This window comes from Pseudomonas sp. PAMC 29040 (assembly GCF_003994535.1).
Classification (GTDB): Bacteria; Pseudomonadota; Gammaproteobacteria; order Pseudomonadales; family Pseudomonadaceae; genus Aquipseudomonas; species Aquipseudomonas paraversuta.
Window position 1 is genome coordinate 1 of record NZ_RZAA01000011.1, and the last position, 57,671, is coordinate 57,671.

A 57,671-nucleotide genomic window follows, 5' to 3' on the forward strand; every position below is an offset into this window, starting at 1 on the left:
CTTTCAGGCGTACGGCTTCTTCCACAGCGATTTCGCAGAAGGGGTTCATCGACATCTTGACGTTGGCGAGGTCAACGCCGGAGTTGTCCGCTTTGACGCGAACCTTGACGTTGTAATCGACCACTCGCTTGATACAGGCCAGCACCTTCATTATTTCTCCCCCGATGGCTATTGGTGCCCCAGCTTATCCTGCAGGCACTGACCCGCGTATCGACCATTCGGGTTAGACAAGCCGCCTAGCGCGGCATGTAATCTCGCTGCCAGCGCCGCGGAATCTTCAGCGACACCAGCCCCAGTACGGTGGCAAAACCGGCACTGAACAGCATGGCCCGAAGCCCGAAGTGCGCCTCCAGCAATGCCCCCAGTACAGCTCCCAGCAACATCCCGGTCCAGGGCACCAGTTGCACTCGCCAGCCGCTGTGCCGTTCCCCCAGTATCCAGCGCCCCAGCCCCCGGCCAAAACGCGACAACGCGCCGGTCACATACGTCAGCCCCACCGGCAGGCCGTTAACCTGCTCCACAGCGGCATTGAGCATGCCCATGGCCACAATTGCCGCCAGCAATGCCGGAACCCGGGTATCGAACGGCAACAGCGCCGCCGTGCACAACAGACCGGCAATCACCAGCATCAAGGGTAACGCCCGGCGACCGCTCAAACGCCCCAGCAAAACACCCACGGCGTTGCCCGTAATAAACGCCAGCACGGCAAAGATCAGGCGTAGCGCCATGGACCCATCACCCTCGCCAATCGCCACTGCCATTCGGGTCGTGTTACCACTCATGAACGAGACGAAATCGCCGGTGGCAAGAAAGCCGATGGCATCGGTCATGCCCGCCAGTACCGACAAACTTGCGACCAACCCCAGCCCCACCCGGCCGCGCCAGGCACGCACACGCTGATGAAGGGGGTTGCTTGACCTTCTAAGTGGCACAGGAAGCATCGATCGGGCCCTCAGGCTTAAATTGTAAGAAAATCCCCATATTGCACAGGTATAACCGAACCAATATCGAAAAAGGCGTCTAATAGACACTTTGACTCAAGGAGGAGAATCATAGGACGTTTACACACGACAGGGATCAACGCCCGAGAACCCCCACTCGCCGCGTCCAGGCAGGTCAGCCTTAATGGACCTAACCAGAAGAGCCCCATGACCAAAGCTGTTTGGAACACCCCCCGACTCAAGCCTTATCTGCTCGGCGTCATCCCCGCGCTACTCGTCGCCGGTGCGATCACGCTGGCAGTGCATGCCGATAAAGTTTTTGCCCAACCCATAGACGGTGTGCAGACACTGGTTTTCATGCGCCATGCGGAAAAACCTGCCGACGGTCTTGGACAACTCAATTGCCAGGGACTGAACCGTGCCATAGATTTGGCGACCCTGCTGCCACAACGCTATGGCAAGGCCGATTACGTATTTGCCGCCGACCCTTCGCGCCAGGTTGAAGAAGGCGCCGACGATGACGCCTACAGTTATGTCCGGCCGCTGATGACCATCAATCCCAGCGCCATCAAACTGGGTTTGCCGATCAACCTGGAGTACTCGGCCAACGATACCCGGGCCCTGGCCAACGAGTTGACTGACGACAAGTATCACAATGCAACCATCTACACCGCATGGTCCCATGGCTATCTGCCCGAGTTGATCAACGGCGTCGCCAGCAAAGCCCTGGGCAAAAAGACCACGTTGACTGACGACTGGTCCGGCGGTGACTTTGATTCCCTGTATGTGCTGACCCTGACCTGGAAAGACGGCAAGGCCAGCCTCCTTAGCCGGGTGGACAAGCAGGGCCTGAACAATGGCGCCAAAGGTTGCCCGACCTGACGGATCTGCTCCTGATCGAGCCCGGGGCCATGCTCGCCGCCGCCCTGCAATCGCTGTAAAACCAGTGACGTACCACAGTTTCTGGCTTTTCCCGGGCCTGCTGGCGTTTAATACGGCCCACGCTGCGGGCCCGGTCGCGATGCACCGGCCGTTTAAAATTTATCTCTGCCCATGACGCACTCCCGACGTAAAAAGCGGTCACATGCGGCAACCACTTTCAACGCTGGCCATTGCATCAGGCCCGGCACGACCAACTGCTTATTTGCGAACGAACCAAGGTACTTGCATGAAGATCAACGTTATCGGTTTGCCTTTACTCCTGGCTGCTGTCTTGGGCCTGGCGGGCTGTGCATCACCTACGGTCGTGACCCTGCAAAACGGCACGCAATACCTGACCAAAGACCAGCCAAAAACCACCGGCAAGGATGGCTTTTACGAATTCATCGACATTGCCGGCAAGCACATCAAAATCAAGGCCGCTGACGTCGCCACCGTTAAATCGGACTGACCCCCGGTCACTGGCAAGTTGCTCCTGGGCAAGCAGCCACCCCCCGGACTGTGCGCTCAGGTATGATGCCGCGCTATTTCCCAGCGTTCGGTAATTCTTTATGTCCAGTCTCTCCTCACCCAGACCCGCCCGGGGCTGGTCATTCTGGTGGAAGCCTTTGCTGTTCCTGCTGGTCGCGGGGATCGGTCTGTACTACGTCAAATGGTCGCCCTACTACTTCAAGGCGTTTGTCGCCGCCGATAACCACAGCATCGGTGCGTCGATCCTCAACGACAATCAGGGCGAACCCGTTGCCGCTGCACTGGCCTATGCCAAGGTGTATTTCCTGGCGATCTGGAAAGCAGCCGTCCTGGCGGTCATTCTCGGCTCACTGATTCAGGTCCTGATTCCCCGCGACTGGCTACTGCGCCTGTTTGGCAAGGCCGGGCTGGGTTCGACCCTGCGCGGCGGCCTGTTCGCCCTGCCTGGCATGATGTGCACCTGCTGCGCCGCACCTGTGGCCGCCGGCATGCGCCGGCAAAAAGTCTCGGTCGGTGCGGCACTGGCTTTCTGGATCGCCAACCCGGTCCTCAACCCGGCCACCCTGGTGTTCATGGGCTTTGTACTGGGCTGGGGCTTTACCGCGCTGCGTCTGGTCGCAGGGGTGATACTGGTGATCGGCGTGTCCCTGATTGCGCAGCGCATCTCGCGTCCCGAGAGCATCCCTGAAGCAGCCCTGGATGCCGTATCGGAAGCCAGCGTGATCGATCAGCAGAATTTCTTCAGCCGCTGGGGCCGCACGCTGTGGCAACTGTTCTGGAACACCATCCCGGTCTACCTGCTGGCAGTCCTGCTGCTGGGTGCGGCGCGGGTGTGGCTGTTCCCCCATGTGGACGGTGCCATGAGCGACAGCCTGATGTGGCTGGTACCGCTGGCCATTATCGGCACCCTGTTCGTGATCCCGACGGCAGCTGAAATCCCGATTGTGCAAACCATGATGGCACTGGGCATGGGCACCGCCCCTGCCGTAGCGCTGCTGATGACCTTGCCGAGCGTGAGCCTGCCGTCATTGTTGATGCTGCGCAAAGACTTTGACGCCCGGGTCCTGATCAGCGTGGCGCTGATGACCATGCTGGTGGGCGTGCTCAGCGGTCTGGCGGGGATGTGGTTGCTCTGAACCCTGCACCGGGGGCTGCTATTGCCCCCTACCCTGCAGGAGCGAGCTTGCTCGCGAGCTCTGTGTCATAAAAAGCCTGCTCGAGACCCAGGCATCACGGTCGCCCTACCCCCTCTCACACCGCCACTGTAGTTGCCTTTTAACATCATCAAACCCTTGTTCTAGAGCGGCCCATTAAGGTTTAGTTAAGTTTCGCGCGCTAGTGTGACCGGCGAGTCACAAATGACTCGCATTAACTATTAACCCGCTCTGCCACAGAGGTTGAATGATGGATAATAAAGTCACACAGTCATCGGCTGCAGCATGCTCCCCTCCCGAAACGGAACATGCCGACGCAGCGCTTCACCTTATTGTCGAAGGTTTTTTACATTTTCATCGGGAGGTCTTTCCGCAACAGAAAGACCTGTTCAAAAAACTGGCCACGGCCCAACGACCAAGGGCAATGTTCATTGCCTGCGCAGATTCACGCATCGTCCCCGAATTAATCACCCAGAGTGCCCCCGGAGATTTGTTTGTGACCCGTAACGTCGGCAATGTCGTGCCACCTTACGGCGAGATGAACGGCGGCGTATCAACGGCCATCGAATACGCCAACCTGGCACTGGGCGTGCAGCACATCATCGTTTGCGGGCACTCCGACTGTGGCGCGATGCGCGCTGTGCTCAACCCCCGCAGCCTGGACAAAATGCCCACGGTCAAAGCCTGGTTGCGCCATGCCGAAGTTGCCAAAACCATGGTCCAGGAGAACTGTGCCTGTGCCAATGAAGCCGAAGGCATGCACGCCCTCACCGAAGAAAACGTGATTGCCCAGTTGCAGCACCTGCGCACTCACCCGTCCGTGGCCTCGCGCATGGCCAACGGACAATTGTTCATCCATGGCTGGGTCTACAACATCGAAACCAGTCAGATCAAAGCCTACGACGCCGAGCGCGGCTGTTTTCTGCCTTTGGACAACCTGCAAGACATCCCTTGCGCGACCCCCAGAGCGCGCTTCTGACCCCCTCCTTGCCACCGCATTACACAGTTCAGACAAGCCTGGATGCGCCTCAATAAACCTCAGGGAGAATCATCATGCGTGCTGCACAATTAAAAGCTGTACTGCCACGGGAGCTGCTGGCCTCGGTGGTGGTGTTTCTGGTCGCCCTGCCCTTGTGCATGGGCATTGCCATCGCCTCCGGGATGCCGCCGGCCAAAGGCCTGATCACCGGGATCATCGGCGGCCTGGTCGTCGGCTGGTTGGCCGGCTCACCGCTGCAAGTCAGTGGTCCGGCCGCCGGGTTGGCAGTCCTGGTCTTCGAGTTGGTGCGCCAGCACGGCATGGCCATGCTGGGGCCGATCCTGCTACTGGCCGGCTTTCTGCAACTGGTGGCCGGGCGTCTACGCCTGGGATGCTGGTTCCGCGTTACGGCCCCGGCCGTGGTCTACGGCATGCTCGCCGGGATCGGGGTACTGATCGTACTGTCACAAGTGCATGTGATGCTCGACGGCGTCCCCCAACCGTCGGGGCTGGACAACCTGACAGGCTTCCCGGCCGCCGTGGCCGAGGCCATTCCCGGTCTTGGCTGGCAAGCCGGCCTGCTTGGCCTGACCACCATGCTGGTGATGTGGGCCTGGGATAAATTACGCCCGCATAAATTGCGTTTTGTCCCCGGCGCCTTGCTGGGCGTGGGCCTGACCACGGGTGCCAGCCTGCTGTTGGCCTTGCAGGTCAAGCGCGTGCAAGTCCCGGAAAACCTGGCAGACGCCATCGACTGGCTACGTCCTGCCGACCTGCTCAACCTGGCCGACCCCAGCCTGCTGGTTGCGGCGTTCGCCGTGGCGTTTATCGCCAGTGCCGAAACCCTGCTCTCGGCGGCAGCCGTTGACCGCATGCACAATGGCCAGCGCTCCGACTTCGATAAAGAACTGTCGGCGCAGGGTGTCGGCAACATGCTGTGTGGCCTGGTCGGAGCCTTGCCGATGACCGGCGTCATAGTGCGCAGTTCGGCCAATGTACAGGCAGGTGCCACGACGCGGCTTTCGGCGATGTTCCATGGCGTCTGGCTTTTGGCTTTTGTATTGCTGCTGTCCAGTGTGCTGCAAAGCATTCCGGTGGCGAGCCTGGCGGGTGTACTGGTCTATACCGGGATCAAGCTGGTGGATCTCAAGGCGTTTCGTGGTCTTGGGCGCTATGGGCGGATGCCGATGTTTACCTACGCGGCAACAGCGCTGGCGATCATCTTCAGCGACTTGCTGACCGGGGTACTGGTGGGCTTTGGTCTGACCCTGGCGAAACTGGCGTGGAAGGCATCGAGGCTCAAGATCAGCCTGATTGAACTGCCCGTGGCGGGTGAAATGGAGTTACGCCTCACCGGCGCGGCAACCTTCCTCAAGGTTCCGGCCTTGACCCAGATACTGTCGCGGGTGCCTGCCGGTAGCAGCGTGCATGTACCACTCAACAACCTGAGCTATATCGACCACTCGTGCCTGGAGCTGTTTGAGGAATGGGGCCGGGCCAATGCGGCCAAGGGGTCCAGACTGATGATCGAACCACGGGGCCTCAAGCGTCGCCTGGAAGGCAGGATACGCACGACTACAGGGCTAGGCTCGGCTTAACGACAACCGCGTCGCCGATCGCAACCTTCGTAGCCGCTGACGAGCTACGCGAGGCTGCGATCGATCGATTGCACAGCGATCGATTATCCATCCGTGCCTACGCCGTCGGGGACTCCGCCCCCTGCAAAATCAAACTCCGATAATGCCCCGGATTGGTCCCCGACCATTTGCGGAACGCCTTGTAAAACGAGCTGGTTTCGGCAAAGCCCAGGCGCAGCGCAATATCGGCAAAGCTCAGTTGCGGCTCTGCCAGCCAGCCAATAGCCAGCTCCTTGCGCACACTGTCCTTTATTCCTTGCCAGGTCTGCCCTTCCTCCGCCAGACGCCGACGCAAGGTTGAAGCCGACATGCACAACCGCTGGGCCATGCCCCCGGTTTCCGGCCACTGATGCGCAGGCAATTGCCGCAAATCCTGCTTGATCTGACTGCCCAGACTTTGCGGATCACGGTACTTGACCAGGATATTGGCCGGCGCCTGGGCCAGAAAGCTCTGTAACTCCTCGGGGCTGCGCTTGATCGGGGCTGCCAGACAATCAGCGGCAAAGATCATCCGCGTACGCGGGCGATCAAAACGCAGGTTGGCGGAGAACATCACTTCATAATCTTCGCAGTAATCAGGCGCCGCGCAGCGCAGCTCGATGGCCATGATCGGAATCCGTCGGCCCGCCAGCCAGCAGGCAACGCCGTGCACGATCATCCAGTAGGTGAAGTAGGTAAAAGCGCGGCCCGACCCGGCGTCAGATTCATGCAAGACAATTTCCGCCAGGCTCTGCTGGCGTACCAGACGCGCAGGCATGCGTTCGAGCATCAACGACAGAAACCCCAGTACCAGCTCCAGCCCCTGGGCCAGGGTGGGCTGGACCATGGCCGCGCGCGACATGAACGCCAGGCTGCCATACCTGAGCTTGCGCGGGTCCATGCCAAAGAACTCATCATCCAGGCGTCGCGCCAGCAGTCGCCACAGGCGCGCATAAACAACCGCAGGCACCCGGGCCTGCGGCTGACCGAGCAACTGCGGGTCGATCCCGACCTTATGCAGCACTTCGTCCATGGCCTTGCCCGGCGCGCAGCTCTGCAGCAGCGCCTCACGCACCAGATGAATAGAGATGGTGTCTTTGTTCAGCATTGGCCCTGATCCAAGCCCGGTGACCTTCAGATGTCAGACATCTTAAGCAGCACGGATCAAAAAGCCAGTAGTACCTTAGCCTTGTGCGGGTAGCGCCAACGGCCGCAGCGTCAGGCGACTGGCCAGTAATCCGGCAAAGGCCAGCACTGGCACCACGGCCGTGCCCAGTGCCAGCCACAACAACCCGCCAAACCCGCCGGCGACCAATTGCCCGGCAAGGGCCGGTCCGACCATCGAGCTCAGGGCAAACGCTGCCGGTACCAACATGATCGCGCGCCCGCTCGGATCCAGCCTGGCGACAGCGGCGCTCTGGTAAATACAGCCCCAGCAAAAACCCACTTCCCAGATCCAGGCCCCCAGGGCGTACATCACAAAGCCCTGGGCATAGGCCAACAACAGCAAGCCGGCACCAATCACGGCCAACACCAGCAAATGCGGCCAGCGCGACCCCAGGCGGTCGCCGATCAGGGCCAGCGCCAGGGCAGCCGCGCCGCCTAGCAACTTGAGCACCGCAAACACCACCCCCATCTGCGCCGGTGCCACATCCAGCCCATGCCCCAGGCGTTCAAGAAACGCCCACAAGCCAATCTGACCGGCGCCAAACACGAAGAAAAAGCCCAGGGCCCAATATGCCGGCACCGGGAAGCGAAAACGGCCTTGAAGGGAACTGTCTTTCGCTTGATCAACCGCGAAATCACTGCGCCCGGGCAATGCAAATGCGCTCAGGCTCAGTAACAGAATCATTGCCGCCAACACCAGCGCAGCCCCTGCGTAGTGAAAATGGGCAATCACCAGCGAGGGCAGGACAAACAGCACCAGTGCCACCAGACCGAGTTCAATGCCCTGGCGCATCCCCAAGGCCCGCTCCTTGTCAGGCATTTCGGCCATGATGCGTAACCCGAGACAGGTCATGAGCGCTGCGAAAAAACCGATCAGGGCCCACAAGGGCAACTGCGCAGCTGCAGGTAACTGCGAGGAGACGAGCAACGCCAGCGCTGAGCCCAGCGCACACCCGAAGGTCAGTGCGCGCCAGTTGCAACGGTCAATAAAGCCCACGGCCACCAGGGTACCCAGCAGATAACCGGTAAAGCACACAGACCCCAGCAAGCCGATCTGGCTCGCTGCAAAGCCAAAACTATCCGCCAGTGAACCCAGCAAAATAGGCAGCGTATTGAAAGGCAAACCGCCAATGGTCGATGCCAGACTCGCGGCCAGCATAAACACCAGCGTTTTGCGTTGATTCAACATCATTGGCAGTGCCCTTCCCTGAGCTGATCAATCAGCGTTGATCAACGGTCGTGATTTCACGGCGTTCGGCCATGCTCGCCGGCACGCCGGCCTCATCGGTGAAGAACTGCTGATACCACTCGCGCAGCTGATACACAGGGCCGTCGCCCTCGGCCAGAACCGGATTATTGACCCGGACTTTGTGGGTCCAGATATCAACGTCCTGATAGAACGAATCGCGGTTACGCTGCACATAATCCAGCGCCAGCGCTTCGTTTTGAGCATCGCTCCAGCCCGGGACTTTTTTCACCATGCAGCCAAAACGCAGTTCAAAACTGTTGGGGCCGATCGGCACGTGGCAGTTGAGCAGAATGGACTTGATTTCCTGACCGTCGAACATGGCGCGCATGCGGGTCAGGTGAGTGGCCGGGCCGTAATAGGCCGACTCCGCCACCAGATCCCCGCCCAGGCGCTCGGAGTCGCCATGGAAAATCTGCTCGGCAATATGCCCCTGGAAAACGTTGTGGAAATACTTGGTCGGCGTGCCGTGCACCGGCCCGAAATGCTGGGCATCCACCAGGTTGTCGACCAACTCGCGAGGATTGGTGTCGATGATCATCTTGTCCAGATGCCAGCTGTGCAGCCACTCATCGCTGTCCATTTCCGGCAGGTGCGGAATCACCACATCTTCAGCGGGCGGCTTGCCTTCCGGGTTGTTCCAGACAAACAGCAGCTTGTTCACTTCACAGGTCAGCCAGGCGCGGGTTTTGGCCTTGGGCGGGATACGCTTGCAATACGGGATCTCGACACATTTCCCGCTGGCTTCGTACTGCCAATGGTGAAAAGGACAGACCACACGGTCGTTCTCGATAGTGCCCTGGGACAGGTCGGCACCCATGTGCGGGCAATGGGCGTCGAGCACACTGATCTCGCCCTTGGAGGTGGCGTAGGCCAGCAGGCGGGAGCCGAAGATGTTCAGGGTATGTAATTTTCCATCACGGTATTCATCCGCCTCGCCCAGGCAATGCCATCCCCGGCCAAAGCGCGGAGCTAACGCATTCTCGACGTGGATTTCAGCGAGTTTAGTCATTTTTATTATTCCTCAGGTTAGGGACCAGGACGCGTGCCTGATTGATCTTCACCGAGGCGGGAGGCGGGCTCATCGTTCAGATGGACTAGAGACAGGACTTGCACAAATCCTCTGGGTGCCCGGCTTGCAGGCGATGCAGGCAACCGGCCAAGGCACAGACAGCCCGCCGATCCTGTGGCGGGGCAAGCCCGCTCCTGCAGAGTGCAGCCATGAAAATGCACAACCCCTGCAGGAGCCCGGCGTGTCAGCGCCAGTCGGCAACTATCCCGTGCTCACGGGCAAACGGCTGGCAGTGAATGGTTTGACGCTGGTAATCGCGCGCGGCTTCGTCAGTCGCCAACCACAGCATCACCGCCGCCGGAACCTCTGGCGGCGCAGAGCCGGCGCGCAGGGCAATCACGCCTTTATCGCCAATGGTTGCGCGCAGCGCCTCAGTGGTCACAACCCCGGGGTTGAGGGTGTAAGCCCGTATCCCCTGCTCACCCAGCTCCACCGACAAAATACCCGACAGCCGCGACACCGCAGCCTTGCCTGCACCATAGGCATAGCCCCAGCCACCCTTGCCGGCAGCCACTGGAGGGTCGGTTTCTCCGGCCCCGGAAGTGACGTTGATCACCACCCCGCCACCCTGCTCCAGCATTTTCCCGACCACCGCCCGGGTCAGCAAAAACGGGGTCAGCACATAGCCCTGAAACACCCGCTGCAAGGTCTCGGGCTGCAACTCCATAAAGGGCGAGTTGAGGTCGCTGCCCTGGTAAATCGCATTGTTGACCAGCACATCCACCCGGCCATATTCGGCAAACACCGCCTCACTGGCGGCCAGTACCGAGTCACTGTCGAGCAGATCCATGGGCACCACCAGAACCTTGCACCCCAGTTCGCGAATCTCTGCCGCGGTGCCGTTCAGACTGCCGGGCAGTGCCGTGCCGTCCGGGTTGCGCAAGCCGTGCACATGACTTTCACCTTCATCCAGACTGCGCGCGCTAATGGCCAGATCAAAACCTGCACGGGCGAATGCCAGAGCTGTTTCACGCCCGATGCCACGGCTGGCGCCGGTAATAAATGCCACTTTGTTCATAGGGGTTCCTCAAAAATCAGAAGCGTTGCGCACGCACCATCGCGTCCATACCACCATCGACAAAGATCACGCTGCCGGTGACAAAGCTGGCCTGCTGCGACTGCAAAAACGCCACCACCCGGGCGATTTCCTCGGGATGACCGGCGCGCCCCAATGGCGCAACAAAATCACTCACCGCCTTGCCAAACCGCGGGTCATCCTTGGCTGCCTGATGCAACGGAGTCTCGACGGCTCCAGGGGCAACCACATTCAAACGGATTCCCTGCCTGGCCCATTGCACCGATTTGCGCCGGGCCTCACAGGTCACCGCGTACTTGGAGCTGGCATAGGCCACATGCGGCTGGCCGAGGGCATCGGCCAGTTGCAGGGCCTGCGCTTCGTCAGCGGCGAGCAGCGCAGCAACCATTGGCTGCTGATCGGCACCGGGCTGGGTGGCCGCCACTGAACCTATCACCAGCGCCGCCGGGTTCTCGCCCTTGGCCAACGCATCGGCCAGGCCGTCAAGCAATTCACTGACGCCAAAATAGTTCACCGCCAGCACCAGGCTGCTGGAAGACGCGGTAACGCCCAGTCCGGCACAGCACACCAGCCCGTCAAGCACACCGCCAGACTGTTCAAGCACCTGGGCCACTGCCGCCCGGCGCCCGTCACGGGTGGACAGGTCGGCGACCACCTCGGCATTGGCCCGGTCAATTCCGATGATGCGGTGCCCCGCAGCCCGCAATTGCGCACACACGGCGGCGCCGATCCCGGAAGCGGAACCGCTGACAGCTGTAACTGGCATAAGACTTTCCTTGATAATGCAGGCTCACCGCGAGCCTGACTGACGTGAGTGCTTAAGCGCTTTTACGAACGGGCCGCGCCAACTGCGGCGCCGGTACAATCACCGACTCATCCCCCCGCAAGGCGCACTTGGGCTTTCCCAGCGCGACCACGCTGTTCAGCAGAATCCTTACCAGCTCGGTCTGACGGCGCACACCGGTTTTGGAAAAGATCGAGCGCAAGTGTGCCCGCGCCGTGTTGCGCCGGATGTTCAGGTTCTCGGCCGCTTCTTCCAGGGACAAGCCGTTCGCCAGCTCCATGGCCAGCGCGGTTTCGGCCTTGGTCAGGTTGAACAACTGCTTGGTCACCACTTCGCTGGCCAGGGACTTGCCCACCGAATCGCGGATATAGATCACTGCCGCCGGCTTGCTCTTGCCCTCAGCCCATTCCAGCGATGGAATCGCCTCCACCACCAGGCCCAGGCTGACCTGACCCGAAGGCCGGGTCACGGACATGGCATCGGCGGTCAACCCGCCCTCGCGTACTTCGGGGCTGAACGCGTGTTTGACCAGACGCTGCAATTCGCGGTTGTCGCTGGGATAGGTGGCCTCCAGTCGGCCGCCCACCAGTTTCAGGCCATCGGCGCTTTTAAGGATTTCTTCGGCCACCGGGTTAAGGCGCAGTACCTTGCCGGTCTCGTCGAGCACAATGGTCGCCACCGACAGCCGGCTGATGGCCTGGGCATAAAGCTCGCTCATGGACTCACTGCGGTCCAGCAGATTGTGCAGGTGCAGGGCGCGGCGCAAATGGGGCAAAAACATGCCGCACAGGGCACGTTCCGCAGTGGAAAATCTGGGCGAGGTTTTAGGCCGGGTGATCCGGAAACGCAGCTTGCCGCCGTCCGGGGTGGAGATGTCGGCGCCCATCACGTGATACACGTTCTGCGGCCCGCAATAGGCTTTGAAATAGGCAGAGTGGGTCCAGTCCGACTCACTCATCAGGTCCTCGACGGTGAATACCTGGTCCAGGGCCTGGCCGGCAAAAGGCGTGTTGGTCTGGGGGTACGTCTGATAGGTCAGCTCACCCTCGCCTTCGATGTCACCCGCCACAATCATCAACCCCAGGTCCGGTTGATCCGGCACCCGCAGAATCAGCGTCGCATAGTTGGCCGCAAACATTTCACGCACGGCGCACAGGGTACGGCCCATGACCTTAGGGTCCAGCGCTCCATCATAAAACCTGCCGATCATTTGATCGTAATCGGACAAATCCAGTCCCAGACTGGTCAGGGTTTGGTGATTCAGGGTCACTGTATCCACGGACATTTCCTCGCATTGGGCCAGATTCAAAGACCTGCCCTCATTATTGTTTTTATGACTAGCGACTTGCCTTTGCGCAGAAGCGGGATGCTCCGTCAACCCTGCGCAAAAGCGACTCAGTATTTCTTTATGTTGACCGGCATACAAGCCCGGCCAACCCTCTATTTCAACGGTTTGACTGATCCTTGGCAGACACGCTCTGCTTGAGCGGGTAATGCCCGGCATGGGCCTGTGGTTCAACCACAGTCCTGACCTTGACCAGCGGCCGTCCCAGGTTGAACCAGGCAGCCAGGGCCGGCAGCAGGAAAATCGCCCCCAGCACGTTGACCAGGAACATAAAGGACAGCAGCACGCCCATGTCAGCCTGGAACTTGAGCGGTGCAAAAGCCCAGGTACACACACCGATGGACATGGTCAGTGCGGTAAATACCGCTGCCGTACCACGCTGGCACATGGCCTGGTAAAACGCATTGCGCAGATCTTTGCCGTCAGCCATTTCATGGGCTATGCGCTCGTACAGATAAATCCCGTAATCGACCCCCACCCCGACTCCCAGCGCCATTACCGGCAGGGTTGCGACTTTCAGGCCTATGCCCAGGGTCGCCATCAGGGCGTTGCACAGAATGGCCACGATCGCCAACGGCACCAGAATGCACAGCACCGCACGAAACGAGCCGAAGGTCAGCCAGCAAAACAGCGCCACCGAACCGAACAGGGCGGCGAGCATCACCACTTCGGCCTGTTTCACCGCCTCGTTGGAAGCCGCCATCACCCCCACATTGCCGCCGGCCATCAAGAACTGCACTTCTGGGGTTTGCAGGCCGGCAATGATGCGCTGGGTTTCCTTGACCACATGACTGACAGTCGCCCCCTCATGATCGGTCAGGAACACCAGAATCTGCATGCGCTGACAACCTTCGGTCACCAGTCCGTCATCCGGCATATAGGCCCGTGCGCCCTGGCTCAAACCGCGCTCGGAGCCCGGAATGGCCGACCAGCGCGGGTTGCCTTCGTTGTTGCCGGCAATCACGTTCTTGCCCATGCCGGCCACGCTCTGCACCGACTGCACGCCGGGCACGCTGCGCATCTGGAAGTCGAACGACTCGATCGCCCGCATCACCTGCGGCGCCAGACAGCCTTCTTCAATGCCTTTGACCTGAACAAACACCGACATCACATCCAGGCCGATGGAGTAACTGTTAATGATTTTCTGGTTGTCCTGGTTGTAGCGTGAATCGGCGCGCAACTCCGGAGCCCCGACGCCGATATCGCCCACGGCCAGATCCCGCGCCTTGTAGGCACCCACACCCAGCAGCAACAGGCTGATGACAAACACCGCCAGCGCCGGTTTGGGCTCGGCCAGTGCCGACAGGCGCCACCACAGTGCATGCTTGCCCCCGGCAGCCTTGAGCCCCTGGGCCAGAGCGCGGGGTTCGAGCTTCAGATAAGAAAGGATGATCGGCAGCATCAACTTGTTGGTGATGATCATCAGCATCACGCCGATACAGGCAGTCACCCCCAGCTCATGGACGATGGGAATATCGATCAGCATGATCACGCCAAAGCCCAGTGCGTTCATCAGCAACGCCAGCGAGCCGGGAATGAAAATCTTGCAAAATGCACTGTGGGCCGCCTGTACCGAAGGGCTGCCGGCCAGCACGTCCTGCTTCCAGGCATTGGTCATCTGCACCGCGTGGGACACGCCAATGGAGAAAATCAGGAACGGCACCAGAATCGACATCGGATCGATCCCCAGCCCCAGCAAAGGCAGCAGGCCCAGCAGCCACACCACCGGCAGCAAAGCCACCACCAGCGCCACCAGCGTCAGGCGCCAGGAGCGGGAATACAGCCACAGCATCAAGCCGGTGATCACAAAGGCAATCACGAAGAAGCTGATTACCGTGGTCAAACCTTCAATCACATCCCCCACCAGCTTGGCGAAGCCGACAATATTGATCTCGATATCATCGTTGCTGTATTTGGCGCGAATGTCCTCCAGCCGCTTGGCGACCTCGGCATAGGACACCGGCTTGCCGGTTTGCGGGTCCAGGTCCTGCAAGTCGGCACGTACCATCGATGACTTCAGGTCATTGGCCACCAGCCGCCCGATCTGCCCAGAGCGGGCAATATTGCTGCGAACCTGGGCCAGGTCTTCGCCAGACCCGGTAAAACGCGGCGGCACCACCACATCCCCGAAGAAACCTTCTTCGGTGATTTCGATATAGCGCACATTGGCGGTAAACAAGGAGGTAACACTGGCGCGGCTGACGCCGTTGATAAAGAACACGTCGCCGGTGACTTTGTTGAGGGTGTCGAGGTACTCGCGATTATAGATATCGCCCTCACCTTTCCACTTCACGCTGACCAGAAAACGGTTGGCACCGGTGAAGTACTGACTGAAATTGAGGAAATTGACCATGAACTCGTTGCGCACCGGGATTTGCTTGTTAAAGCCCGGATCGAGCTGAGTGTGGGTGGCGCTGTAGCCCAGAGCCAGGGTCAGCAACACAAACAGTGCCAGCAACCCCTTGCGCCAGGCGATCAACAGGTCGGCGGTACGCTCGACGACGCGGTCAACTGCAGATTTAGCCGTGCTCATTTGGCATCTCCCAACGCAGCAACGCTGCCATCAGTGCCCTGGAATACCCCGCGCTCACCGCCCACCAGCAACCGCTGTGAGCCCACCAGCACCGCCGAGGTCAAGGTGCCCAGACCGGGCAAGCGGCTGGCACTGACTAAATGGCCATTGCCATCCAGACGCACCACGGAACTGCCCGCGCCAACTATCAACAGCCCGCCGCCGTTGGGCAACAGGGCATGGCCATAGAGCGGCAACTGATTGCCCACCGCCACCGGATCCCAGCTCTGACCAAAGTTCTGGCTGACAAAGACATGCCCGCGCATGCCGTAGGTTACCCAGCGGTCGGGGCTCAAACGCACCACGCCAAACAGTGACCCGTTATAGAACGCGGGCAGTTTCTGCCAATTGCGCCCGCCATCGTCGCTGCGCATCACCAGACCCTGCTCGCCCACCAGCATCCGCCGGCCATCCGCGCCGCCGTCCATGCCGTTCAGGTGGGCACTGTCGACTTCCAGCGGCTGGGCTTGCCAGGTACGGCCGTCATCATCGGACTGGTAAAACTTGCCAAAACTGCCGAACGCCAGCACGTGCTTGCCTCCGGCATTCCAGATTCCCAGCAAAGGCTCGGCGACTTCATCGTCGTGACGCACTTCAGTCCAGTTCGCGCCCCCGTCTGCGGAACGCAAAATCCAGCCATCATGGCCGACAGCCAACAGCGTCTTGTCCGACAGTTCCACCAGCGCGGTGAGGGTCAAGTCACGTTGCGGCTTGACCACGGCGGACTGCCAGGACAAACCCTGATCGTCGCTGAGCAGAATATTGCCGCGCTCACCCACAGCCACCACGCGCTGATCGAGGTACAGCATGCCGTTGATCTGCAGACGATCGGGACGCAACTGAACAGAGGCGACAACGGGTGCAGGATGGGGAGTGAAGGTGAAAACGACGGTTGCCGCGACAATCAGGCAAACCAGATAGCCGATCATTGCACGCATGGTCGAAGCCTCGCTGCACGATTCAGTTGCTGGGCAGAGTTCATGCAGCCAGTCCTCTTTTTATTATCGTGGATGCTCTGGCTACCTCGGCGGCGAGGTGCCTAGAACCTGCCTTCGATCTTCGGACTGGTGGGTCACGGGCACATCGTCCAAATGGCCTAGCCCGGACGGCCTGACTTGCCTCTCTATGTATCTGCATATGTACATATCTGCAGGAGCGGGCTTTAAAATGGCCAACAGCTCGCGAGGCAAGCTCGCTCCTACAGGGTTTCAGGGGTACGGGTTCAGACCAAACGTTGTATCTGCTTGTGCCGCCATACCAGACGGTAATACGCCGTCTGCAATCCCAGCATCGCCAGGTAGGTGACCGGGAACGCCATCCACACCCCTTCCAGGCCGAAGTGGGCATTGAGGGCATAGGCCACCGGCAGTTCGATGCACAACACGCAGAAAATCGTGATGCCCATGGGCACCAGCACCACGCCGCTGGCACGCATGATGCCGCCAATCACAGCCTGGAAACCGAACACCAGAATGCTCCAGAGCATGATGTGCAACAGGTGCTCGGCCCGAATCCGCGCATCGACATCGGTAATGAACAGCCCCAGCAGCCAGTCAGACAACACATAGCCCAGCACGATCAGAGCGCCGGTCAGGCACAGGTTGATCAGCATGCCGGTACGCAGGATCGGCCCGATACGCTCGTTGCGCCCTGCCCCGATTGCCTGGGCCCCGAGAATCGACGCCGTGATGGCAATCGACAGCGCCGGAAACTGCACGTAATTGACGATCTGGGTCACCGCACCATAGGCGGCTGTGGCCTGGGAGCCGTGGCTGTTGACCAGCGCCAGAATCACCAGCTCCGAGAGCGACAACACCACCATCTGTACCCCGGTGGGCAAACCGATGCGCAGCACCTTGCCGAGAATTTCCCGGTTCAGGCGCAGCGCAGCCCACAGCTCGCGGTCCGGTGCCATCACACTGTTTTTATGACGCAGGCGATAGCCCAGAAACAGCATGGCCAACAAGTTGCCCACCAGACCGGCCAGTGCAGCGCTCTGAATACCCATGGGCGCCAGCCCGACCCAGCCCTTGATCAAGGCGGGGGTCAGCAGCAGGCCCACCGCGGTGGATACCATCAGCGCCAGCAACGGCGACAGGGTATCGCTCACCCCGCGCAGCAGTTGGGTGAACAGAATGAACACCATCAGCAAGGGCAGGATCAGCATCATTACCTGGGCATAACCGACGGCTTCATCCAGCACATCGGCCGGAGTGCCCAACGCCTGCATGGCAGGTCGTGCAAACACGCTGCCGAGCACTGCAGCGATCAGCCCGACCAGCGCACCGAGGGTCAATGTGGCCCCGGTGATCTGCTTCACCATGGACGTCTCGCCGGCCCCCCAGGCCTGACCGATGAGCACCGAAGCCCCGGCGCCCAGACCAATCACCAGAGCGATAAAGAAAAACAGCACGGGAAACATTCCCGACACCGCTGCCAGTGCGTGAGTGCCCAGCATCTGCCCGATATAGATTCCGTTAAGGGTGCCGGAAAACCCCTGCAGGAAGTTGGACAGCACCATAGGCGCCAGGAAGATCAGATAGATCTGCCACAGCGGCCTTTGTGAAGGGGTTTGCATAACGGATTGTCCTTATTGAAAAGCCATAAGGCGTTATACCCCACAGGTCGCAAAAAGCGTTACCAAACATGTCCCCCATCACAGCCTGCGTTCTCTGTAGGAGCGAGCTTGCCTCGCGAGCTCTGTGTCGCTCCGTGGAAAAGCTCGCGAGACAAGCTCGCTCCTACAGGTTCAGGTCTAATTCCAGATCAATTCAACTCAAACAGCCCCGCCGCGCCCATGCCGCCGCCGATACACATGGCGAGCACCACAAACCTGGCGCCACGGCGACGGCCTTCCAGCAGGCTGTGGCCCACCATCCGCGCACCCGACATGCCAAACGGATGACCAATGGAAATCGCCCCGCCATTCACATTCAGGCGGTCATTGGGGATCTCCAGAAAATCACGGCAGTACACCACCTGGCAGGCGAACGCTTCGTTGATCTCCCACAGGTCGATGTCGGACACGGTCAGGCCAAAGCGCTTGAGCAATTTTGGAATCGCAAACACCGGACCAATGCCCATCTCTTCCGGCGCACAACCACTCACCGCAATCCCGCGGTAGGTGCCCAGCGCTTCGATCCCGCGCTGTTTCGCCTCGGCACGGCTCATCAGCAGCACCGCTGCGGCACCATCAGAAAATTGCGAGGCGTTGCCCGCAGTGATGAACTCGCCCTGTTGCACCCACTTGCCGTCTTTCCAGACCGGTTTCAGGGCGGCCAGGTCTTGCAGTGTGGTGGAGGGGCGATTGCACTCGTCGCGGTCGGCAATCACGTCCTGATAACCGCTGGGCTTGCCTTCCTTGTCGAACAGCAGCTTGCGCGCAGCCAAAGGCACGATTTCATCGGCGAACAGCCCGGCGGCCTGTGCGGCTGCGGTGCGCTGCTGGCTTTGCAGGGAGTACTGGTCCTGCACTTCGCGGCTGATGCTGTAGCGTCGGGCCACGATTTCGGCCGTTTCAAGCATCGGAATGTAGGCCGTCGGCATGCACTCCAGCACCGCTTCGGACTGGGCCCGGTAGGTGTTCTTGTACTTGTTCTGGGTCAGGGACAGCGACTCGACCCCCCCGGCAACGGCAATCGACATTTCGCCGGTCATGATCCCTTTGGCGGCCACGCCGATGCTCATCAGGCCCGAGGCGCACATGCGATCAATAGCCATGCCCGGTACGGTGTCGGGCAAGCCCCCGGTATTGGCGCACAGGCGGCCGATGTTGTAGCCCTGGGTGCCCTGTTGTGCGGCGGCGCCCATGATCACGTCTTCGACCGAGCCCGGCTCGATACCGGCACGCTCTACCACCGCCCGTACCACATGGCCACCGAGCACCGGTGCTTCAGTGTCGTTGAACGAACCGCGGAAGGATTTGCTCAGCGCGGTGCGGGCCGTGGATACGATCACAACGTCATTTAAATTCATGTTCAAGGCTCACTGTTCAATAGGGTTGAAGGTGTAGCGGCTGATGGTGTCCACCACGCAGCCGGGGCGCTCGCTGCCCTCGATTTCGACGCTGATGCGCACCACCGCCTGCAACGCATCGCCCAAGGCCTCGACCCCCAGGATCTGGCCATGCCCGCGTACCCGCGAACCAACCTTGACCACTGCCGGAAAACGCAGCCGGTCGCTGCCGTAATTGACGCCCATGGCCAGATTGGCGAACTGCATCAACTGCGGCATAAACAGATTGGCCAGCGCCAGGGTCAGATAACCGTGGGCAATGCAGGCACCAAACGGGCCGCTGGCGGCGCGCACCGGGTCAACATGAATCCACTGGTGATCCCCCGTCGCCTCGGCAAACAGGTCGATCCGCTCCTGGGTCAGCAGCAGCCATTCGGTGCGCCCCAGATCCAGCCCCTGTGCGGCGAGTAACTGCCCGGCGCTGCTAAAAAGCGTACTCATTGCCTCACCTCAAGCCTGTTGTGAACTGACGGGCAGCACTTCGCCGACCATGTACGAGGCGTAGTCGCTGGCCAAAAACACCATGACGTTGGCCACTTCCCAGACTTCGGCGGCGCGGCCAAAGGCTTCACGGCTGGTGAGCTGCTCCAGCAATTCGCTGCTGGAGGCTTTTTTCAGGAAGTCGTGCAAAGCGATCGACGGCGCCACGGCGTTGATCCGCACCCCGCTCTCCGCGGCTTCCAGGGCGCTGCAACGGGTCAGGGCCATGACCCCGGCCTTGGCCGCGGCGTAGTGGGCCTGTTCTTTTTGCGCACGCCAGCCCAGCACCGAGGCGTTGTTGACGATGGCACCGGCGCCACGGCGTTCCATATGCGGCAGCATGGCGCGGGTCATGCGCATGGTGCCGGTCAGGGTGATATCGAGTACCGACGACCATTGTTGATCGGTCATTTCCGTGAGGCGTACCTGACCGCCAAGGCCGGCGTTATTGATCAGTACGTCGACCCCGCCCAGCGCCTCTTCGGCAGCGGCCACCAGCGCCTGAACATCGGCTTCGACAGTGACGTTGCACAGTTGCCCGTACACCGCCTGCAACCCGGTTTCGGCCTTGAGGCGCTCAACCGCTTCTTCGAGGCGGCGCGGGTGGATATCAGAAATCATCAAGGCACGGCAGCCTTCTTCGGCGCAGCGCTTGGCAGCGGCATAACCGATACCGGCACCGGCGGCAGCGGTAATCAAAATCGACTTGCCGGCCAGCAACTGGTGACCTGGCACATAGGGAGGAGCTTGTCTCATGGCAGAAATTCTCTTGTTCTAACGAAACAACATGCGCAACCTTGTGGGAGCTGGCTTGCCAGCTCCCACAGGGGCATTCGTGTCAGCTGCCCCAGACCCGCTGTGGGGCGGGGGCTTCAGCGAGGATCTGGGCCATGGCCACGCCCACTTCTTCGGGCTGCCATTGCGCGCCCTTGTCCCGGGTTACACCGGTGCGCCAGCCATCCCCCAGGGACAGTCTGCCGCCCTGGCTTTCGATGATTTGCCCGGTCACATGGCCCGACAGGCTGCTGCCCAGCCACACCACCAGCGGCGCAACGTTTTCCGGGGCCCAGGCATCAAAGCCGCCGTCGTCAGGCTTCTTCACCACGTCCGGCATCGCGCTTTCGGTCATAGAGGTACGGGCCGCCGGGGCCAGGGCATTGGCGGTCACTCCGTAGCGCGCCAGTTCCGCGGCCTGTACCAGGGTCAAGGCGGCAATCCCGCCTTTGGCGGCGCTGTAGTTGGACTGTCCCACCGAGCCCTGCAAGCCGGCCCCCGAGCTGGTATTGATGATGCGTGCGGCCACCGGTTGACCGGCCTTGGCCAGATCACGCCAGCGCTTGCCGAGGATGTTGGCGAGGCAGAAGTGGCCTTTGAGATGGACCCGCATCACCGCATCCCAGTCGTCTTCACCCAAGCTGATAAACATCCGGTCGCGCAAAATCCCCGCGTTATTGACCAGCACATGCACTTCGCCAAACGCCGCCAGTGCGGCATCGACGATGTTTTGCGCGGTGGCTGTGGTGGTGATGTCATCGGCGTTGGCGATGGCCTGGCCGCCTGCCTGGCGAATTTCGGCGACCACTTCTTCAGCGGCTTCGCGACGAATGTCGTTGACCACCACATTGGCCCCCTCCCCGGCGAAAGCCAGGGCATAGGCGCGGCCCAGGCCGCCGCCAGCGCCAGTGATGATCACGGTACGGTTTGCACAAATTGCCATGTCAATGCTCCTAGAGACGCTCAATAATGGTCACGTTGGCTTGCCCGCCGCCTTCGCACATGGTCTGCAGACCATAGCGCCCGCCACTGCGCTCAAGCTGGTTGAGCAGGCTGGTCATCAACCGCGCGCCGCTGGCCCCCAGTGGATGGCCAAGGGCAATCGCGCCGCCATTGGCGTTGGTTTTGGCCGGGTCGAAATCCAGTTCCTTGGCCCAGGCCATGACCACCGAGGCAAAGGCTTCGTTGATTTCCACCAGGTCGATGTCGTTGATGTTCATGCCAGCTTTTTTCAGCGCGGCACGGGTCGCGGCAATCGGCGCCGTGAGGTGCCAGATCGGGTCGTCGCCCAGCACCGAGAGGTGATGAATCCGCGCCCGGGGTGTCAGGTTGTAGCGTTTGAGCGCAGCTTCCGAGACCACCAGCAAGGCTGCCGAGGCATCGCAAGTCTGGCTGGAAACTGCTGCAGTAATCGAAGGGAACTCGGCAGACACCGGCTCCAGCTCGGCCATTTTGGCGAGGCTGGTGTGGCGCGGCGTTTCGTCGTCCCACACCCCTTCGCAGGGCACGATTTCATTGACAAAACGGCGCCCGGCGATGGCATCCAGTGCCCGACGGTGGCTTTCCAGGGCGTAGGCTTCCATCTGCTGGCGGCTGATATCCCAGTGGTCGGCAATCCGCTGCGCCGCATAAAACTGGTTGACCGGCTGATTGCCAAAACGTGCCTGCCAGCCTTTGCTGCCGGAAAACGGGTCGCTGAAACCCAGGGGCTGCCCGGCCAGCATCGCCGAAGAAATCGGGATCTGGGTCATGGTTTGCACACCGCCCACCGCGATCACATCCTGGGTGCCGCTCATCACTGCCTGCGCGGCGAAGTGCAGCGCCTGCTGCGACGAGCCGCACTGGCGGTCAATGGTGGTGCCGGGCACATTGAGCGGCAGACCGGCGGCCAGCCAGCTGGTGCGGGCGATATCCCCCGCTTGCGAACCAATGGTGTCAACGCAGCCAAAAATCACGTCGTCGTATTCGTCGGCCGGAATCTGGTTGCGCTCAACCAGTGCCTTGAGTACATGGGCACCCAGATCAATCGCGTGAACATGGGCCAGACCGCCCTTGCGCTTGCCGGTCGGGCTGCGCAAGGCATCAACAATATAGGCTTGGGGCATCAATCAATCCTCGAAGGTATGGCCGGGGCCCAAAGGCGCCGCGCCGCTCAGTACATGCTCGGCCACCCGGGTTTTATGCAGGGCGCGGTCACCCCAGGCGTTGTCCAGCGCCCAGGCCCGCTTCATGAACATTTGCAGGTCGACTTCCCAGGTGTACCCCATGGCACCGTGTACCTGAATGCCGTGACGGGCCGCCAGCCAGCTGGCTTCACAGCAGGCCAGACGTGCCTGGGACACCCACACCGAGGCGTTTTTCTCGCCGTGGGCCAGGGCGTAAGCGGCGCGATACAGCACCGGCTTGGCAAATTCGAGCTGGGTGGCAACATCCGCCAGGTGATGCTTGACCGCCTGGAAACTGCCAATCGGCTTGCCGAACTGTTTGCGCTGGGCGGCGTAATCCACTGACAAATCGAGCATGCGCTGGGCCAGGCCCACCAGTTGCCCGGCCACCAGCAATGCGCCACGGTCGAGGGTCTGCGCCCAAAGCTCGCGGCCATGCTCGCCCTCGGCCACCAAGGTGGCTGGGCCCGGTTGCCAGCTGACCTGCGCCAGACGCCGAGATGCATCGATGCTGCTGTGGGGTTGCACGTCAACCTGGCTGCGGGGCACGGCATGCACTTCATCGCCATGGGCCAGCAGCAGCAGGTCGGCATGGGCGGCATCGGCCACCAGCGGGTTGACCGGGTGGCCGATGGCGACCCGCAGGCTGCCTTCAGCAATGCGCTCCAGCCATTCGCCACGCTGCGGGGTCTGGGCTGGCAACTGTGCAATCAGTGCGCTGGCGACATAAGCGGTGTCGCCCAGAGAGTCGGGAATGGCGTAGTAACCCAGTTCCTGGGTCATCAAGGCCCAGGCCACATCGTCCATGCCCAGGCCGCCGAAGGCTTCGGGCACAGACAGTGCGGTAAGGCCCTGCTCGGCAATTTTGTTGCGCAAATCCGGTGAGCGACCGACGTCGGTTTCCCAGATTTCGCGAAGCATTTCCGGTGCCGCTTCGGTCATCAAAAAACGACTGATGGCTTCGCGGAAGACTTGCTGGTCATCGGTAAAGGTAAAGTCCATACCCGGCCTCACTTCGGCAGGCCGAGCATGCGCTCGGCAATGATGTTGCGCTGAATCTCGTTGGTCCCGGCGTAGATCGGCCCGGCCTGGGCAAACAGGAAGCCCTCCAGCCAGTCGTGGCCGTCTGCCGATTTACCGGTCAGCTCGCCATTGGCACCCAGAATCCGCATCGCGGTTTCGTGCATGCGCAAATCCAGTTCCGACCAGATGATTTTGTTGGTGCTCGATTCTGCGCCAATCTGCGCGCCGCGGCTCAGCCGGCCTACGGTGTGATAGGCCGACAAGGCATAGGCCTGGGCGTCCGACCAGGCCTTGCAGACGGCTTCGCCAAGGCTCGGATCACGGTCGGCGCTGGCGCGATTGGCCTGGTACAGCTCCACCAGCTTGCGGGCGGTGTACTGAAAGCGGGCCGGCGAACGCAACAGCAATCCGCGTTCAAAACCGGCAGTGGCCATCGCCACATGCCAGCCCTGCCCTTCTTCGCCGATGCGGTTTTCCAGCGGGATGCGCACGTCATCGAAGAACACTTCGGCAAACGCGTCCTTGCCGTTCAGGGCCTTGATGGCACGGACGGTGACGCCCGGTGCATCGAGCGGCACCATCACAAATGACAAGCCGTGGTGGCGGCTGGACGCGGGGTCGCTGCGAAACAGTCCGAACAGCCAGTCGGCAAAGATGGCCCGGGTCGACCAGGTTTTCTGGCCGTTGAGCACATAGCTGTCACCGTCGCGGGTGGCCTTGCTGGTGATCGCCGCCATATCGGAACCGGCATTGGGCTCCGACCAGCCCTGGGCCCACATGTCGGCACTGGCCGCCATGCGCGGCAGAAAGCGCTTCTTTTGCGCCTCGGTGCCGAATTCCATCAGGGTCGGGCCCAGTAACAGCTGGCCATTCTGGTTGACCCGCATCGGTGCACCGGCGCCGTAATATTCTTCTTCGAAAATCAGCCATTCGATCAGGTCGCAGCCGCGCCCGCCCAGGGCGGTGGGCCACATCACCATTGAAAAGCGGCTGTCGAACAACTTGGCTTCCCACTGGCGGTGCTGCTCGAACCCTTCACGGGTGTCATAACTGGCCAATGGCTCGGCCGGCAGGTTGGCCGCCAGCCAGTGGCGCACCTCCTGGCGAAAGGCCTTTTGCTTGGGGGAGTAAGTCAGGTCCATCGTCAGCTCCTCAGAACGTGGCGTCGCGTTTTTCAACAAAGGCGCGCCGGGTTTCGGCAGAGTCCGCGCTGTTGTATGCCTGGAGTGTGAAGCCCTGCTCCCAGCGGTATTTGTCTTCCAGGTTGCCGTCTTCAATACCATTCAACGCCTCTTTGGCGATGCGGATCATGTCCGGGCTTTTGCTGGCGATCTTGCGGGCGATCTGCAAAGCGGTTTCGCGCAGTTGCTCGCGGGGTACGACACGTTCGATAAAGCCGTACTGCTGGGCCTCCACCGCACCGATCTTGTCGCCGGTGAAAAACAGATAACGGACCTTTTGCACCGGGAACAGGCGTTGTAAATGCGCGCCGCCGCCCATGGCGCCACGGTCAACTTCCGGCAGCGCAAACGTCGCGCAATCGGATGCCACCACGATATCGGCAGCCCCGGTAATGCCAATCCCGCCACCCAGTACATAGCCATGAACCGCCACGATCACCGGCACCGGGTTGCGATGCACGGCCTTGAAGGTGGCGTAGTTGCCCGCATTGACGGCCACGATGCGTTCGGGGTGGGCGTCCAGTTCCTTGATATCGACACCGGCACAAAAACCGCGGCCCTCGGCACGAATCACGATGACCCGCACTTGCGGGTCCTGCCCCAGGGCTTCGAGGGTGCGGGCCAGGTCCAGCCACTCCTGGCTATTGAGGGCATTGACCGGTGGCCGGTCGATCACCAGCTCGGCGATCCCCGCCTCAATACGGGTGTGAAAGGCGGTATGGGTTGCGGTGGGGGCTGCACTGTTCACAGGTGCTCCTCAATTGGCGAAAGGCATGCGGGCAGTATGGGAATGCGCAGAAGGTGGCTCATCGTCCGTTGAGACTAAACACCTGCGGGGCCGTGCCGGGGATCCGACCGCCAAATGGACTAGTCCGGCTCAGGGATTACGCGCCTGTGCTGCCCTTCCATGCTCAAGACTTGATCCACTTATAGAGTGAGGAGTCCTATGGAGCTTGCCCTGACCGAAGAGCAGCGAATGATTCAAGAGTCTGCCGAACGCTTTTTGGCGCAGGTGGCCAGCTCCGGGGCGGTGCGCACGGCAATGGCCGCCGAGTCCGGTCTCGACCACACGGCCTGGGCCCGCATTGCCCGCGAGCTGTATTGGCCGGCACTGGCTATTCCCGAAGAATATGGCGGGCTGGGCCTGGGCTTTGTCGAGGTGTGCCTGTTGCAGGAACAGCTGGGCCGCTGCTTGTTGCCGACGCCGTTTTTTGCCACCTGCTGCATGGGGATTCCGGCGCTGCTGCTGAGCCGCAATCAGGGGCTCAAGAACCTCTGGCTACCCCGGCTGGCGGCCGGCGAAATCAGCGCCAGCCTGGCCTGGACCAGCGCCCCGCGCTGGGACGACAGCGGCGTGCAGGTCTATGCACAGAGCTGTGCCGGTGGTTATCGCCTCAACGGTCAGTACCTGTATGTAATCGACGGTGCCGAGTGCGATTTGCTGATCATTGCCGCCCGCACCCCGGGCAGTATCGGCGAGGCCGGGATCCGCCTGTTTGCCGTGTCTGCCCTGACGCCCGGCATCAGCCGCCAGCAGCAACCGACGCTGGATCAGACCCGACGTTTTTCCACCATCACCCTTAATGACGTGGTGCTCAACGATGAGCACCTGCTCAGCGAGCCCGGCCTCGGCTGGCCGCTGTTGCGCGATGTGCTGCACATGGCCTGTATCGGGCTCGCCGCCGAGCAGACCGGCGGCGCGCAAAAGGTACTGGATCTGACCCTGACCTATATCGGCGGCCGCGAACAGTTTGGTCGCAGCATCGCCAGTTTTCAGGCGGTCAAGCACCGCTGCGCTGACCTGATGCTGGCCGTTGAGTGCGCACGGTCCGCCAGTTACTACGGCGCCTGCATTGCCGACCAGTGCCTGAATATCGATGGCGACCCCAGTGCCCAGCTGCAACTGGCGGAAGCCGCGGCCACGGCAAAAATCCATGCCAGCGAAGGCTTTTTCAACTGCGCCGCCGAGTCGATCCAGCTGCATGGCGGGGTTGGCTTCACCTGGGAGTACGATCCGCATCTGTACTTCAAGCGGGCACGGGCCAGCGAGCAGTTATTGGGCACGCCGGCCTTTCATCGTGAGCAATTGGCCAGGCATATTTTCGGAGAGCGCCCATGAACATTGGTTTCAGCGCGGCAGATGAGCATTTTCGCCAACAGGTGGCGCAGTGGATGCAGGAGCACCTGAGCGGGCAATACAACGAACTGCGCTTTCGTGGCGGGCCGGGAGACGAAGACTTCGCCCCCGGATTGCGCAAGCAGTGGGAGCGCGAACTGGCCGCGGGCCGCTGGGTGGGTGCGGGCTGGGCCATCGAGCATGGTGGTCGTGGTTTGAGCATCAACCAGCAAGTGATCTTTTATGAGGAATACGCCCGCGCGGGTGGCCCGGGGCGCATGGGGCACATCGGCGAAGGACTGGTCGGTCCGACGTTGGCGGCCTTTGGTACACCCGGGCAACAACAGCGGTTTCTGCCGGCCATTCTGAGCGGGCAGCACTTTTGGTGCCAGGGCTACTCCGAGCCCGGTGCCGGCTCCGATCTGGCCAATATCAAGACCCGCGCCAGCCTCGACAGTGAGAGTGGCCAGTGGCTGATCAGCGGGCAGAAAATCTGGACGTCCCTGGCCCATGAATCGGACTGGTGTTTTGTCCTGGCGCGTACCGAGCCGGGCAGTGTCGGGCATCGCGGCTTGTCATTCCTGCTGGTGCCGATGGCTCAGGTGCAGATTCGCGTGCAGTCGATCCGGCAACTGACCGGCACCAGCGAATTCAATGAAGTATTTTTCGACCAGGCGCGCACTGCGGCCGACAACCTGATTGGCCAGCCCGGTGACGGCTGGAAAATCGCCATGGCCCTGCTGGGTTTCGAGCGCGGGGTATCGACCCTTGGCCAGCAGATGCAATTTCAGAACGAACTGGACGAAGTGGTGCGCATCGCCAAGGCCAATGGTGCGGCGCAAGACCCGATCATGCGGCAACGCATCGCCCAGGCCTGGAGCGGCTTGCGGGTACTGCGCTACAACTCGTTGCGCATGCTCTCGGGGCTACAGGATGGCAGCCTGCGACCTGAGGCGACCATTTATAAACTGGCGTGGTCGACCTGGCACCTGGAGCTGGGGAAACTGGCGATGGATGTACTGGGGCCGGAGGCAGAGTTGCTGGCGGCAGCGCCTTATGAACTGACGCGGTTACAGGCATTGTTCCTGTTCACCCGGGCGGACACCATCTACGGCGGCAGCAACGAAATACAGCGCAACATCATCGCCGAACGGGCCCTGGGAATGCCCCGCGAGGCCAGATAGATCGTGGCGCACCTGTCGCCGGCAAGCCGGCTCCCACAAGGTTAGACGCGACCCTACCATTGTGGGAGCCGGCTTGCCGGCCATAGGCTTTCAAAGCCAGACAGCATCCCACATTGACTGTGTTGCCTCTGATCCTGTGGGAGCCGGCTTGCCGGCCATAGGCTTTCAAAGCCAGACAGCACCCCACAATGACTGTGTTACCTCTGACCCTGTGGGAGCCGGCTTGCCGGCCATAGGCTTTCAAAGCCAGACAGCACCCCACAATGACTGTGTTACCTCTGACCCTGTGGGAGCCGGCTTGCCGGCCATAGGCTTTCAAAGCCAGACAGCACCCCACAATGACTGTGTTGCCTCTGACCCTGTGGGAGCCGGCTTGCCGGCGATAGACTCTCAAAGCCAGACAGCACCCCACAATGACTGTGTTGCCTCTGACCCTGTGGGAGCCGGCTTGCCGGCGATGCATCAGGCCATGAAATATTTGGTCCAGAGACTCTCGGAAGTCGCTTGCCTCAGAAACTAGTCTTTGCAGCTCTGACTTATGAGTAGAGCTCATGACCCAACGACCTGCTTCCAGCCGTTTAAGGTATGGCCGATTTTCCCAGGCCAATGGCATCTACCTGTTGACCGCCAATACGCTGGACCGGGAACCTCTGTTCTCTGACTGGCGCGTTGGCAGGTTAGTGGTTGCTCAATTTCGTCATGAGCACACACAAGGTTCGGTCAATTCACTCGCATGGGTTGTAATGCCCGATCATTTTCATTGGCTGGTAGAGCTGCAAAGCGCTTCACTTGACAAGCTCATGGGGCGTACCAAGTCATTGAGTGCTCGCGCCATCAATCGCATGACAGACAGAACCGGCAGGCGCTGGCAAAAAGGGTTTCACGATCAAGCATTGCGTCGCGAAGAAGATCTGAAAAATCTGGCGCGCTATGTGGTAGCCAATCCTTTACGGGCAGGTCTGGTGAAGCGGGTTGGGGATTACCCTTTGTGGGATGCTGTCTGGCTTTGAAACCTTATCGCCGGCAAGCCGGCTCCCACAATGACTGTGCTGCATCTGACCTTGTGGCAGCCAGCTGTCTGACTTTGAAACCCCATCGCCGGCAAGCCGGCTCCCACAATGACTGTGCTGCATCTGACCTTGTGGCAGCTGGCTGTCTGGCTTTGAAACCCCATCGCCGGCAAGCCGGCTCCCACAATGACAGTGCTGTATCTGACCTTGTGGCAGCCAGCTGTCTGGCTTTGAAACCTTATCGCCGACAAGCCGGCTCCCACAATGACTGTGCTGTATCTGACCTTGTGGCAGCCAGCTGTCTGGCTTTGAAACCTTATCGCCGACAAGCCGGCTCCCACAATGACTGTGCTGTATCTGACCTTGTGGCAGCTGGCTGTCTGGCTTTGAAACCTTATCGCCGGCAAGCCGGCTCCCACAATGACTGTGCTGCTTCTGACCTTGTGGCAGCCGGCTGTCTGGCTTTGAAACCTTATCGCCGGCAAGCCAGCTCCCACAATGACAGTGCTGTATCTGACCTTGTGGCAGCTAGCTGTCTGACTTTGGAACCTTATCGCCGGCAAGCCGGCTTCCACAATGACTGTGCTGCATCTGACCTTGTGGCAGCTGGCTGTCTGGCTTTGAAACCCCATCGCCGGCAAGCCGGCTCCCACAATGACTGTGCTGTATCTGACCTTGTGGCAGCTGGCTGTATGGCTTTGAAACCTTATCGCCGGCAAGCAAGCTCCCACAATGACTGTGCTGCATCTGACCTTGTGGCAGCCAGCTGTCTGACTTTGAAGCTCCATCGCCGGCAAGCCGGCTCCCACAATGACAGTGCTGCATCTGCCCTTGTGGCAGCTGGCTGTCTGGCTTTGAAACCCCATCGCCGGCAAGCCGGCTCCCACAATGACTGTGCTGTATCTGACCTTGTGGCAGCTGGCTGTATGGCTTTGAAACCTTATCGCCGGCAAGCCAGCTCCCACAATGACAGTGCTGTATCTGACCTTGTGGCAGCTAGCTGTCTGACTTTGGAACCTTATCGCCGGCAAGCCGGCTCCCACAATGACAGTGCTGTATCTGACCTTGTGGGAGCCGGCTTGCCGGCGATGGGGGCAGGACTAGAAGGTGTACTTGCCGTTGAACGACAGGTAGTCCCTGTCGGCCATGGTCCGGCCCTGGGCCAGGTCTGCCGAACTCAGGTAGGCCACGTAGGTCAGCCCCAGCTGGAAGTTGCCCAGGTATTTGAAATCCCCGCCCAGGGTCAGGCGCTTTTCCGCACGGCCCAAACCGGAGTAGGCGCTGCCATCAATGTTCTGGGTCCAGGTGGCCTTGGTGGTCAGGTCCCAGCCATTGAATATGTTCGGATGATCGAAGTACGTGCCAATCCCCAGCAGGCTGGAACCCCGGGTCTGGCCGTCGTACACGTATTTGTTGAACGTGCCGTCGGTACCCGCCCCGCCGCCGGTAACGGTCAGGTCATCAACCCCCTGAATCCGCTGGTGCACCACTTCGGCCATGAGGGTGGTTTGCTGCGCCATGAACGTCGGCCCGATCATGTACACCGCGTTGAGGTTGCCTTGCCACAGCTGGCCCCGGGCCGGTGCACCATTGCTCAGGTAGACCGCCGCACCGTCGCGGTAGCTCAGGTCGCCGGCAAACTGTACCGAGTCCCCCGCTTTGGTGGTGAAGCTGATGCCTGTCAGCTTGATGTTGTCGAAGTAACCCAACTGGTAACTCGGACCGTAGCCACTGCCCCCGACCTTGTTCAGTGAGGAGTAATGGGTCTGCCCGGTAAAGTCGAAAAACAGCGCCGGTACGCGATCGTGGTAGCGATAGTGGAACAGGCCGATTTCGGTGTTTTGGGTGATCCGGTAGCGGGTACCTATACCCCACTCGCCGCTGTTACCCGGCTTGACCGAGCCGCCATAACCCACCGCAGCTGAATCGGGCAGGCTGCTGACAATGCCGGGGGCCAGACGATAAAACTCAGCCCCCGGACCAAAGGTGTCGCTGCCGAAGTAATCACCCACCGGGTTGAGCTGGGTTTCTTCCCATTTGTATTGGTAAAAACCGAGCAAGGCCAAATCTTCATTGATCGACCACGAGCCCGATACCTGCCCCACAGGCAGGTAGGCGTCCTTGGCCTCGGTTCCCGGCACGTTGAATTTGGTCGCATCCACGGGCGCCTGGCCCTGGCTGATGTTGGGCCAGAACAGGCTCTCGCCCCAGGCCACCAGGTGCCGGCCGGCCTTGAGTGACACGTACTGATCGTCGTTGACGGTGAAGTCGCCATACACATAGGCGTCCAGCAGTCGGGCCTTGCTGCCGCTGAGTTTGCGCGTGTCCCGGCTGAAGTCGTTGTAGCGCCCGGTTTTGTTGACCGTGTCCGGCGAGTCGTTGTCGTTGCGCTGGTGGTACACCTCGTCATAGAAGTGGCTGCCTCGCATCACGGCACCGAGGTTGTCGTGCTTGAGCATCAACTCGCCAAATACGCTGACCCGGTTGTTGATCAAGGAACCCCGCTTGAAGTTGCGGGTGGCATCGTCGTTGTTGATGCTGTTGAGGTATTCGTGATCAGGCTTTTCTGTACGCATGGAGGCGGTGTAGTTGACCGTAAGCGACGAGTCGAGGGTGGTGTTTTCTCCCAGCTCGATGGTCGGCGCCGCCAGTACCAGGGTGCTCAAACCCGACAGTAAACCGGTCCCCACAAAACGTGTGCAGTGCTTAAGCATGCCGTGCTCCTTGTTTCTTATTGTTGTGCATCACCCGCCCGCCCGCGCACAGGCAACCTGTGGCAGACGGGTAAAGTCAGGGGGGTTGACCGTTTATTTGCCAGCCCGGCGAGCGGCTTCCGGGCCAAAGTCTCCGGGGGCCAGACCGCCCTTGTTCAGGACATAGCCGTTGCGCTGCTCATTGATCAAGTTGAAGGCCAGGTAACTGCCGGCGTTCAAGTCGTGGTACAGGCCGACACCTGCCTGCCAGGTCTGGGTTTCCGGGGCGTAGAAGTAGTTGACCATCGAGGTACGCCACAGCTCGCCACGGTTGTCGTAGTTGTCGCCCATGACCGGAAACCAGCTGTCCTCGTCGATGTACATCGTGCGCTTGCCGTACAGATGACGGTTGCCGGGCTTGAGCACACCTTCGAGGACCCAGACGCGGTGCAGTTCATAACGCATGTTGTCGGGATTGATGTGGCCCGGGGTCAGCATCCCGGCGTATTTGAGATCGCTGGCGTGCAGACGCGCGGTGTTGTAAGGGATATACAGCTCTTTTTTGCCAACGATATTCCAGTTATAGCGCTGGGCCGAACCGTTGAAGATCCGTACTTCGTCGACCGTGATCGAACCGCCGGAGCCCGGGAAGGCCATGTCAAAACCGTAGCCCGGCGACTGCCGCACGCGCCGGGTGCCCGGGTCGTAGCGCCAGCTCTGGCGCGGCTCGGTCTTGTCGTTCCAGTACTCGGTACCGGTGTTGATTTCGCCCTTGTCGCGCTGTGGCAGCAGGGTTTCGTTGAGGTAGAACGAGGAGTTGCCGGTGGTATCACCGATCTTGCCCGGCTCCAGCCCCGGCGCCATGTTGCGCGAGTGCACGCGGCCCCAGTTGATATTGCCGTCCTTGAGCACATAGGCGTTGTCCGAGGTGTATTCCTCAGTCCAGGCCCTGACCGTGAACAGCGAGGCATTTTTCAGCAATTCAATGCCGTTCTGCGGGATCGGAAACGCGACCCCGCCGGTACGGGCCACCACGCCTTCGCCATCATCCACCAGCTTGGCGACCGAGGCGTTTTCCAGAGTGGCCTTGCACACCGTGTCGGAAAAACGGAAATCGCGGTGGGACGGGTACACCGGCATGCGGAAGGTTTGCGGGTAGAGCTTGAACAGGGCTTTCTGGCCCTCGGACAGATGCGCACCGTACTGACTCAGGTTTTGCGCGGTAATCACGAACAACGGCTTCTCGTTGGGGTAAGGGTCGATCGGATGTTTACCTGTGCCTTCGAACTTCATGCCGGGAGCCGCCCCCAGCCATTGGCCGCCGAACGGCGGGATAGTGCCCTCGGCGTTACCCGCCTGCTGGGCGCCGACACAGGTCAGATCCTTGCCCAGCCGGGCAATCTGGTCGGCTGGGGCCTGGGCCTGGAGCGGCCCGCTGTAACTGTGCAAAACCAGAGCGACTGACAGCCAGCCGCCCACCTGAGAAAGACGTCGCATGGGGGTGTTCTCCTTGTTATTAGACGTACATGCCGATCTGCAGGAGCGCCCTTGCTCGCGATGCAGACACTGCAATTCTTCAATGGGTAGCGGCGATGCCATCGCGAGCAAGCTCGCTCCTACAGATTGACAAGCGGTTGATCGCAGGAAGCGCGTACGCTGGATGGTCTTTTGTTCACCAGCGGCTTGCCCAGGTTGAACCACGCAGCCAGCGCCGGGAGCAGAAAGATCGCGCCCAGTACGTTGACCAGAAACATGAAGGCCAGGAGCACGCCCATATCGGCCTGGAACTTGAGGGGTGCAAACACCCAGGTACAGACCCCAAGGGACATGGTGACGGCGGTAAATACGGCCGCCGTGCCGCGCTGGCACATGGCCCGGTAGAACGCTTCGCGCAGGTCTTGCCCGGCCGCCATCTCGTGCTCAATGCGCTCGTAGAGGTAGATCCCGTAATCCACCCCCACCCCGACCCCCAGCGCCATGACCGGCAAGGTCGCGACCTTGAGGCCGATGCCCAGCAGAGCCATCAGGGCATTGCACAGCACCGCCACAATCGCCAGCGGCACCAGAATGCACAGCACCGCGCGCAATGAACGGAAGGTCAACAGGCAAAACAGCGCCACGGAGAAGAACAACGCCGCCAGCATCACCACCTCGGCCTGCTTGACCGCTTCATTGGAAGCGGCCATGACCCCGATGTTGCCGCCCGCCAGATGGAAGGTCACACCCGGCACCTGGATGGCGCCAATGATGCGCTTGGCCTCCTCCAGTACATGGGCCACGCTGGCCCCTTCGTGATCGGTCAGAAACACCAGAATCTGCATTTTCTGACAGCTGTCGGTGACCAGCCCCGAGTCCGGCGAATAGGCATAGGCGCCCTGCTGCAAGCCCTGGGCGGAACCCGGAATCGCGGCCCAGCGCGGGTTGCCTTCGTTGTTGCCGGCAATCACTTGCTTGCCCATGCCGGCCACGCTTTGCACCGATTGCACACCTGGCACTTCGCGCATCTTGAAATCGAAGGTTTCGACCGCGCGCATGACTGCCGGGTCGAGGCAGGCTTCACTGCGTCCGCCAATGGTCAGAAACACCGAGAGCACATCCAGGCCGATGGAGTAGTTGCTGATGATTTTCTGGTTGTCCTGGTTATAGCGCGAATCGGCCCGCAGCTCCGGAGCCCCGGAACCAATGTCACCAATCTGCAGTTCACGGGCCTTGTACGCCCCCGCTGCCAGCAGCACCAGGCTGATGGCGAAGACCCACAGTGCCGGGCCCGGCGTGGCCAGCGCCGACAGCCGCCACCACAGCGGATGGCGCCGGGTCGAACCGGGGCTGCGGGCATTGAGCAGACGCGGCTCAAGTTGCAGATGGGCGATGATCAGCGGCAGCATGATTTTGTTGGTGATGATCATCAGCATCACGCCGATGCACGCGGTAATCCCCAGTTCGTGAACGATGGGAATATCGATCAACATGATCACCCCGAAGCCCAGGGCATTCATCAGCAAGGCCAGGGCCCCCGGGATGAATATCTTGCTGAAGGCAGCCTTGGCCGCACTGACCGAATCGCTGCCCGCCAGCACTTCCTGCTTCCAGGCATTGGTCATTTGTACCGCGTGGGACACGCCAATGGAGAAGATCAGAAACGGCACCAGAATCGACATCGGATCGATTCCCAGGCCCAGTAACGGCAATAAGCCCAGGAGCCAGATGACCGGCAACAAGGCCACCAGCAGTGCGACCATGGTCAGGCGCAACGACCGGGAATAGACCCACAGCAGCAGGCCAGTAATCAGGAATGCGATGGCGAAAAAACCCATCACCGTGTTCAGCCCCTCGACCACATCGCCCACCAGCTTGGCGAAACCGACGATGTTGATTTCGATGTCGGCATTACTGTATTTGGCGCGAATGTCTTCGAGGCTGCGGGCGATTTGCACATAGCTCACCGGCTGCCCGGTTTTCGGATCGGTGTCTTGCAGGTCGGCCCGCACCATGGCCGATTTCAGGTCGTTGGCCAGCAGCCGGCCAATCTGCCCGGAGCGTGCGGCATTGCTGCGTACTTGCTGCAGGTCTGCGGGGGTTGCCGCATATTGCGGCGGCACCACCAGATCACCGACGTAGCCTTCTTCGGTGATTTCGATATAGCGCACGTTGGGTGTGAACAGCGAGGTGACGCTGGGCCGGCTGACCCCGGAGATATAGAACACGTCGTCCGTGACCTGTTGCAGGGTCTGCAGGAACTCGGGGTTGTAGATATCGCCCTGGCCCTTCCAGTGCACGCTCACCAGCAGCCGGTTGGCCCCGGTGAAGATGCGGCTGAAATCCAGAAAGTTGAGCATGTAGGCATGGCGCACCGGGATCTGCTTGTTGAAACCCGGGTCCAGCCGTACGTGGGTGGCGCTGTAACCCAGGCCCAGGGTTATCAGCAGAAAAAAACCCAGCAGGGATTTTCGGTGCATCATTAACCGGTCGGCGCAACGGTTCACAAAACGCTGCATGGGAGGGACTTTATGAGCGTCGGCCATTTCGACCTCGCACAGCTAATGAAAAGACGATGGCGCTCATGCTCACGATCCCTCGCACATTCTTATTATTTTTTTGGGTTCCGGCCTGTTCAGCCAGTGGGATCGATAATCAAGCTGGCCCGAAACCCGGACATCGTCCATAAGGCCTAGGCTGTTTGAGGGGAAGATGGATGGCGTGCGGGCGCTGCCCGTTAACAGCCGTTGCAGAGCAGTTGGCGAAGGCTACGTCCGCTTGCGAAGCAATCGTAATCCGCAGGGCCGGGGTTATCTGAAGAACCGCGGGGCATGACTTTACGACGGTTTCGCAACCGGACTCAGCCTCGATTCTCTCGTCAGCTGCTACAGGTACAGGGCAATTGCCGAAAGGGGCTACAGGTTTGCGGAGCGCGTCAGCGTCACTCTTTGCTGGCCTTGAAGGTCAACTCGCCCTTGGGCCATTTGGCGGCTTTGGCAGTGACGGCTTTCAATGTTTTGCTCAAGCCTTCGGTAAGTTGCTCTTTGGCAGCAAAGATCAACATCACGGTCTGGCCTTCTTTGAATACCACGCCTTCACCCAGAGGTGAGGCGACATAGGCGTAATCACCGATGCCGTAAATGGTGGTCTTGATATCACGGAATTTTATTTCGAACTTGCCACCTTCACGGCTGGGCAACACTGCTGCGCGAAAATGATCGCCGACCTTGAGTTCAAGTCCCGGTTTGTCATCTACCACCAACGCTGTTTCGGTATCAATTTCAGCGATGTAAATACCTTCGGCGTTTTGTTCAGTTACGTATACAAAGCGCGAGTGGAACAGCTTGACCAAACGTGCCCGCAAGTCACCCAAAACGAACAACGCATGCATTTCCAAATTACTGACTGCCAACGCAAAACCCTCGAAAACCTGAAATGGAACTGTCCGGGCAAACCACCGACAGCAAAAATTAATTGAAAACCCGAGTACGACAAGTGCTCCTGACTGCTCGAATCAGGAGTGGCATGTAACATCTGGACTAAATAGAGCAACGCCATGATTACCCCGGCGAACAGGCACAACAGAGTGAAGCAGCGCCTGCATCAGCGAAAACTGGCTGAAAAAAATAGCCGGGGGGCACCATTCTACCGGGTCATGCCCGAAGATGGGTATATACATCCTCTTCTCTATCAAGCAATCAATCAATTTTTTTGCCGGATTGAGTCTGTGCCCGGCAGGGCTTTCGTCGCGTGAATGAGTTAACTGCGCCACTGAGAGTCAACTACTGCCATACTCGCGTAAAAATCGACCTGGCCCATGCCGCCGGGTCATGCAGGCTTCATTACCTCCAAGGGAAAGCGACACGTGACGGAATTTGATATTGGCGAATTTTTTATCCGCGGTGAGTCCAAAGACGTCGACGGCGAATTTCAGGCAGTGATCATCATGCGCGCCAAGCCACCACTAACGACTGTCACCTTCCATCAGGTCGAAAAGGATCGCTGGTTCAAGACAGCCGAACTGGCAGCAGATGCCGCCAAACAATCGGCAAAAGAATTAAAGGCTGCAGTGGACGCCGGCGCCCTCAACTCCTAGTGCCAACCTGTGTATTGCATCAAGCGCGCTGAGCATGCCCCCTGTTGCACAGTTGGCCGGCATTCAGCTGCGCCAGCCATGCCGCGCGGCACTCTTCGGCTTCCGGGCGACTGGAAAAAGCCGTCCCGCGCTGTTCACCATTGACCAGCACCACCCAGCAGGCCTTCTGCCCGGTATCGCGCAAACTCTTGGGCACACCACTCCCGATCATTACGGCAACATCAACTTGATTGGACATGATGGTTTCTCCAGCTATTAGTTAGGCACCTAACGATGTCGACTATATTAGTGGCTAACCGTCGCCGGAAAAAGCTATCTACGGCATAGATCAATTGCATAAGCCGTAACAATCTTCTGCTTTGCCTAGGCGTAATCCGGTGCTTTCTGATCGAATACCCAGCGCCCGCCTTCCTCGGGAATATTGAAGAATGCCCTTTGCACCACGGCCTCGCCCGCCCCCACGCCGGGGTTCCAGTTGGCCGACTGGTGGATATAGCGCTGGCGCAGCAAACGTTCTTCATCGGCGCTCAGCTTGATCGTCCCCTGGCGCACCTGGGCCTCAAGCGTGGCCATTATGGGCTTCAGCTCATCGGGCAACGCGGCCTGGGCATCGGTCAATGCGTTGAAGGGCACACCGTGCTCAACCGCCAAGCCATGCATGATCCGCAAATGCACCCGGGCAAGACGGCCATCGATCCTGCGCTGCATGAACACTGCAGCCTGTACCCGTTTCATCGGGTCTTCACGGCTACCTTCCTTGCGTTCAAGAGTGCGGATCTGCAGGAAATTCTCCGCAGCGCGGGGATCAATCAGGTCTTCGGCCTGCCATGCCAGCAACTGAGACTGGGTCAACTTCCAGGCCCGGGTCTGTTCAATGGCTGTGGACGGCTGCACCAGATTGCTCTGCCAGCGGCTCAAAAAAACCTGTTCCAGCATATCCAGCGGATAACCGCCGCCGACGTCGGCATGCGCCCCCGGCACCGCAATATCCAGCGGCCACTGTGGCGCGATGCGACTCAAGGAAAAATTTCGCCGTTGTTCATCCCGCGCGCTCAACTGGACCACCTGTTGCGCGCAGTCCGGGCCCAGGTACAGGTTGAGTCCGGGATTGATGTCATCGGCCACATCCCCCCAATCCTCCAGCCCGCCCATGGCGGCGACTGTGTCAAACAGACCAATAAAGTGGATGGAGCATGCAAAGTCGGCGGCCAGGGCAAACTGGGCGGTAAATGCGCTGGCGTTGATCTGGTTCACAAAATGCCGGGCCGCCGCCGCGCCGCGACTGAAACCAAACAGGTCCAGCTGCAAACGGCTCAGGGTATTGGGGGGCAGCTGCGCGACAAAGTGTTGCAAGCACTCCGTCAACCGGGTCCGGGCCAGTTCAGCCTTGCCCAGCACCCCCGTATGGCCACGACCATAGGTCTGGCCCGGAAACTGAGTATCGGCCGCGCCGGTGGTGGTGCCGATACCGCTGATATACAGCGAAGTCACGGCATGGCCAGCAGGGTCAAACCCTGACTGGGCCGGGTAGCACTGATGCAGCTTGGCAATATTGGTCACAGCAGAGGCATAGCTGCTGCCAGGATCAATCAGCAGCCCCTGTTCCTGACGCTGCTGTCCCTGCAGGCTATTGAACTGGTTATTGGCCGTCCCATCGAAAAAGATGCCGACCCGCAACACTGCTCCCGCGTTGCTTGAATTGCTCATCAATCCTGCCCTCGATTATTTCTACTGCGCGCAATAATGCCGCGCCCAATATAAGACGCAAGAAGCACGGCCAGCTCAAGATTCGGAAATTGTTTTGGAGGGGGTTACAACAATGGCTGCAATACGAACGACTGCAGGACCCGACTGATGCCGGAACCGCGTGGCGCGGCTCCGGCAAAGCAAACAGTCAGGCTTGACGCTGATGCTTGTCGATTTGCTCATGGCGCTCTTGAGCTTCGATGCAGTACTTGGTGGTCGGGCTGATCAGCAGGCGCTTAAGGCCAATTGCCTCGCCGCTGTCATCACACCAGCCGAAGCTGTCATCTTTGATGCGTTCCAGTGCTTGTTCCAGTTGAGGCAGCATGCGCTGGTCGCGATCGATAGAGTTCACCAACCAGGTACGCTCTTCTTCAACCGAAGCGGCGTCCGCAGGGTCAGCTGGAGTGTCCAGGCTTTCGATCGCGATGCGGTTCTGCTCAATACGCTCGTGGGTTTCAACCTTCATGTTTTGCAACAGCTCGCTGAAAAAAGCATGTTGCTCGGCATTCATGTAGTCATCCGCCGGCATGGCCAGCAACTTATCCTTTGTCATTGATTTCTCTATAAAAAATACGTGCATTAAGGCGAATTAGGGAGCGTCCTGACCGTTCTTCATCCCAACCAGTTAGGTGCCATCTATTTCAAGCGCCACCCGGCACTCAATTTACGAGGGGCGGCAGTCTAAGGCCGACTTATCGAGTCAGCAACTGAAATGACAGCTATTTGTCCAGCAAAACATGGAAAACGACGAAAAACCTGTTACGCAGGGGCTAATGGAGTGCGTTTATCGCAAGAAATTCAATTGTTGCCCTGAAAATGCCCCCAGTGCGGACTTCTGTCCCGCTCCCACCTACAAACCTCGCTCATTGCTGGCCTCAAGCAAGGGTTCCTATTGTGCGGCTCCTCTCCAGATAGCCAAGGAATAGTCATCATGACTGCCCCGACTGACCACACGACGCCCTCCCCCGAGATCAAATCCGCCCCCAGCCTGCTCAACAGCGGTGACCTGTATTCCGGAGCCTACAACTTTATGAGCAGCATCAGTGCCGGGGTCGATCCGCGCACCGGTGCGTTCTCTGCCTTGGTGAGCCTGCCCACCGGCGCCGCCAACGATTTGCGCGGGCCCATCAGCCAGTTGCATCTTAGCCATAGCCCGCTGATGGCCGAAGATCAGGGCTTCGGTCAGGGCTGGATGCTCGGCACCACCTCCTGGGACGGGGCCAGCCAACAACTGCAACTCAATTCCGGCGAGCGTTTTCGCGGTGAGATTGTCGGCCAGAGCATGCGTTTCCCCGATGTGCGTTTGCCGGTAGTCGCAGTGACCGTTCAGCGTCAGGAAATGTGGGTCCGGCATAACGATGGCAGCTGTGAACGCCTGATCCCGCTGGCCGGACACTCCAGCCTGTGGGTGGTCAGCACCCTGGTGGGGGCCGATGGCAGCGCCCTGAATTTTGACTGGCGTTCAGTCGGCAACGCGGCCTACCTGCAAAAGGTCAGCGATGCCCGTGGCCGCACTGTGCTGGCACTGGCCTACGAGGGCGTGACAACCCGTCTGACGTTGCAGCCGGATACCCCCGCACAGGTGGTGATGTCTTTTCACCGGGTCTCCGGGCAGTTGCGCCGGGTAACGGTGGACGGCCTGCCCGATAATGGCTGGCAGTTTGAATACAGCCGCAGTGATTCAGGTCTGTTGCTGCTGAGCAAATGTACCCAGCCCACCGGCAGCAGCGAAGAGGTGACCTATAGCGATGCAAACGGTCTGGCGTTGCCGCCGGGGGCGCCGTTTGCGCGGATGCCGGTGGTCAGTCAGACCCGCAAGGACCCGGGGGACGGCCAGCCGGTGCAACTGGTTCGTTATGACTACGGCCTGTACGGCAGCAACAACTATTTTGGCTGGCCGGCAGTGCGCCAGTGGCGTAATCGCGAAGACAATCTCTATCACCTGACCGGGGGCGGCGATTTTCTCTACGGCTCCACCGAAACCCTGATGGATGCCCGGGGCACGCCCCTGCAAACCATCAGCCGCACCTTTAACCGCTTCCACCTGCTGACCCGAGAACGCACGCAACAGGGCCAGACCCTGCAGGAAACCGAGACCACCTATTACGACGAGCCCTGGCTGCCCATTGCCCGGCAACTGCCGTATTTCCAGTTCCCGCATAAAGTCATTACCCGTAAGGCGCAGCTGGATGGCCAACGGGTGTTGCGAGAGCTTGTTACCGAAGAACAAACCCGCTACGACGACCTCGGCAACCCGGTGTGGCACCGCAATGCCCTGGGTGGAATAGAAGAGTCGGAGTACTACCCGGTAACCGGTGAGAGCGACAACTGCCCGGCCGACCCACTGGGCCGCATCACCCGCCTGAAAAGTCGTACGGTCAGCCCGCCACCCGGTACCGAAGGCCCGGTCAAGCAGACCCGCTACCGTTATCAATCCTTGCCCGTGCGTGGGGATGCTCCAGGGTTTGCATTGCCGACTTTTGTCCAGAGCAGTGAAGAACGTTTGTTGCTGGTTGAGGGCAATCAGTCCACTGAACTGGGCCGCTCGACGCAAAATTTCATTAACGATCCGGCCTCGCCCCATCACAGCCGTATGCTCAGTGAAACCCAGACGGTACAGGGTAAAAGCACTACCCGCGCTTATAGCTACAGCCTCACTCAGGCGCGCAACGCCCGCTCGTTGGAACGTGCCGTATTGCAGGAAAAGGTCACGATCACCAGCCACGACGGACATAAATCCAGCTCCCAATCTTCACAAGATCTGTACTCGGGGCTAATGGTCACCGAGCAGACCGACGAGCAGCTGCGCATGGCCTTTGCCCACGATGCCCTGGGGCGTGTGACTCAGGAAGTCGCAGCCCCGGATTCGGCGTTCGAGGCTGAGGTCAACTGGGCCTATTCGTTGTCGGCCAGCGAGCGCTGCCAGACCCGAATCGGCGCTTCCGGACGTAAGGAAACTGTCTGGCTCGATGGTATGGCCCGGGAAATCCGCCGTGAAAAACAGACCGACAGCGGTGAGACCTATACCGCCTGGACCGCCGAATATGACGTGCTGGGCCGGGTGTTCCGTGAAACGACTTACGATCCCGGTAACGAAGACGTCCCGGCCCTGAGCCTGACCACTGAACGCACCTTTGATGACTGGGGCAATGTGCTGACCGAAACCGGCGCAGACGGTGTCACCCAACATACCCTGGCCGACCCGGTAGCCCTGACCGGCAGCAGTTGGCAGACCGATGCCAAGGGTGTGGCCGGGGCCAGAACCGTGACCACCCACACCCTGGATGGCAAGCCGCTGACCGAGAGACTGTATTGCGCAGACGGCGTACTTCAGCACGAACTTAGCTGGAGCTATGACGGCCTTGGCCGCTGCATCAGCCAGTTCGATGCCATGGGCCTGGAGACCCGACAGCAGTGGGATGTACGGGACCGACTACTGTCCACCACCCTGCCCGACGGCAGTGTCATCAAGCGCACCTATGCCGAAGGCCATGACGGTGATTTACCGGCCACGGTCTCGATCACTCATCCGTCTTTGAGCACTAATGAAGTCCTGCTGGGCGAGCGCAAATATGATGGCCTGGGCCGACTGGTGTGGGAAAAGGTCGGGCAGGGTGTATCTGAATGGGAATATGCCGAAGGAGAAATCCACGCCCATACCCAAACCTTGCCTGACGGCACTCAAGTCCATACCGAACGCCAACCGGAACTGGCCGGCGCGTTGCTGTCGCTGCAAGCCCCCGGGATCAGCGTGTTCAATCAATACGATCCGCTAAGCGGCCGTTTGCTGGAAGCCCAAGGCAATCTGGGTCTGCAAAAAGATCACTGGTCCCCGTCCGGCCAACTGAGCAAAGCCGACTACGCCTGGCACGGCGACCAGCCGCGCTCGCAACAGCAAAGCACCACCCCGTCGGGCAAAGTGACGCGCCTGACAGATGCCGACGGTGCCGAACAGCGCTGCCAGTACGATGAATTCGGGCGTTTGAGCGTGCAGCAAGGTCCCGATGTGAGCATCAGCATTACTTACGATGCAGCCTCGCGGATTCACCAGCAGCGCACCCAATCAAACGATGGCTCGCGGGACATGACCGTAACCCTTGGCTACGACAGTCTTGGCCGTCCGGCCCGCCGAGAAACCTCTACCCGAACGCCGAATGCACAGCATGTAGAAGTGCAGACCCAGCAATGGCGTAAAGACGGCAAACTGACCCAGCGCGAACTGACCCGTGACGGTGTTCTGGTGCGTAGTGAAACCTTCGACTACGACCTGCGCGGACGGATGATTGCCCATCGCCTTGAAGGCCCGTCGTTGCCCGAAGATGCCCACGGCAAAACCTACCACGAGCAGCACTTTCAATACGACGCCCTCGACAATATTCGTCGTCTGGAAACGGTCTTTGCCGACGCCAGCGCCAGCAATATCAGTACATTTACCTATAACTCCGCCGACCTCACCCAGCTGATCAGCGTCAGCCACAGCCGCGCCGATTACCCGGCACCGGTAACCCTGGAGTACGACGCGCTGGGCAATCTCAAACGCGACGAGCGCGGTAATCCACTGCACTACGACGCCCTGGGCCGACTGATCGGGGTAACCCTACCTACAGGCCAGCGCCGCTGGCACTACGGCCCGGCGGGCAACATCATCAAGACCGAAGACTCTACCGGCCCTCGCTGGCGTTACCACACCGGCGGCCAGCTCAGCTGCGAGATGGGTGAAGACACCCAGACCCGCTGGGTAAGGGCCGGCGCTGTTCCCGTGGCAGAAAGTCGACTGGCATCGGCAGTGCGCGAAGTCATGCTGCTGGGCACCGACGCCCAGGGCTCGATAACCACTGAGGCCTATAACGGGATCAATACACCGGTCTACGGCGCCTACGGCCAGAGCCAGCCCGGCACCAGCCGACTGGGCTACGCCGGCTCCTTGCGCGAACAGGACAGCGGCTGGTACTTCCTCGGTGATTACCGCATCTACAACCCCGCACTGATGCGTTTCCACAGCCGTGACAGCCTCAGCCCCTTCGGCGAAGGCGGCCTCAATGGCTATGCCTACTGCGCCGGGGATCCGGTCAACCGCATCGATCCATCGGGCCATTCGTGGCTGGACTGGCTGTTGCCGGCGGCCGGCATCGCCCTGGCCGTGATCGGCACCGTGGCCTCCCTGGGTGCGTTGGCGGCGCCCACCGCGGCGCTGACCGCCAGCTATGTAACGGCCGTCACCACCGCGACCCTGAGTGTGGTGTCGCTGGCAGCGGACGTGGCCTCGATAGCCTTGCTGGCCACCGGCAATGAAAACGCCGGACGGATTCTGGGCTGGGTGGGCATGGCAACGGGGCTGGCTTCGGCGGCCCCGTCGATGGCCGGGGCTGCGGCCAAGGGGGTCAAAAAGGCCGGGAGGTTCGTGGGCAGCTGGCAGCACAAACTGCAGCATGCCGGCGGTGCACCGGGAGGCGGCCGGGGATTTCCCGGACATGCCCAGCGAGTGGGAGCAACGGCTGCGCCGATACCTAAGATGGATCTAGCCTATTTGCTGGAACAAGGACCGACCCGGGAGCGCTTTTTACCGCACTTGTCCCGTGCTGATCTGCAAAATATCGGGCAAACCAACTCGGCTAACAGGGCAGCAGTTTATTCAAGCTGGTCATCCACTTCTTTTGAACCACTCCAGCTTCCTTACAGTGGCAGAGCCGGCTTTGTTAACGGGCATCTGGAGCAACTACCCTATCCAATTATTCATAATCCCGACTTTGTCGCCGAGGTCAGACAAACAATTTCAGGTAATCACCCCAGGTATTACCCTTGGCAGATCGGTGCGGCAGGTATCGAGAACCCAAGACAGTTAAGAATTATAGAACCCATGATTTTCGATAACATGGTTCCGGACAGACTTGCTGACCCGCAATTTTTTACCGGAAGGTACGCAAGTTTTGAACTGGATTTTCAGTGGTTTTCACAGCGAGGGGAAATAGTGCGCAGAGAGCAACTTTGCCGGATTCTGTAGCGGCCTGCGCAGAGCTGAACATATTCAGCCGGAGTGTTGAATAAAGGTCCTGAACAGCAAGATCGTACAAGAACTGCAGATCCGGATTGATTAGCATAATCGCCTTTCTGGAGCAAAAGGATCCTTGGCCGTGACTCGAAAGGTATTTTGGGACGATCCCTATCGAACAACCCTGGACACTCTCGTCAGTCACGTCGATGGCGAGCGGGTTCAGGCCCGGGCAACGATATTTTTTGCGTTTTCCGGGGGCCAGGAAAGCGATGGCGGTTCCCTTGCCGGATACCCGGTGCTCAAGGCTGAAAAACATGGCCTGGACATCATTTACAGCCTGCCCCATGACCATTCGCTGAAACCAGGCGACGCCGTGGCCTGGCAGATTGACTGGGCGCGGCGATACCGGCTGATGCGCCTGCACTTTGCAGCAGAAATGGTCTTGCAGCTGGTCTATCAAAGATGCCCGGGCATCCAGCGTATCGGCGCGCACATAGCTCAGGACAAGGCCCGCATCGATTTCGCCAGTGATCAGAACCTAGCCCCGTTGTTCCCGGAGATCGAATCGGCGGCCGCACAATTGATCAGCCGCGACCTGACTATATTCACAGACTTCAGCGATGTGCCGACACAGCGCCGATTCTGGGAAGTCGAGGGTTTTGCCAGGATGGCCTGTGGCGGCACCCATCCCAGATCAACCCGTGAGGTTGGCGCTGTAAAACTCAAACGCAAGAATACCGGCCGGGGCAAGGAGCGGATCGAAATCATGCTGGTGGATCCAGCGCATGATGGCTGATCAGCGAACTGACAGAGCCTTGCGCATAAACACCCGGGCGAATCCATTTTCGCTGGCCCTGCGGGTTTCCTGGTAGCCAAGCTTTTTATAGATTGCGATGTTCTCGGTCATCAGCTCATGGGTGTAGAGCCTGATGGCGTCGCAACCATTACGCAGTGCATGGCGCTCACAGAAGGCCATCAGTATTTTGCCGATACCTTTGCCTTTATGCCGAGGCTGTACGGCGATATTGATAAGCAGCAACCCTGTATCCTCCAGGCTCATCACCAGCACCCCCAGCAGGTCCGCCCCTTCTTCAAGTACGAAGGTGTGGGTATCAGCCACCACCTGCCGGTAATCATCCAGCATGGGGCCCGGTTTTTTTCCGATCCTGCGGATGTAAGGCTCATAGGCCTGGTTAACCAGCGCAGCAATGGCCTCAGCATCGCCCTGACCGGCGCGACGAATAACTCTCACAGTATGCAATGCATGCCTCCCGGGCAAAGATGCCTTGTATCCACCCGTCATTCCCGCCCCCGCGGCCGGGGGCAGGCCTTCAATCAGCCAATGACGCGGTGTCTTTTTCGAGCAAAACCGCACCTGCCCCGAGCCGGTTCAAATGATCGCCCGGGTTGCGTAGCGGACAGTCCTCCATCGACAGGCAGCCACAGCCGATGCAACCGTCCAGCTGGTCGCGAAGCTGGCTGAGGCTGCGTATCCGTTCGGCCAGCATGTCCCGCCAGATTGTCGAGAGATGCGCCCAGTCCGTGGCCGTCAGTGGTCTCCCGGATGGCAGCTGGTCCAGCGCACCCTTGATGGTGGCCAGGGGAATACCGGCACGCTGTGCGATTTTGATGATGGCAATCCGGCGCAGAATATCCCGCGAATAACGACGCTGATTGCCCGCATTGCGCTGCCCGTGGATCAGCCCCTTGGCCTCGTAGAAGTGCACGGTGGCAATGGTGACACCGCAGCGACGGGCGACCTCCCCTACCCCAAGCAGCACGCGTACATCAATCATGGCCCCTGACTCCTGTTGACCTCACCTTTACATGAGGTCTTATAAAGAGTGTCGGCTTGCCTTTGCAAGCCTTCATTCGCTGCTGCGAGTGACCTCACCAAGTGGAGCCACCATGGACCAGCGTCACCTTCCGTCTGATCAACACCCGCAATCGGTACCAGCGCCACAGCCTTGTGCACGCCCCGCAAATACCGGCTGGGCCGCCCTGCTCTCGGGCGCCAATGGGGTGCGCTCACTCGCGCTCGCCGGTGGTGTCATCCTGCATGCGGTCAATGTCTATATAGCCACCACGATTCTGCCTTCGGTGGTCAGGGACATCGGCGGCATCGACTATTACGCCTGGAACACCACCCTGTTCGTCGCGGCCTCGATCCTCGGCTCCGCGCTGTCGGCCAGGCTGCTCGCCCGCACCGGGCCCCGAGGTGCCTATATCAGCGCCAGCCTGGTGTTTGCGGCGGGCGCGTTGATCTGCGGGCTTGCCCCGTCAATGCCGGTGATGCTGCTCGGGCGCTTTATTCAGGGACTGGGCGGCGGGTTCCTGTTCGCGCTCTCCTACGCAATGATCCGCCTGGTATTCGATGAATCCCTGTGGCCGCGGGCGATGGCGCTGATCTCGGGCATGTGGGGGGTGGCAACCCTGGTCGGCCCTGCCATAGGCGGCATCTTCGCCGGGTTCGGGGTATGGCGGGCAGCGTTCTGGTCGCTGATCCCGGTGGCAGCGCTGTTCGCCCTGCTGGCTGCAACCGTACTGCCCGGACGCAGTGCCGACAGAGCGCCAGGCTCGCCACTTGCGCTGGCCCAACTGCTGTTCTTGACAGCAGCAGTGCTCGCTGTTTCAGCCGGCAGCGTGTCGCCCGAGCTGTCACACAATATTCTGGGGCTTGGCGCCGCCGTCATCCTCACCGCCCTGCTGATACGTAGCGAACGCCGAGCCCGCCACCGGCTGTTGCCTGATGGGGCGTTCCGGATCAGCACTGCGCTGGGTGCTCTATATGCCACGATGTCATTGCTTGCGGTCGCGGTGACCAGTGGCGAAATATTCGTGCCGCTGTTCCTTCAGGTACTGCACCATCAGTCCGCCCTGGTCGCCGGTTATCTTGCGGCGCTGATGGGGGCCGGCTGGACATTGGGCTCCGTTGCCAGTTCAGGGGCGAGCGGCGCAGGCATCCGGCGCGCAATCCTCGCCGGGCCGATCCTGGGCCTGGTCGGCATGCTGATGCTGGCGGTTTTGATGGGTAGCCCAAGTAGCGGTGACTGGTTGGCGGTCATGCCGATCTGCCTGGCGCTGGTAGCAATCGGACTGGGGGTGGGCCTGGCCTGGCCGCACCTGCTGACCCGGGTGTTCCAGGCCGCGCCCGCGGGCGAGCAGGACCTGACCAGTGCGTCCATCACCACCGTGCAGTTATTTGCCACCGCGCTCGGCGCAGCGCTGGCGGGGATGGTGGCGAACCTCGCCGGCCTCACTGAGCCCGGTGGCATCGCCGGCACCATGAGTGCGGCCGGCTGGCTGTTCGGGGTGTTCGCACTGGCCCCGGTGATCGGCGTTTTTACTGCCCTGCGGGTGATCCGCTTGAGGCCGTCTTAGTCGTCAACCAGGCGCCCCAGAACAGGCTGCTGAAGAAACGGGTGGCCGCGCCGAACCCGGCCTCATGCAGCAGTTTTTGCACCGCCGCCTCGGAGTGTGGCGGGTCCGCGCCCTGGAGGATTTTGCCAAGCTTGACCTTTACTTCATCGGGGCTGGCTCCGTGTTGCCGCCAGCGCTGGCCCCAGGCCGCAAGCAATAACGGCTCGCTGGCATAGGCATGGTGATTGCCCGCGACAATCAGCGGCGCACCCGGTTCAAGACGAGCCTCGATCGATTGCAGAATGCGGCGCTTGGCATCGTCCCCGCCCAGATGGTGGAGCACACCGACAAGGGTGGCGGCGTCATAAGTGGCGTCTGCCGCCAGGTCCTCAATATGCCCAAGGTGGATATCGGTTCTTGCAAGCAAACCGCGGGCATCCAACTGCTGCCTTGCCACCTCCAGCATCGGTTCGCACGGGTCGAGCGCAGTGAAGCGCCAGCCTGGCTCCAGCGCTGCCATCGCAATGATTTCCTGGGCCGTACCACCAGCACCCACCACCAGAATTTTCGCCGTGTTGCGGTGGCCCAGGCTGGCCGCCAGCATGCACGCCGCCAGCTCGTGACAGGCGTCATATCCTGCCAGCGCGATGCGGCTCTGGCGCCCGTATTCATTGGCCCGTGAGGCATCAAATTTTGCAACGGCGTCGCTGGTGGATGATTTCAAGGGGGTTCTCCATGGCTTGAAATCAAACTACTCCCGCCGGACCGATAATAAAAATTCATTAATTTTATATATTGGATTCCAGCATGGAATACGCGACGCAATCTCAGGATTTACTGAGCGTTCAACAACCGCTCAATGCCTGCGGTCGAGGCTCACTGGCAAAGAACCAGGGCCGCAGACGCACGCCCACGCTATTGCCGATAAACGCTGCCACTAACCACAACCAGCCATGCAGGCTGCCCGAGGCGATGCCGCTGAAGTACGCGCCAATATTGCAGCCGTAGGCCAGACGCGAACCGTAACCGAGCAGCAAACCACCGATCACGGCTGCGAGCAGCGAGCGCGCGGGGATTTTCAGGCTTGGTGCGAAACGCCCGGCCAGCCCGGCGGCCAATAGCGCACCGAGAACAATGCCGATGTCCATGACGCTGGTGATGTCTTCCCACACCGGTGCGGCCAGGGCTTTGGCGTTGCCCGGGACCTGCCAGAACACCCAGCTTGCGACATCGATACCCAGCCCGCTGGCAACCTTGGCTCCCCACAACGCGAACGCCGAAGTAATGCCCCATGGCCGGCCCGCCAGCGCCAGGGTGGCGTAGTTGAGCAAGGCCAGTGCAATCGCCCCCCATACCAACGGCCACGGTCCGCGCAGGAAGCGCCGCAGGCCCTGGTGCTCGCTGGTCACGCCCGCTTCAAGCTGACCGTGACGGCCCTTTTCCAGGCGCACGGTCACCGCGGCGATGATCCCGAACATGGCCAGGCTTGCGAGCATCGCCGGCACCACACCGAAGCTCTTGACGATGGAAATCGCCGGGAACGACGGCAATGCAAACCACCAGTCAACGTGCTGGGTGGCGATCAACGAACCGCAGATAAAGAACAACAGGGTCACCAGCATGCGTGCATTACCGCCGCCCACGGTGAACAGGGTGCCTGACGCACAGCCGCCGCCCAGTTGCATGCCGATGCCGAAAATGAATGCACCGAACACCACCGAAATTCCGGCCGGTGCCACCAGCCCGACCACCGGCTGGCCGAACAGAGTGCCCGCCCCCAACGCGGGGAAGAACAGCACCACAGCCAACGCCAGCATGACCATTTGTGCGCGTAAACCTGCGCCTCGGCGATCAGCTATGAACACCCGCCAGGCCGAGGTAAAGCCGAAGGCTGCGTGATAAAGGGTCAACCCCAGTGCCGCGCCCACCACCAGCAACAGCACCTGGCGCGAGCCGACGCTGTTTTGCAGGAAGGCGGCGCCAAACACCAGCAAGACAAAGGCCACCAGCGGCGCAAACGACTTGCGCGCGGGCGTCATAGAGAGAGAACTGCTCATGAAGAATCTCGGTCCGTTTGATTACGATTAATTGCGAGGGCGCCGAGTATAAACCCGGGAGCGGCTCCGATCTGCGGGTAATTGGTGCCGGGCACCCAAGGCCTGTGCCCGGACAGGTTCAAACCGCAGCGGCTTCAACCCCTGTCAGGCGCCGAATGTTTTAGCCAGCGCGGTTGCTCCCCTGGCGGTCAGGGTGAGTGCCCTGGAGTCGAGATGACGGCTCACCCAGTCGCGTTTGAGCATCAGTTCCAGCAGTGCGGCCCCCAGCGCGCCGCCCATATGCGGCGTGCGCTCGCTCCAGTCCATGCAGGGATAGGCCAGGCGCCTGCGTTGCTGCACCAGGTAATCCACCTCAATCCCCAGTCTGGCCAGCAGCTGCGCACCTTTCTCGGTGAGGTCATAGTCCTGGCCCTGGATCTGGATCCAGCCCTCTGCCAGCATTGCGTCATGCACCTTCACCGCGATTTCGCCGGCGCAATGGTCGTAGCAAGTCCTTGCCTGTTTCAACGCCGAAGGTGTACTGGGCCTGAATACCGTCGCTGCGCGATCGGTGATCGACAGCAGCGCTTCCAGCGCCCGGGCCACTTGCGGACTGTTGAGCCGGTAGTAGCGATGACGGCCCTGCACATGCATCTGCACCAGCCCCTGCTCACGCAGCCGTGCAAAATGACCGCTCGCAGTGGACGCCGCAATATCGGCCAGTGCCGCAAGTTCGGTGGCCGTGCGTGCGCGACCATCCAGGAGCGCGCACAACATTATCGCGCGCGACGGATCAGCAATTGCCCCCGCCACCGCCGCCAGGGAAAGATCCGCAGCTTCAACATCCATAGTTCACTCAATCCCGAAGTGTTGATGTACCGGAGCGCCATACTGAGGCCAAATACCCTGAAGCGATAGATCGATGAGTCAATCAGGTTTCTTTGGCCACAAGGTGGTAGCGGCGACGACTTCGGCACCCTGTTCTGCAGCATGTTCGGCAACCGCTACCAGGACATGCCGCCGCCGGCCAGAGAAGTCATCAGCCAGGTTAAACAGGTTGGGCTGCCTACTAATCTGTAGTGAAGCAATACTAAATATGACAAATTGCCCGAGGATCAAAGAACCTGCGCCATCTGTCCGCAGGCTGCGCTTTCTGGCCATGTATGCGTCAGGCCAGCGCGCACCGAGCCCACCTTCCAGTTGCCAGCGAGGCTTGTCATGAGCACAACCCCTGCCGATAACCGCCCGGTTTACCAGGCTGCCTGCCATTGCGGCACCGTACGTTTCGCGCTACGGCTGAGCGATGGCCTGAACACGGTACGCCGGTGCAATTGTTCCTACTGCCGTATGCGCGGTGCGGTCGCCGTGTCGGCCAATCTGGCAGACATCGAGATAGTGCAGGGCAAGGATGCGCTGACGCTCTACCAGTTCAACAAGAACGAAGCCCGGCATTACTTCTGCTCGCGTTGTGGCATCTATACCTTTCACCAGCGCCGCTCTTCCCCCCATCAATACGGCGTGAACATTGCCTGTATCGAACACATGAGCCCGTTTGATTTCGCAGAAGTACCGGTGCTCGAAGGCCGCGCCCACCCCAATGACCGCGCGGACAAAAGGCCTTTGGTGGCGGGCTGGTTGCGCTATGAAGAGAATCGGCAGGTAACGGGTGATTGACGGCTGCCGGTCAGAACGGCAGTAGCAGCGCTACGGCTGGCGGCTTGCACGACCGGGTCGGCAAGCCTTGAGCCCGGCCCTAGCGCTGACGCAATAGGTTAACGTCGCCTTTGGCCCGGGTTTCGCGCAGGTACTCGTCCATCGAGTCATCCAGCGCCTGCAACCAGCGGGTATGGTGCGGGACCGCCGCCGTGCCGGTGATCACCGAACGATAGGACTTGTCGCGATAACCCATGATGTCGTGCTTCTTGTCGGTCTTCCACTTGAGAAAAATCCGGTTCACGGCATCGATATCGAAACTTGGATAGTCGGTCTGCTCGATCAGGTGCTTGATGTAACTGCCCTGGAATTCGTACATCGAGGCCGTGGACTCCAGGCTTTCTTCCCGGGCACGCCAGCGGGCGCTGTCGGCCTTCATGGCCGCCGGTGCAGGCAGGCCAATGCGCCCGAGCATGTAGTCGCGGGCATACCAGGCCTGGGCGTCGAACAGGTTGAAGCTGTACCAGAGGTCCTGCATGCCGAGGTAGATCAACTGCGGATTGTCTTCCCATATCACCCCTTGATAGAGCTCTGCGGGCCACAGCCGGTTGCCCGTCTTCAGGGTCAGTTCCTCGGACAGAAAGGGGAAATGGTGCTTGTAGCCGGTGCAGAGGATTATCGCGTCCACCCGCTTGCTGGAGCCGTCGATAAAGTACGCCATGTCGCCGTCCACTTTGCTCAGTTGCGGGCGCTCCTCCCAGTTTTTGGGCCACTTGTAGCCCATGGGCTGGGTGCGGTAAGCACTGGTTATCGAGCGCGCACCGTACTTGTAGCACTGCGAGCCGATGTCCTCAGCCGAGTAGCTGCTGCCCACGATCAACAGGTCCTTGCCCTTGAGCTCGGTGGCTTCGCGGAAGTCGTGGGCGTGCATGATGCGCCCCGAAAAGCGCTCAAAACCTTCGAAGGCTGGCACATTCGGGGTCGAGAAATGGCCGCTGGCAACCACCACAAAATCGAATACCTCAGTCTTGCTCTGCTGCAGGCTGTAGTCATGGGAAGTGACGCTGAACTCCCGCGTCGCCTGGTCGAAACTGACATGTTTGACCGCCGTATTGAAGCGAATGTAATCACGCACACCGGCCTTGTTCACCCGGCCCTGGATGTAATCCCAAAGCACTTCACGGGGCGGATAAGAAGAGATCGGTCGACCGAAATGCTCATCGAAGCTGTAGTCGGAAAACTCCAGGCACTCTTTCGGGCCGTTGGACCACAGGTAACGGTACATGCTGCCATGGACCGGCTCGCCGTGCTCATCAAGCCCGGTGCGCCAGGTGTAGTTCCACATACCGCCCCAGTCGGCCTGCTTCTCGAAGCAAACCACATGCGGCATGGAAGCGCCTTTGGCATGGGCGGATTGAAAGGCACGCAGTTGCGCCAGGCCGCATGGACCGGCACCGATAATAGCGACACGAATAGACATCTGATTCCCTCGACAGTTAAACGCAGAAAAATAAAACACCGCCCCGGACGGCTAAAGCCGCAGGCAACGGGAGAAAGAGTTCAGGCGTTAAGCTGCAGGTGGCGGGAACGAGCGCTTGCGTTTGAATGCCACCAGCACGTCGTGGGGCAGCATTGGCTGGTATTGATAGCGTCTGGAGAGCTGTGCATTGGCACAAGGAGAAGCCATGAACCGAGCGGATTTCAGGTTAGGCCCATGGCCATCACTGCGTTGCGCAGGACGGGGGGCCGAAAAGCGAAAGATACGTGTGTTCTCATGCATGGGGGCTGATCCAGCCTCTTTTAGTTATGAATGCTCTGTAGCTATAAGGGATTAAAACGTTGATTGCAAGAATAAAACCCGTAGGGCCAGCATGGGTAAGTGCCGGCCCGGGACGCTTGGGTTTATGCGGGCAGCCCTGGCAAGGGGCTGCCCGTCAGCACCCGAAACCGCCAAGGGGCGGCTGCCGAGCGACTAGCTGCGCGCGTCGAAGTCACTGGCATCGTGACGCTCGGGCAACTGCTGCGAAGGGTCCCCCGAAATCCGGTTGACCCGGCGTCCTCGCTGGACCGCAGGCCGCGCCTCAACGGCATCCGCCCAGCGCTGGACATGCTTGTAATCCTGCACCGAAAGGAACTGCGCGGCCTCATATAACCGGCCTTTGAGCAGGCCGCCGTACCAGGGCCAGATCGCTATGTCGGCGATGGTGTATTGATCGCCGGCGACGTATTCGTTCACCGCCAGCTGCTTGTCCAGCACGTCCAGTTGACGTTTGACTTCCATGGCAAAACGGTCGATGGCGTACTCGATCTTGATCGGCGCATAGGCATAAAAATGGCCAAACCCGCCCCCCAGATACGGCGCGCTGCCCATCTGCCAGAACAGCCAGGACAGGCATTCAGCCCGGGCCGCCGGTTCGGTGGGGACAAACGCCCCGAACTTCTCGGCCAGGTACAGCAAGATCGCTCCCGACTCGAAGATGCGCACGGGCTTGGGCCCGCTGTGATCCATCAGCGCCGGAATCTTGGAGTTAGGGTTTACCGCGACGAAGCCGCTGGAGAACTGATCGCCTTCACCAATCTTGATCAGCCAGGCATCGTACTCGGCCCCTTGATGACCGAGGGCCAGCAACTCCTCCAGTAAAATGCTGACCTTCTGCCCGTTGGGCGTGGCCAGGGAATACAGCTGCAGCGGATGACGCCCCACCGGCAATTCCTTGTCGTGGGTGGCGCCGGCCACCGGCCGGTTGATGCTGGCGAAAGTCCCGCCGTTTTCCTTGTTCCAGGTCCAGACCTTGGGTGGTACGTAATCAGTCATGCTTGATACTCCCGGGATTCAATTGCGCGGTGGACCAGCCAATATAGATAACGCTGCAACCGTGCAGTTCAGAACAGACGAAAAACTCGACCATACACCTTCGAAGAGCGCCGGAGTACCGACGGCTTGCAGCGCTGCAAGCCGGCCCGGACCTTGACCCGCAGACTGGCTGAATCTTCCAGCGTTGATATTTTTTCCAGTTAGCTGCATCCAGTTGCTTCTCCCGTGGGTAGTACAGGTAGTAGCCATAGCTGCTGAACTGATTACCTTTCTGGAGAGATTTGCATGAACGCTAAACGATTCCTGGGCATTGTCAGCACTACGCTTGCGGCTACCTGCTTGTTGGTCACAGTGCCAGCTGCGTATGCCCAAACAGATTTGCCCGACAGCATCAAGGTTCCTGACGGTCACAAGGTCGCCCTGGAGACTGTGGGCGTAGGCGAAATCACGTATGAGTGTCGCGACAAAGCGAACGTCGCAGGTCAGACCGAATGGACTTTTGTCGGGCCCAAAGCAGTGCTTAATGATCGCAGTGGCAAACAGGTCGGCACCTACTTCGGACCACCTGCCACCTGGCAAGCCAAAGACGGCTCTAAAATCACCGGGACGCAACTGGCGGTTGCAGACTCAGGTACTGGTGACCTTCCCTATCAGTTGGTCAAGGCCAACCCTGCGCAAGGCAACGGCGCGATGAGCAATGTCAGCTATATCCAGCGAGTGGCCGTAAAAGGCGGCGTAGCCCCCATGACCGAATGCACCGCTGCAAACAAAGGCAAGCGCGAGGTGGTGAAATATCAGGCTGACTATATTTTTTGGGCAGCTAATTAAGCCAAGGATTCAGAACAGGCGGTTAGCGCGCAAAGTCGTCTACTCTCCTTCGACGAAACCCCGGCCCGATGGCTGGGGTTATTTACCAACTGCCGGCGGCTGAAAACTTTGTCTCTACCTGAACCCTGTTTTGACTATGAAGCCTGTCTGGCTGCTTGCGCCCGAGGCGAGCAGCAGGCATTGCAGGACTTGTATCAGCAGGAAAGTGCCCGTCTTTTAGGGGTTGCCAAGCGAATCGCTCGCGACAACGCCCTGGCCGAAGACATCGTGCACGATGCCTTTATCAAGATATGGACTCGTGCCGCCAGTTTCGATCCTGCACGAGGTTCTGCACGTGGCTGGATCTTCATCGTGACACGGCATTTGGCGCTGAACTTCATGCGAGATAACGCCCGGGAAGTGCAGGTCAGCGAGCACAGCGAAATGGCACTGCACGATTTAGCGTCCATGCAGACATCGTCAGGGAATGTGGACAGCTTCGATTATCGAGCCCGTTCAGGACGTATTTATGTGTGCCTTGAGCAACTGGAGCCGGCGCGGCGCAACTGCATTCTTCATGCATATGTCGATGGCTATTCGCATTCGCAAATATCGCAGAAACTGGGCACCCCGCTGGGGACTGTCAAAGCCTGGATCAAACGCAGCCTGGTGGTATTGCGGGAGTGCATGGGATGACCAGAAGCCCTGAGGGTGAGAGTCCCGACAACATTGATGAATTGGCGAGTGAGTATGTGCTGGGCACGTTGCCGGCCGAGCAACGCATCAAGATTAAAAAGCGTCTCGCTCAGGACGCCGATTTGCAAACAGCTGTCGATGCGTGGGAACAACGCTTGCTTGCCTTGACCGAACTGGCTGAACCGCAGCCCCCCTCTGCCCTGCTCTGGAGGCGAATCGAGCGCAGCGTGAACAGCACTGACCGGCGAGCATCAGGAGTGGCAGCCACCGCGAAGCCAACTTCATGGTGGAACCTTCTTCCTCTATGGCGTGGGCTCGCGGGAACAAGTCTTGTCGCAACGCTGTTGCTCGGATCAATACTCCTGACACGAACAGCTGTGGTAAACCCGACCACCTACCTGGTCGTTCTGGTAGCTCCGCAGAACCAGGCGCCCGGCTGGGTTATTCAGGCGAGCAACCCCAGGGAAATCCAACTGATACCTTTGGAGGTAGCGCAAGTCCCGGCTGATAAAGTACTTCAGTTCTGGACCAAAGCGGACGGCTGGCAAGCACCGGTATCCCTTGGCCTGGTCAAGCCAGGGCAAACGTTTTCAGTCCCTTTGGATAACCTGCCCCCTCTGGAACCCAACCAGCTCTTTGAGCTGACTCTGGAGAATCCCAATGGATCGCAGACCGGAAAACCCACAGGACCGATTCAGTTTATTGGCCGGGCCGTTAAAGTGATCTGAACAGGGGTTGAGTCGCCCCAGGTTCCGTGGACACCTTCGAGACACTGCCTGTAACCGAGAGCTGTCACTCCACTATCCAAGATGCAGGAGAATCATTGAGACAGTTTTTCAGACTTGCAACACGACTGGTTTCAGATAGAGGCTCGTGGCAATGACGGTCTCTGAACGATCCAGTGAGCAAGGTTTGGAGAGCAAAAGGGCGTAGGGGTTAATCATCTTCTCATCGATGGCCATTGTTCTTTGGCGAGGCGATTCAGCACCCACCCGCATCAGTTACCAGATAATCAATGCCTAAGGACAGCCC

At 60.2% G+C, this 57,671-nt stretch carries 49 protein-coding genes and 1 pseudogene; 16 read left to right on the forward strand and 34 right to left on the reverse strand.

What is annotated here, in order from left to right:
- Together WG29040_RS18860 and WG29040_RS18865 are read right to left on the reverse strand one after the other, a co-directional pair.
- Positions 1–151, reverse strand: a pseudogene (locus WG29040_RS18860) (electron transfer flavoprotein subunit beta/FixA family protein); the annotation flags it as partial.
- An 85-nt stretch (positions 152–236) separates the two neighbouring features.
- Positions 237–941, reverse strand: a complete 705-nt coding sequence (locus tag WG29040_RS18865) for a YoaK family protein (protein WP_165878374.1) — start codon at positions 939–941, stop codon at positions 237–239.
- Positions 942–1,148: 207 nt separating this feature from the next.
- Here WG29040_RS18865 and WG29040_RS18870 point away from each other — a divergent pair, with 207 nt between their 5' ends.
- The 5 genes from WG29040_RS18870 to WG29040_RS18890 all read left to right on the forward strand — a co-directional run bounded on the left by WG29040_RS18870 (position 1,149) and on the right by WG29040_RS18890 (position 6,082).
- A complete protein-coding gene (locus tag WG29040_RS18870; protein WP_003446489.1) occupies positions 1,149–1,823 on the forward strand; it encodes a histidine phosphatase family protein in 675 nt (224 codons plus the stop codon).
- Between the two features lie 286 nt (positions 1,824–2,109).
- The gene (locus tag WG29040_RS18875; protein ID WP_127196670.1) at positions 2,110–2,331 is read left to right on the forward strand and encodes a YgdI/YgdR family lipoprotein; all 222 of its coding nucleotides are present in this window, start codon (positions 2,110–2,112) and stop codon (positions 2,329–2,331) included.
- Between the two features lie 100 nt (positions 2,332–2,431).
- Positions 2,432–3,487 carry a permease gene (locus tag WG29040_RS18880; RefSeq protein ID WP_029612989.1) on the forward strand — a complete coding sequence of 352 codons (1,056 nt, stop codon included), beginning with the start codon at positions 2,432–2,434 and terminating at the stop codon, positions 3,485–3,487.
- Positions 3,488–3,755: 268 nt separating this feature from the next.
- Positions 3,756–4,484 carry a carbonic anhydrase gene (locus tag WG29040_RS18885; protein ID WP_127196762.1) on the forward strand — a complete coding sequence of 243 codons (729 nt, stop codon included), beginning with the start codon at positions 3,756–3,758 and terminating at the stop codon, positions 4,482–4,484.
- A gap of 74 nt (positions 4,485–4,558) precedes the next feature.
- Positions 4,559–6,082: a SulP family inorganic anion transporter gene (locus WG29040_RS18890; protein ID WP_003446481.1), complete on the forward strand. Its 1,524-nt coding sequence runs from the start codon at positions 4,559–4,561 to the stop codon at positions 6,080–6,082.
- Positions 6,083–6,179: 97 nt separating this feature from the next.
- Here WG29040_RS18890 and WG29040_RS18895 read toward each other — a convergent pair whose 3' ends face one another.
- The 17 genes from WG29040_RS18895 to WG29040_RS18975 form a co-directional block, all read right to left on the reverse strand.
- Complete coding sequence (locus WG29040_RS18895) at positions 6,180–7,208, reverse strand: AraC family transcriptional regulator (RefSeq protein WP_127196671.1); 1,029 nt, start codon at positions 7,206–7,208, stop codon at positions 6,180–6,182.
- Positions 7,209–7,283: 75 nt separating this feature from the next.
- A complete protein-coding gene (locus WG29040_RS18900; protein WP_010657365.1) occupies positions 7,284–8,459 on the reverse strand; it encodes an MFS transporter in 1,176 nt (391 codons plus the stop codon).
- Positions 8,460–8,487: 28 nt separating this feature from the next.
- Positions 8,488–9,525 carry a Rieske 2Fe-2S domain-containing protein gene (locus tag WG29040_RS18905; protein WP_003446476.1) on the reverse strand — a complete coding sequence of 346 codons (1,038 nt, stop codon included), beginning with the start codon at positions 9,523–9,525 and terminating at the stop codon, positions 8,488–8,490.
- Positions 9,526–9,769: 244 nt separating this feature from the next.
- Positions 9,770–10,603, reverse strand: coding sequence for an SDR family NAD(P)-dependent oxidoreductase (locus WG29040_RS18910; RefSeq protein ID WP_010657366.1), 834 nt, complete (start codon positions 10,601–10,603; stop codon positions 9,770–9,772).
- 16 nt (positions 10,604–10,619) lie between these two features.
- Positions 10,620–11,387: an SDR family oxidoreductase gene (locus WG29040_RS18915; protein WP_003446472.1), complete on the reverse strand. Its 768-nt coding sequence runs from the start codon at positions 11,385–11,387 to the stop codon at positions 10,620–10,622.
- A 52-nt stretch (positions 11,388–11,439) separates the two neighbouring features.
- Entirely contained in the window at positions 11,440–12,684 is a 1,245-nt protein-coding gene (locus tag WG29040_RS18920; RefSeq protein ID WP_369826381.1) for a helix-turn-helix transcriptional regulator, read from the reverse strand.
- Positions 12,685–12,850: 166 nt separating this feature from the next.
- Positions 12,851–15,283 (reverse strand): RND family transporter, encoded by a 2,433-nt coding sequence (locus tag WG29040_RS18925; protein ID WP_003446467.1) that lies wholly within the window; start codon positions 15,281–15,283, stop codon positions 12,851–12,853.
- Complete coding sequence (locus tag WG29040_RS18930) at positions 15,280–16,260, reverse strand: YCF48-related protein (RefSeq protein ID WP_127196672.1); 981 nt, start codon at positions 16,258–16,260, stop codon at positions 15,280–15,282. Before WG29040_RS18930 ends, WG29040_RS18925 begins: the two co-directional genes overlap by 4 nt.
- Positions 16,261–16,544: 284 nt before the next feature.
- Positions 16,545–17,900, reverse strand: a complete 1,356-nt coding sequence (locus tag WG29040_RS18935) for an MATE family efflux transporter (protein ID WP_003446464.1) — start codon at positions 17,898–17,900, stop codon at positions 16,545–16,547.
- 188 nt (positions 17,901–18,088) lie between these two features.
- The gene (locus WG29040_RS18940) at positions 18,089–19,297 is read right to left on the reverse strand and encodes an acetyl-CoA C-acyltransferase (protein ID WP_127196673.1); all 1,209 of its coding nucleotides are present in this window, start codon (positions 19,295–19,297) and stop codon (positions 18,089–18,091) included.
- A gap of 9 nt (positions 19,298–19,306) precedes the next feature.
- Positions 19,307–19,777, reverse strand: a complete 471-nt coding sequence (locus WG29040_RS18945; RefSeq protein ID WP_127196674.1) for a MaoC family dehydratase — start codon at positions 19,775–19,777, stop codon at positions 19,307–19,309.
- A 9-nt stretch (positions 19,778–19,786) separates the two neighbouring features.
- On the reverse strand, positions 19,787–20,572 hold the full coding sequence (locus WG29040_RS18950; RefSeq protein ID WP_003446457.1) for an SDR family oxidoreductase: 786 nt from the start codon (positions 20,570–20,572) through the stop codon (positions 19,787–19,789).
- A gap of 82 nt (positions 20,573–20,654) precedes the next feature.
- Positions 20,655–21,533, reverse strand: coding sequence for an SDR family oxidoreductase (locus WG29040_RS18955; protein ID WP_003446455.1), 879 nt, complete (start codon positions 21,531–21,533; stop codon positions 20,655–20,657).
- A gap of 10 nt (positions 21,534–21,543) precedes the next feature.
- The gene (locus WG29040_RS18960) at positions 21,544–22,695 is read right to left on the reverse strand and encodes an acetyl-CoA C-acetyltransferase (protein ID WP_003446453.1); all 1,152 of its coding nucleotides are present in this window, start codon (positions 22,693–22,695) and stop codon (positions 21,544–21,546) included.
- A gap of 3 nt (positions 22,696–22,698) precedes the next feature.
- The gene (locus WG29040_RS18965; RefSeq protein WP_127196675.1) at positions 22,699–23,757 is read right to left on the reverse strand and encodes an acyl-CoA dehydrogenase family protein; all 1,059 of its coding nucleotides are present in this window, start codon (positions 23,755–23,757) and stop codon (positions 22,699–22,701) included.
- Between the two features lie 8 nt (positions 23,758–23,765).
- On the reverse strand, positions 23,766–24,920 hold the full coding sequence (locus WG29040_RS18970) for an acyl-CoA dehydrogenase family protein (protein WP_010657371.1): 1,155 nt from the start codon (positions 24,918–24,920) through the stop codon (positions 23,766–23,768).
- A gap of 10 nt (positions 24,921–24,930) precedes the next feature.
- Positions 24,931–25,707 (reverse strand): enoyl-CoA hydratase family protein, encoded by a 777-nt coding sequence (locus tag WG29040_RS18975; protein WP_003446447.1) that lies wholly within the window; start codon positions 25,705–25,707, stop codon positions 24,931–24,933.
- Positions 25,708–25,905: 198 nt separating this feature from the next.
- On the opposite strand from WG29040_RS18975, the gene WG29040_RS18980 reads away from it, so the two are divergent.
- From WG29040_RS18980 to WG29040_RS18990, 3 genes are all read left to right on the forward strand, one after another.
- Positions 25,906–27,078 carry an acyl-CoA dehydrogenase family protein gene (locus WG29040_RS18980; protein ID WP_127196676.1) on the forward strand — a complete coding sequence of 391 codons (1,173 nt, stop codon included), beginning with the start codon at positions 25,906–25,908 and terminating at the stop codon, positions 27,076–27,078.
- Positions 27,075–28,259: an acyl-CoA dehydrogenase family protein gene (locus WG29040_RS18985; RefSeq protein WP_127196677.1), complete on the forward strand. Its 1,185-nt coding sequence runs from the start codon at positions 27,075–27,077 to the stop codon at positions 28,257–28,259. Before WG29040_RS18980 ends, WG29040_RS18985 begins: the two co-directional genes overlap by 4 nt.
- A gap of 551 nt (positions 28,260–28,810) precedes the next feature.
- Positions 28,811–29,269, forward strand: coding sequence for a transposase (locus tag WG29040_RS18990; protein WP_127196678.1), 459 nt, complete (start codon positions 28,811–28,813; stop codon positions 29,267–29,269).
- Between the two features lie 1,100 nt (positions 29,270–30,369).
- Here WG29040_RS18990 and WG29040_RS18995 read toward each other — a convergent pair.
- From WG29040_RS18995 to WG29040_RS19010, 4 genes are all read right to left on the reverse strand, one after another.
- On the reverse strand, positions 30,370–31,983 hold the full coding sequence (locus WG29040_RS18995) for a DUF1302 domain-containing protein (protein WP_003446423.1): 1,614 nt from the start codon (positions 31,981–31,983) through the stop codon (positions 30,370–30,372).
- Positions 31,984–32,076: 93 nt separating this feature from the next.
- Positions 32,077–33,459: a DUF1329 domain-containing protein gene (locus WG29040_RS19000; RefSeq protein WP_003446421.1), complete on the reverse strand. Its 1,383-nt coding sequence runs from the start codon at positions 33,457–33,459 to the stop codon at positions 32,077–32,079.
- A 119-nt stretch (positions 33,460–33,578) separates the two neighbouring features.
- Positions 33,579–35,957, reverse strand: coding sequence for an RND family transporter (locus WG29040_RS19005; protein ID WP_127196679.1), 2,379 nt, complete (start codon positions 35,955–35,957; stop codon positions 33,579–33,581).
- A 422-nt stretch (positions 35,958–36,379) separates the two neighbouring features.
- The gene (locus WG29040_RS19010; protein ID WP_029612994.1) at positions 36,380–36,850 is read right to left on the reverse strand and encodes a hypothetical protein; all 471 of its coding nucleotides are present in this window, start codon (positions 36,848–36,850) and stop codon (positions 36,380–36,382) included.
- Positions 36,851–37,303: 453 nt separating this feature from the next.
- On the opposite strand from WG29040_RS19010, the gene WG29040_RS19015 reads away from it, so the two are divergent.
- Positions 37,304–37,534, forward strand: coding sequence for a hypothetical protein (locus WG29040_RS19015; RefSeq protein ID WP_003446415.1), 231 nt, complete (start codon positions 37,304–37,306; stop codon positions 37,532–37,534).
- A gap of 19 nt (positions 37,535–37,553) precedes the next feature.
- On the opposite strand, the gene WG29040_RS19020 is transcribed toward WG29040_RS19015, so the two are convergent.
- The 3 genes from WG29040_RS19020 to WG29040_RS19030 form a co-directional block, all read right to left on the reverse strand.
- Positions 37,554–37,772, reverse strand: a complete 219-nt coding sequence (locus WG29040_RS19020; protein WP_003446414.1) for a hypothetical protein — start codon at positions 37,770–37,772, stop codon at positions 37,554–37,556.
- 125 nt (positions 37,773–37,897) lie between these two features.
- Positions 37,898–39,241: a phospholipase effector Tle1 domain-containing protein gene (locus WG29040_RS19025; RefSeq protein WP_127196680.1), complete on the reverse strand. Its 1,344-nt coding sequence runs from the start codon at positions 39,239–39,241 to the stop codon at positions 37,898–37,900.
- 187 nt (positions 39,242–39,428) lie between these two features.
- Positions 39,429–39,833: a TraR/DksA C4-type zinc finger protein gene (locus WG29040_RS19030; RefSeq protein ID WP_003446412.1), complete on the reverse strand. Its 405-nt coding sequence runs from the start codon at positions 39,831–39,833 to the stop codon at positions 39,429–39,431.
- Between the two features lie 378 nt (positions 39,834–40,211).
- Between WG29040_RS19030 and WG29040_RS19035 the strand changes: the two genes are divergently transcribed.
- Both WG29040_RS19035 and WG29040_RS19040 read left to right on the forward strand, forming a co-directional pair.
- Positions 40,212–45,281 (forward strand): RHS repeat-associated core domain-containing protein, encoded by a 5,070-nt coding sequence (locus WG29040_RS19035; RefSeq protein ID WP_127196681.1) that lies wholly within the window; start codon positions 40,212–40,214, stop codon positions 45,279–45,281.
- A 130-nt stretch (positions 45,282–45,411) separates the two neighbouring features.
- Entirely contained in the window at positions 45,412–46,068 is a 657-nt protein-coding gene (locus tag WG29040_RS19040; RefSeq protein ID WP_127196682.1) for an alanyl-tRNA editing protein, read from the forward strand.
- Here WG29040_RS19040 and WG29040_RS19045 read toward each other — a convergent pair whose 3' ends face one another.
- Both WG29040_RS19045 and soxR read right to left on the reverse strand, forming a co-directional pair.
- A complete protein-coding gene (locus WG29040_RS19045; protein WP_127196683.1) occupies positions 46,069–46,533 on the reverse strand; it encodes a GNAT family N-acetyltransferase in 465 nt (154 codons plus the stop codon). It lies immediately after the preceding gene.
- A 70-nt stretch (positions 46,534–46,603) separates the two neighbouring features.
- Positions 46,604–47,068, reverse strand: coding sequence for a redox-sensitive transcriptional activator SoxR (gene soxR, locus WG29040_RS19050; RefSeq protein ID WP_003447721.1), 465 nt, complete (start codon positions 47,066–47,068; stop codon positions 46,604–46,606).
- A gap of 112 nt (positions 47,069–47,180) precedes the next feature.
- Here soxR and WG29040_RS19055 point away from each other — a divergent pair, with 112 nt between their 5' ends.
- Entirely contained in the window at positions 47,181–48,653 is a 1,473-nt protein-coding gene (locus tag WG29040_RS19055) for an MFS transporter (RefSeq protein ID WP_003447720.1), read from the forward strand.
- Here the strand turns inward: WG29040_RS19055 and WG29040_RS19060 are convergent.
- The 3 genes from WG29040_RS19060 to WG29040_RS19070 form a co-directional block, all read right to left on the reverse strand.
- The gene (locus WG29040_RS19060) at positions 48,616–49,356 is read right to left on the reverse strand and encodes a cyclopropane-fatty-acyl-phospholipid synthase family protein (RefSeq protein WP_127196684.1); all 741 of its coding nucleotides are present in this window, start codon (positions 49,354–49,356) and stop codon (positions 48,616–48,618) included. The genes WG29040_RS19055 and WG29040_RS19060 overlap by 38 nt on opposite strands.
- Before the next feature lie 121 nt (positions 49,357–49,477).
- Entirely contained in the window at positions 49,478–50,689 is a 1,212-nt protein-coding gene (locus WG29040_RS19065; RefSeq protein WP_029612446.1) for a YeeE/YedE family protein, read from the reverse strand.
- Positions 50,690–50,833: 144 nt separating this feature from the next.
- Entirely contained in the window at positions 50,834–51,517 is a 684-nt protein-coding gene (locus tag WG29040_RS19070) for a helix-turn-helix transcriptional regulator (RefSeq protein ID WP_003447717.1), read from the reverse strand.
- A 369-nt stretch (positions 51,518–51,886) separates the two neighbouring features.
- Here WG29040_RS19070 and WG29040_RS19075 point away from each other — a divergent pair, with 369 nt between their 5' ends.
- Positions 51,887–52,342, forward strand: coding sequence for a GFA family protein (locus WG29040_RS19075; RefSeq protein ID WP_003447716.1), 456 nt, complete (start codon positions 51,887–51,889; stop codon positions 52,340–52,342).
- 79 nt (positions 52,343–52,421) lie between these two features.
- On the opposite strand, the gene WG29040_RS19080 is transcribed toward WG29040_RS19075, so the two are convergent.
- From WG29040_RS19080 to yghU, 3 genes are all read right to left on the reverse strand, one after another.
- The gene (locus WG29040_RS19080) at positions 52,422–53,801 is read right to left on the reverse strand and encodes an NAD(P)-binding domain-containing protein (RefSeq protein WP_010656049.1); all 1,380 of its coding nucleotides are present in this window, start codon (positions 53,799–53,801) and stop codon (positions 52,422–52,424) included.
- 87 nt (positions 53,802–53,888) lie between these two features.
- Positions 53,889–54,101 carry a hypothetical protein gene (locus WG29040_RS19085; RefSeq protein WP_127196685.1) on the reverse strand — a complete coding sequence of 71 codons (213 nt, stop codon included), beginning with the start codon at positions 54,099–54,101 and terminating at the stop codon, positions 53,889–53,891.
- A gap of 192 nt (positions 54,102–54,293) precedes the next feature.
- Positions 54,294–55,136, reverse strand: a complete 843-nt coding sequence (yghU, locus tag WG29040_RS19090) for a glutathione-dependent disulfide-bond oxidoreductase (protein ID WP_003447712.1) — start codon at positions 55,134–55,136, stop codon at positions 54,294–54,296.
- Between the two features lie 285 nt (positions 55,137–55,421).
- On the opposite strand from yghU, the gene WG29040_RS19095 reads away from it, so the two are divergent.
- The 3 genes from WG29040_RS19095 (at position 55,422) to WG29040_RS19105 (ending at position 57,367) form a co-directional block, all read left to right on the forward strand.
- Positions 55,422–55,964 (forward strand): DUF3455 domain-containing protein, encoded by a 543-nt coding sequence (locus WG29040_RS19095; protein WP_003447710.1) that lies wholly within the window; start codon positions 55,422–55,424, stop codon positions 55,962–55,964.
- 108 nt (positions 55,965–56,072) lie between these two features.
- Positions 56,073–56,639 (forward strand): sigma-70 family RNA polymerase sigma factor, encoded by a 567-nt coding sequence (locus tag WG29040_RS19100; protein WP_029612448.1) that lies wholly within the window; start codon positions 56,073–56,075, stop codon positions 56,637–56,639.
- The gene (locus WG29040_RS19105) at positions 56,636–57,367 is read left to right on the forward strand and encodes an anti-sigma factor domain-containing protein (protein ID WP_003447706.1); all 732 of its coding nucleotides are present in this window, start codon (positions 56,636–56,638) and stop codon (positions 57,365–57,367) included. The genes WG29040_RS19100 and WG29040_RS19105 overlap by 4 nt, the downstream gene beginning before the upstream one ends.
- The last annotated feature ends 304 nt before the right edge of the window (positions 57,368–57,671 follow it).

Bases quoted from the DNA above. Each gene is read 5' to 3' on its own strand.
- WG29040_RS18865 (WP_165878374.1), bottom strand. From the start codon at position 941: ATGCTTCCTGTGCCACTTAGAAGGTCAAGCAACCCCCTTCATCAGCGT.
- WG29040_RS18870 (WP_003446489.1), top strand. From the start codon at position 1,149: ATGACCAAAGCTGTTTGGAACACCCCCCGACTCAAGCCTTATCTGCTC.
- WG29040_RS18875 (WP_127196670.1), top strand. From the start codon at position 2,110: ATGAAGATCAACGTTATCGGTTTGCCTTTACTCCTGGCTGCTGTCTTG.
- WG29040_RS18880 (WP_029612989.1), top strand. From the start codon at position 2,432: ATGTCCAGTCTCTCCTCACCCAGACCCGCCCGGGGCTGGTCATTCTGG.
- WG29040_RS18885 (WP_127196762.1), top strand. From the start codon at position 3,756: ATGGATAATAAAGTCACACAGTCATCGGCTGCAGCATGCTCCCCTCCC.
- WG29040_RS18890 (WP_003446481.1), top strand. From the start codon at position 4,559: ATGCGTGCTGCACAATTAAAAGCTGTACTGCCACGGGAGCTGCTGGCC.
- WG29040_RS18895 (WP_127196671.1), bottom strand. From the start codon at position 7,208: ATGCTGAACAAAGACACCATCTCTATTCATCTGGTGCGTGAGGCGCTG.
- WG29040_RS18900 (WP_010657365.1), bottom strand. From the start codon at position 8,459: ATGATGTTGAATCAACGCAAAACGCTGGTGTTTATGCTGGCCGCGAGT.
- WG29040_RS18905 (WP_003446476.1), bottom strand. From the start codon at position 9,525: ATGACTAAACTCGCTGAAATCCACGTCGAGAATGCGTTAGCTCCGCGC.
- WG29040_RS18910 (WP_010657366.1), bottom strand. From the start codon at position 10,603: ATGAACAAAGTGGCATTTATTACCGGCGCCAGCCGTGGCATCGGGCGT.
- WG29040_RS18915 (WP_003446472.1), bottom strand. From the start codon at position 11,387: ATGCCAGTTACAGCTGTCAGCGGTTCCGCTTCCGGGATCGGCGCCGCC.
- WG29040_RS18925 (WP_003446467.1), bottom strand. From the start codon at position 15,283: ATGAGCACGGCTAAATCTGCAGTTGACCGCGTCGTCGAGCGTACCGCC.
- WG29040_RS18930 (WP_127196672.1), bottom strand. From the start codon at position 16,260: ATGCGTGCAATGATCGGCTATCTGGTTTGCCTGATTGTCGCGGCAACC.
- WG29040_RS18935 (WP_003446464.1), bottom strand. From the start codon at position 17,900: ATGCAAACCCCTTCACAAAGGCCGCTGTGGCAGATCTATCTGATCTTC.
- WG29040_RS18940 (WP_127196673.1), bottom strand. From the start codon at position 19,297: ATGAATTTAAATGACGTTGTGATCGTATCCACGGCCCGCACCGCGCTG.
- WG29040_RS18945 (WP_127196674.1), bottom strand. From the start codon at position 19,777: ATGAGTACGCTTTTTAGCAGCGCCGGGCAGTTACTCGCCGCACAGGGG.
- WG29040_RS18950 (WP_003446457.1), bottom strand. From the start codon at position 20,572: ATGAGACAAGCTCCTCCCTATGTGCCAGGTCACCAGTTGCTGGCCGGC.
- WG29040_RS18955 (WP_003446455.1), bottom strand. From the start codon at position 21,533: ATGGCAATTTGTGCAAACCGTACCGTGATCATCACTGGCGCTGGCGGC.
- WG29040_RS18960 (WP_003446453.1), bottom strand. From the start codon at position 22,695: ATGCCCCAAGCCTATATTGTTGATGCCTTGCGCAGCCCGACCGGCAAG.
- WG29040_RS18965 (WP_127196675.1), bottom strand. From the start codon at position 23,757: ATGGACTTTACCTTTACCGATGACCAGCAAGTCTTCCGCGAAGCCATC.
- WG29040_RS18970 (WP_010657371.1), bottom strand. From the start codon at position 24,920: ATGGACCTGACTTACTCCCCCAAGCAAAAGGCCTTTCGCCAGGAGGTG.
- WG29040_RS18980 (WP_127196676.1), top strand. From the start codon at position 25,906: ATGGAGCTTGCCCTGACCGAAGAGCAGCGAATGATTCAAGAGTCTGCC.
- WG29040_RS18985 (WP_127196677.1), top strand. From the start codon at position 27,075: ATGAACATTGGTTTCAGCGCGGCAGATGAGCATTTTCGCCAACAGGTG.
- WG29040_RS18990 (WP_127196678.1), top strand. From the start codon at position 28,811: ATGACCCAACGACCTGCTTCCAGCCGTTTAAGGTATGGCCGATTTTCC.
- WG29040_RS18995 (WP_003446423.1), bottom strand. From the start codon at position 31,983: ATGCTTAAGCACTGCACACGTTTTGTGGGGACCGGTTTACTGTCGGGT.
- WG29040_RS19000 (WP_003446421.1), bottom strand. From the start codon at position 33,459: ATGCGACGTCTTTCTCAGGTGGGCGGCTGGCTGTCAGTCGCTCTGGTT.
- WG29040_RS19005 (WP_127196679.1), bottom strand. From the start codon at position 35,957: ATGCAGCGTTTTGTGAACCGTTGCGCCGACCGGTTAATGATGCACCGA.
- WG29040_RS19020 (WP_003446414.1), bottom strand. From the start codon at position 37,772: ATGTCCAATCAAGTTGATGTTGCCGTAATGATCGGGAGTGGTGTGCCC.
- WG29040_RS19025 (WP_127196680.1), bottom strand. From the start codon at position 39,241: ATGAGCAATTCAAGCAACGCGGGAGCAGTGTTGCGGGTCGGCATCTTT.
- WG29040_RS19030 (WP_003446412.1), bottom strand. From the start codon at position 39,833: ATGACAAAGGATAAGTTGCTGGCCATGCCGGCGGATGACTACATGAAT.
- WG29040_RS19035 (WP_127196681.1), top strand. From the start codon at position 40,212: ATGACTGCCCCGACTGACCACACGACGCCCTCCCCCGAGATCAAATCC.
- soxR (WP_003447721.1), bottom strand. From the start codon at position 47,068: ATGATTGATGTACGCGTGCTGCTTGGGGTAGGGGAGGTCGCCCGTCGC.
- WG29040_RS19055 (WP_003447720.1), top strand. From the start codon at position 47,181: ATGGACCAGCGTCACCTTCCGTCTGATCAACACCCGCAATCGGTACCA.
- WG29040_RS19065 (WP_029612446.1), bottom strand. From the start codon at position 50,689: ATGAGCAGTTCTCTCTCTATGACGCCCGCGCGCAAGTCGTTTGCGCCG.
- WG29040_RS19070 (WP_003447717.1), bottom strand. From the start codon at position 51,517: ATGGATGTTGAAGCTGCGGATCTTTCCCTGGCGGCGGTGGCGGGGGCA.
- WG29040_RS19075 (WP_003447716.1), top strand. From the start codon at position 51,887: ATGAGCACAACCCCTGCCGATAACCGCCCGGTTTACCAGGCTGCCTGC.
- WG29040_RS19080 (WP_010656049.1), bottom strand. From the start codon at position 53,801: ATGTCTATTCGTGTCGCTATTATCGGTGCCGGTCCATGCGGCCTGGCG.
- WG29040_RS19085 (WP_127196685.1), bottom strand. From the start codon at position 54,101: ATGCATGAGAACACACGTATCTTTCGCTTTTCGGCCCCCCGTCCTGCG.
- yghU (WP_003447712.1), bottom strand. From the start codon at position 55,136: ATGACTGATTACGTACCACCCAAGGTCTGGACCTGGAACAAGGAAAAC.
- WG29040_RS19095 (WP_003447710.1), top strand. From the start codon at position 55,422: ATGAACGCTAAACGATTCCTGGGCATTGTCAGCACTACGCTTGCGGCT.
- WG29040_RS19105 (WP_003447706.1), top strand. From the start codon at position 56,636: ATGACCAGAAGCCCTGAGGGTGAGAGTCCCGACAACATTGATGAATTG.